The sequence below is a fragment of the Sediminicola luteus genome (assembly GCF_040566555.1).
GTDB lineage: Bacteria > Bacteroidota > Bacteroidia > Flavobacteriales > Flavobacteriaceae > Sediminicola.
The window spans coordinates 1-57,671 of record NZ_JBEWYP010000002.1; the positions used below are offsets into that span (position 1 = coordinate 1).

The following is a 57,671-nucleotide window of genomic DNA, read 5'->3' on the forward strand; positions in this document are numbered from 1 at the left end:
TTTTCCGTGAATGGAACAAATATCGAAGTTGTGTAATTGTGCGTAATTCTGTGCCAAGATGTGTAACAGGTACACAGTAAGCGCAAAAAAAAATAAGGGGAGGCTGCATTCCTGCAGCCTCCCCTTAAAACCAAACTAAAAAACCAACTTAAAATTTATTACATCTCTATCCAATTCCCGTCCTGATCGGCATAAAGGGTGCCAGAGGCACCATCTTTCAATACCACTTCCAGTTTATACTGCTTGTCTTTGTTTACATACGCCTTGTTCACAGTTGCAGTTGGATAGTCCTTTGCAATCGCCGCAGTTACAGCTTCTGGCAATTCACTGCTATCTATTTCGGTATAATTGTCCTGGACAGATACTTCTGTTGTTGCGCCTATGTTGGCCTCTGCTGTATTCTGTGCAAATGCAGTTAAACTTGCTAGTGAGAATGCTGCTACATAATATAACTTTTTCATCTTGTTTATTTTTAAGGATTAAACCTGTTATGTCTATTGAAATAATAATACCGAACTTTTCAAATGATATAAATAATTTTTAATAATCTGATTTTCAGTGTTTTACTTGATTTGTTACCGGATCAAATAAATAACATACCTGTGTAATTGTGCGTAAATCTGTACCTAGGTGTGTAGCTGGTATACAGTGAGCAGGGCAAAAAAATAAGGGAGGCTGCATTGCTGCAGCCTCCCTTAAAACCAAACTAACCAAAAACTAACTCTTGTACTTTATAAATTACATATCAATGGGGTTACCATCGGCGTCAAAATAAAAAGTGCTTGTGGAACCATCTTCCAAGGCAACTTCCAATTTATATTCCAATTCTTCATTGACATATGCCTTTTGAATGGTGGCTCCCATGTGATCTTTCTCCAGTCCTTCCAAAACAGCTGTAGGAACATCCTTTACGGCGATTTCGGTAAACTCTTGTGCAATTACCAATTCCATAATTCCATCATGGAAAATTGGAGGGTTGGCAGATATTGTTGACAAACTTCCTAGTGCAATTGCTGTGGCATATACTATATTTTTCATTTTATTACGTTTTAAGTGAATACTCATTTTCATTATTACCAAGCATAATGGAAAAATAGTGCCAAAACATAAAAGTCTACGGAAATACCCTCAAAGGCCCTGTATATCTGGGATTATTAAAAATACCAGTAGAAAAGAAGATGTGTAAATGTGTATCCAAAACAAAAAAAGTGTGTAAAACTTACACACTTTTTTGCTCCTATTGGATATTCTATTTAAAGTTATAATTCCCTAGCTCACTTGATGGGTTGGTTTTAATAAGTCATTTACGGTTTTAACAGGATTAAACGTCACCAACGGTACCTCCACAAATATCGTATTCCAATATGCCATTGCCCCATTCCACAAACCAGGAAGTTCCAAGGCCTTTAAATCCTTGCCATCTTTGGTTTTCTGAGTGATAAACCCTTGCTTGTGGTCCACAAAATTTAGGAGATTATATTTTTCACCTTTATAGTTCTTTACACCACATACAAGATCCACTGGATTAAAGTGGGTTGAGTTTTTAAAAATTTCCACCTGATCAGTATTGGACATATCCACTTGGGCACTCTCGATGATCTGTAGGGATATATGATCTGTTTTATCTTTGATCCAAAAGGGACCTCCACCCGGCTCCCCTTCATTTTTAACCATTCCGCATATTCGGATCGGCCTATTGAGCTTGTCCTTTAATATTTCCAACTGTTGCGCTATGGTAAAGCTATCGAAGTTAGGTACGAACCTCACATTTAACTGTTCCTCCAGAAAAGATTTAACCTCCATGACCTCGTCCAGGGTCTCTCCGTTCTTTTCCAATAAGGTGGCATAGGCAAATGCCTTTTCTTGTAATTTCAATAGCAAACCTGCCAACACCTTTTTACTGTTGGCTACCTGATCAACAACCCCGTCAACCACTACATTATCAATATTCTTAATGAAGATGATATCGGCATTCTGTTCATTCAGGTTTTCAATCAATGCTCCGTGGCCACCTGGCCTAAAAAGTAAAGAACCATCTGAATTCCGGAACAGTTCATTGCTCATGGTTACTGCCACCGTATCTGTAGCAGGCTTTTGATAGGAGTAACTTACGTGGAACTCTGTTCCCGTAGCTTTGGATACCCTCTCGTTCACCTCTTTAAATTCTTTTTTGAACATCTCATCATGTTGCTCGGAGATGGTAAAGTGAAGTTGTGCGGCACCATCAACCTTGGCGTATAGGGAACCTTCTTTTAGATGTTCTTCAAAGGGGGTGGCCCCATGTTTACCATATTTATGAAAAGGCAAAAGGCCTTTGGGATAAAAGCCGTAGTTCAATTTATCCTCTGCCAACATTTCCTGGACAAAGAGATACACCTCTTCATCTTTAGATTTGGCAGTTCCTGATATTCTCTTTTCTATTATATCGTAGAAAGGAAAATTCTTTATTCCTTCAACAAAAACTTTTATGTCTTTATCCCCGGTCCTATCCAAATACGTTTTTAAATTTTCCTTTGATGGATCAAATGATTCCAAAAAGTTAAACAGCGCTTTAAACATTCTAGATGCCGCACCTGAGGCTGGCACGAATTTCAAAAGTGCTTTTTTGGCTTTCAGTTTATCGAAAATTGACACCAATTCTTTTTCCTCGGCAGGACTAAATTTTAAAATCCCGTCCGAAATTATTGCTGCCTTCTCTAAATGCACAAAGGGAATACCCTCCTTAAAGGTTTCAATTTGGTTTAATACCTTTTCTTTTTGAATTCCCTTATCTAAAAGTTGTTGATGGTCGCTTGATGAAAATGCTGTCATTTTTTTAGTAATTTATCGATGTGTTCCACGGCCTTGGCCAACCTGGATTTTGTATCACCCTTTAAAATAACAAAATTTCGACCATATTCTTCTAAAGTATTCTTGAAATATAAAAACATTTGTTCTCTTTCGTCGGGCTTGTCCCTAAGATCGTCTTTCTCCCAAGGAATATCTATATACGTCAACAAATAAAGATCGTAGGTGTTTTCCAATGCGTACTTTTCCAATACAGGGTCACAATACCCCAAATAATAAGCTTCCGAATATACTTTGGTCTCAAGGAGATCAGTATCGCATATTAAAATATCATTGGCTTTTTTTGATAGGGTATTTTCTAAACGCATTTGACCTTCTGCAATGGGGAGTAAATCCTTTGGCTCACAGGTCTTACCTTCCTTGTTCCATTTATCCTGCAGATATTCCCTTGCGTACTCCGGGACCCAGGCCGTATTATAATGTTTAGCCAACAGCTCCGACAGGGTTGTTTTACCAGTAGATTCTGGGCCGAACAAAACTATTTTAACAATGTCTGAGGGCTCTTGTTTAAACTTTTCTTCCATGCTAGATATCCGAAAATGGCTATTATTGTGAATAAAAAATACTGTAAGGAAGTAAATATAAGTCCTTTGTATAGATATAGAGGGACAGATATTATATCTCCTATAATCCAGTAAATCCAGTTTTCGATCTTTTTTCTGGCCATCAGCCACATACCGACAAAGAAAATGGCAGTAGTAAAAGAATCTACATAGGAGGTCCAACTATCCAGCCTATCAAAGAATATATAAACCATCATTACAAATACAATGGTGGCTACGAAAAGAATTATCGACCATTTCCTTTCCTTGGATGTTGTTTTAGTGATCGGAATAAAGTGGGTGGCATCTACCTTTCTGGTCCAAACATACCATCCATATATGCTCATGGCAAAATAGTACGCGTTGATAAGCATATCGCCCAAAAGGCCAAAAACCAATAAGATATAGACAAAAATTCCAGTACTTATGATACCGGTAGGGAATACCAGGATATTCTCCCGCATGGAATACCAAACGCTGAGAAAACCAAAGAACACCCCAAACATTTCCAAAATGATCAAATGGGAATCTGTTCCTTCATATTGGGCAAAAATCCAATCAAAAATGGGGCTCATACTCGCTTCTGTCCGATTTTACGATTTTCATATACAACAAGCCTTTGTCCATCAACTCAAAAGCCTCCTTAATTTCTACCTGCATAAGGTGCATCACCTTATCGTAATCCCCATAAATTTGAGTACTCAAAGGATTCTCCAAGACGGTAAGGCCCGAAGCCCTTATTTTTTTAATAAAATTGATAATATGCTCCTCATAAGTGTCCTGTAAGGGAGATAGGGTAAGCTCAACGGAAATGTTCATGAATTGTATTTGGTATTAAAGTAATAGTGGAAATTGATTTTTATAGAAATTGGACATATGCCCTATGGCCTTTATGCTTGTTTTACTGCATACACACAGGTATAATCTTCAAATTCCAAAAAATTTATATCGTAGAATGATTGGTCCCCGTGGTATAGTATCTCTGCCGTTGTCTTGGAATCCGAAAAGGAAAAATCCTTTACATCCACGTGGTGTAAAAAGCTTAGCCCGTGTTTGGCATAAATCTTATAAAGCGATTCCTTCGCTCCCCAGACAATCGTAAGCTTTCGAATGATGGCATCTGAATTGGCCAGGGTCTTGTATTCCTCCAACGGCGTAAATTTATTCGCAATCCTCAAGATTTTATCGCGTTGCATTTCTATGTCTATTCCAACTTCATCAAAATCCGCAACTATAATCCCAGTGAATTCGTGGGAGTGGGTAATGGATATATGCCGACCATCCTTTAAATGCGGTTTCCCCGCCTCGTCATAATACAGATCATGGTCCGTATAACCAACAACGGCCAATAAGTGGCGTATGCTCAAAAATCCCCTTCTATGAAGTTCAGATTTCATCCCGTTTAGCCTTTTCTGGCAATGTGGGGTCAAAACAATATCCTTGGAAAGCTCATCCTCCGTTTCCTCTATCTTCCAGATATGCACCACAACACCAGGCCTTACTGTTATAGTTTTGTAAATAGCCATTGGTTTATTTAAGTAATTAGTACCTTTGCACTCAGAATATAGCGGTAAAAAGCGCTATATAACGAAAGTAAAAATAAAATGGTAAAGAACTAAGCAGATGGGACAATAATTAACCCTCTACCCTCTTTATCACTGACATTTTATAAAATTATAACAAAAAAAATTGATCACATGAGCACCAAAACAGTTCCTTATGTACCAAATAAGGTAAAAGATATGTCCCTAGCTGATTGGGGCCGAAAAGAAATTCTATTGGCCGAAGCAGAAATGCCAGGTCTAATGTCCTTAAGGGAGGAATACAAAGATGAACAACCCTTAAAAGGAGCACGTATTGCTGGTTGTTTGCATATGACCATCCAGACAGCAGTGCTTATTGAGACCTTGGTAGCACTTGGTGCTGAAGTAACCTGGAGCTCATGTAACATATTCTCTACCCAAGATCAGGCAGCAGCTGCCATTGCAGCGGCTGGAATACCTGTTTACGCTTGGAAAGGGATGAACGAGGAAGAATTTGATTGGTGTATAGAACAGACCTTGTTTTTTGGGGAAGATCGCAAGCCTTTGAACATGATCCTGGATGACGGGGGAGACCTTACCAATATGGTGTTGGACAAATATCCAGAATTGGCTGCCGGAATCAACGGACTATCCGAAGAAACCACTACAGGGGTTCACAGACTTTACGAAAGAGTGAAGAACGGAACTTTACCAATGCCTGCCATCAATGTAAACGACTCCGTTACAAAATCCAAATTTGACAATAAATATGGGTGTAGAGAGAGTGCCGTAGATGCCATAAGAAGGGCCACGGACACTATGCTGGCTGGAAAAAGAGTTGTTGTTGCCGGTTACGGTGATGTGGGTAAGGGAACAGCTGCCTCTTTTAAAGGAGCAGGTTCTATTGTAACAGTTACCGAAATTGACCCAATTTGCGCGTTGCAAGCTGCAATGGACGGATTTGAGGTGAAGAAAATGGAGACTGTTGTTGGCAATGCCGATATCGTGATCACTACCACTGGAAATAAGGACATCATCCAATCACAGCATTTTAAAGCGATGAAGGATAAGGTGATCGTTTGTAATATTGGTCATTTTGACAATGAGATAGACATGGCATGGTTGAACAAAAACTATGGCTATACCAAAGACCAGATCAAACCACAAGTAGATAAGTACACTATTGATGGGAAGGACATAATCCTTTTGGCCGAAGGCCGATTGGTGAATCTTGGATGTGCCACAGGTCACCCAAGTTTTGTGATGAGCAACTCGTTCACGAACCAGACGCTCGCACAAATTGAACTTTGGAAACACAAGGACAAATACGAAAACGATGTGTATATGCTGCCTAAACATTTGGATGAAAAAGTAGCAAAATTGCACTTGGAAAGATTGGGAGTTGAATTGGAAACCCTACGTCCAGAACAAGCCAAATACATTGGGGTTTCTGTTGAGGGACCATTTAAACCTGAATATTACAGGTATTAATATTCGGTAGCACCGAACAATACTAATAGTGAGGATCTAGAACCCTTATCTTATGAGAAGTAAGATAAGGGTTCAATCTTTAAACGACACACCCAATTAAACCAACCGTGTATTCATGAAAATAATTTTAACTGGAGCCACAGGAACGCTTGGATCCAAGATACTTTTCTCCCTCTTTGAGCAGAAGTCTCAAAATATAGAAAAGGTTTTTCTACCCATCCGAAGTAAAAATTCGACCACTCCAGAGGAGCGAATTCAAAAAATGCTCCACAGTGAATATGCCCCCAACTTCATCAAGGACAATCTGCCCAGCATTCTAGACAGAATACAGGTAATTGATGCTGCATTACTTTTGGACCCTACATCATTTCTAAAGGATCAAAAAATAGAATTTTTTATCCATTCGGCAGGATTCGTCAATCTTTCTACAGACCATAGTGCCAAAGAAGACATTTTCAAGGAAAACTATGAGTTTACCAAGGATATCTTTACCGCTTATACGCCCTTTATAACCAAGTTCGTCTATATCAGTACTGCCTTTGCAGCAGGTGATATTGGAGGAGTTCTAGACAATGACTATTCCAATAAGCACAAGGGCAAATACCGCAACCATTATGAAGCCTCCAAGCATGCTTCGGAAAAATTCTTATTGGAAGCTGGCGTTGCACATAATATTCCGATACAAATCCTAAGACCTAGCGTATTGGGAGGCAATATCAAGGACCACCCCCACTTTTTTATTTCAAAATATATGGTCTTTTATCTCTTTGCCAAGTTTTTCCACAATAGCAATTCCAAGGACCTCATTAGAATCTCAACCACAGATACTGCCGGACTGAATATAATCCCAACAGATTATGCCGCACGGGTAATTGTAAAGGCGATGGAAACCGACATTGGGCAACTGAATATTGTCCACTCCAAGGAAACGAACCTCATGACCGGAATGTCCAAAATTTTCGATATTGTTGGTTTTAAGAACTTTAGTTTCACCCAGGATAAGATCAATGGGGATACTGGTTTTAAATCGGATTTGGAAAAATTTTATTACGAGACCATTGGGGTACATTTAAACCCTTATATGACCTCAAGGCCCAACCAATGGGATACTAGCGTACTGGAGAGCATCCTCCCCATCCCAACCTATGATTTGGAGGAATATCTTGCCCAGACAGTTACTTTTGCGAAATCTAAAAAATTCAGAAGTCAGCAGTGGTAAGCCAGCCATATAAAAAAGCCCTTAGTTCAGCTTTGAACTTAGGGCTTTTTCCAATATTGATGGTAATTAGTTAGCTTCGGCCATCATTCCGTTCAAATAATAACAATCTGTCTGTTCCTTAATAACGGCCAATCCTTCTTCTTTGGATTGTAATGGATTAATTTTTACTTCCTCCCCGTTGGGCATATAGACAATATAAAATCCTTCTTTAAAGGAAGAAAGCTTTATGATTTCTCCGTTTGGCTTTACAGCATTCCATGATTTTTCGTGTGGCCTATAAACCAAATCTACTTTTTTTCCTTTTTTAGGTCCGTCCAAAACAGTGATCTCCATTCTGTTTTTGGTTGCGATCATTTCAATAGTATTCCCATCCCTTTCTACTATCTGAATTTCCGAATCCCCATCCTGCATGGCGATAGGGTTAGAGCCCGACCAAAATTCGATCACATTAAATATAAGGGCATCCCCTACGAAAAAGAGACCGTAAACGGGAATGATGTTCAAACCCCAAAAAATTAGGTTGTTCACAAACTTACTATCAGAAGCACTCTGGTTCCAGTCTTTTAAGTTATTAAAGGCATTGAAGGAACCCAAACAACTTGAAAATAACAAGGACAAGGAAAGAAAACTACAAGCGATTAATTTTTTCATACTATGGCTATTTTTGATTAGTAATCTAAAATTAAACTCTGCCCAGTATAAAAATCATCTCGATAAATTAAAAAAAGAACTCAAATCAATAATTTGAAACAAAAAAAACCCTCCTTGTTTCCAAAGAGGGTTTTAAATTTTAAAAGCGACGTTCCTTATGCCTCGAAAGGATCAATAGAAACAAAGGATTTACCTCCTGCTTTCTTTTCAAATTTTACAAGACCATCTACTCTAGCGTGTAGGGTGTGATCTTTCCCGGCATAAACATTTTCACCAGGATTGTGTCTTGTACCACGTTGTCTTACGATGATATTTCCAGCAATAGCAGCTTGTCCACCAAAAATCTTCACGCCTAAACGTTTTGATTCTGATTCCCTACCGTTTTTAGAACTACCAACACCTTTCTTATGTGCCATGATATTTTGTTTTAATTCTTAACTATTTACTTAAAGCTTCAATCAAATCGGATTTTTTCATAGAAGAAATCCCTTCGATACCTTTTGCTTTTGCCATTTCTTTCAACTCAGCAACAGTGTACTTGCTCAAGTCTTCAGATGGAGCAGCGGCTTTTTTTGGAGCTGCAGCAGCTGGTTTAGCTTCTTTTTTAGGAGCTTCCTTTTTAGGAGCCTCTTTCTTTGTAGCTTCTTTCTTAGCCACTTTTGTAGCGCCAGAAGCAACAATGCTTTCAATTCTGATCTCTGTCAAATACTGACGGTGACCGTTTTTCTTTTTGTAACCTTTACGTCTTTTCTTATGAAAAACGATTACTTTGTCACCTTTAAGGTGCTTAACGACTTTCGCCTCAACAGCGGCTCCGTCTATAGCTGGGGCGCCAATTGTGATGTCCTTACCATCTTCCAACAAAAGAACGTTATCAAAAGTAACTTTGCTACCTTCTTCGTCTTGCAAGCGGTGAACATACACTTTTTGGTCTTTCGCAACTTTAAATTGCTGCCCTGCTATCTCTACAATTGCGTACATAGCGTGTATATTATTTATTAATTTCAAAGATTGCCTATTTTGTATAGGCGGGTGCAAATATACTGCTAAATTGCTAACTCACAAGTGTTTTTTTGAATTTAATACGTTCGATTTTTAATCTTTTCTTGCTGTTTTAAACAATTGCATAAAAGCCAAGGTTAAAACCAATGAGGTTGAAAACCCCATAATGGCCACCGTAAAGAATACGATTCCCCCTTCAGTCTTATAATCCTTAAACCAAACTTTGGAAAGTTCTGCCAAAAATCCAGTATCTACTTCAGTAGCGTAAAAAGCAAAGAATATTGTAAAAATAATGGTGGCCATAAATCCAGTAACGATTCCCGCACTGAACCCTTTTGTATAGTTAAATGCCTTACCGTCCTGTAAACGTAGATACTTTATGGCCTCATAAATCCCAAAGCCAGTGATTACCCCGTTAAAAAGACTATAAAAAACATTAGTGTGCAGACCAAAAAGCGACAAAATTAAAAAGTACGCAATCAGGGAACCACTAGTGGCAATTCCAAATCTTATAGGAAGAGCAAAACGCATCATATGCTAATTATTTTGGTTTAGAGTATCAAGTTACAGAATATTCATGATTTCTTCCAATAAAACTGAATAAAGAATTAACACTTTATCGAAAAATATGCAGAAAATAATCATCAGTATTGTAACAAATTCTTTAATTTGCTACTAACAAGTTAAAATTGAGAATTAAACACTGATTACAATGAAAGGAAAATTTTTATTAGCTGTTTGTATGTTGCTCTTGGCAACACAAATAGGAGCCCAAGAGGTGGCTTATGAGGAATACGACCTGGACAATGGCCTCCATGTTATTTTGCACCAGGATAACACAGCGCCTTTGGTGACAACATCCGTAATGTACCATGTGGGAGGTAAGGACAGAACAGAGGGAAGAACTGGGTTCGCACATTTTTTTGAACACCTATTATTTGAAGGAACAAAAAATATAGAAAGAGGCAAATGGTTCGAAATAGTTTCTTCCAATGGTGGCAGAAACAATGCCAACACCTCTCAGGACAGAACCTATTATTATGAGGTCTTCCCATCCAATAATTTAAAATTGGGACTTTGGCTGGAATCAGAGAGAATGCTGCATCCTGTCATCGACCAAAAAGGGATAGACACCCAGAATGAGGTGGTGAAAGAAGAAAAAAGATTGCAATATGACAATTCCCCATATGGTCAAATATTTCCTGTCGTGGGAAAAAGTCTATTTAAGAAGCACCCTTATAAGGATCCCAACATAGGCTATATGGAAGATCTTGATGCTGCAACTTTGGAAGACGTGATTGCCTACAAAAAAAAATATTACGTTCCCAACAACGCAGTATTGGTTGTGGCTGGCGACATTAATATCGGGGAGACCAAAAAAATGATCCAGGATTATTTTGCTCCCATTCCAAAAGGAGCTACGGTTACTAGAAACTACCCCTTGGAAGACCCAATTACCTCCGAAGTAGAAACTGTAACCTACGATCCAAACATTCAGATCCCAGCGACCATTGTAGCCTATAGAACACCAGGTTTTAAGGAACGTGATGCCTATGTTTTGGATATGATATCTTCCTACCTGAGTGACGGTAAAAGTTCCAAACTATATAAAAAGATGGTAGACGAGCAAAAACAGGCACTACAGATCGGAGCCTTCAATATTGGACAAGAAGATTACGGAATGTACCTGATTTTTGGACTTCCCGTGGGCGATACCAGTTTAGATGTTTTGGTCTCAGAAGCAGAAGAGGAGATTGCCAAAGTTAGAACCGATTTGATATCCGAAAAAGATTATCAAAAGCTACAGAACAAGTTTGAAAACAATTTTGTGAATTCCAACGCCAGCGTGGAAGGAATTGCAGGGTCATTGGCTACCAATTACCTTTTATACGGGGACACTTCCTTGATCAACAAGGAAATAGAAATTTACAGATCTATCACAAGGGAAGAAATGAAGGCTGTGGCCAATAAATATTTAAATCCCAACCAACGTGTTGTTATCGATTACCTACCTGAAGAAAAACCAGCAAATTAAATAGAGATGAAAAAAATAGTTACAACCCTGGTTTTGGCATTCATGGCCCTAACCACGTATGCACAGGTCGATAGAACAAAAATGCCCGAACCGGGACCATCACCTGAAATAAATTTATTGGAACCCCAGCGTTTTGAGCTTAGAAACGGCTTAAAAGTATTGGTTGTGGAAAATCACAAACTCCCCCGGGTAACCATTCAATTACAAATTGACAACCCCCCAATTGCGGAAGGGAACAAAGCCGGAGTCCGTTCTTTTGTTTCCAGCCTTTTGGGCAACGGCACTACAAGTATTCCCAAGGATGCCTTTAATGAGGAGGTCGACTTTTTAGGGGCACGTATCAATTTTGGATCCCAAAGTGCCTATGCGAGTTCCTTATCCAAATATTTTCCTAGAATATTGGAGTTAATGGCAGATGCCGCGATACATCCAAACTTTACACAGGAAGAATTTGACAAGGAAAAAGAGAAATTGCTAACAAGTTTAAAGACCCAAGAAAAGGATGTAGCCGCAATTGCCAGCAGGGCACAAGCAGCTCTTGCATATGGCAAGCAACACCCTTATGGTGAATTTACAACTGAGGAAACTGTCAATAATGTGACCCTAGCAGATGTGAAGCAATTTTATAGCAGCTATTTTGTACCTGCAAATGCCTATCTTATAATTATTGGTGATGTAACCCCTAAGGAAGTTGAGAAATTGGTCAAGAAAAATTTCACACCTTGGACCAAGGCCACTCCACCTTCCTTTGAGTTCACAAAACCTCAAGATGCGCTATACACCCAAATTAATTTTGTGGATGTTCCCAACGCAGTTCAATCAGAAATTGCCGTTGAGAATTTGGTAGAACTTAAAATGAGCAGTCCAGATTACCTTGCCGCTCTGGTGACCAACCAGATTTTAGGCGGGGGTGGCGAAGGTCGTCTGTTTCTTAACCTTAGGGAAGACAAAGGCTATACCTATGGATCCTATTCCAGAATAGGCAATGACAAATACGCCCCCTCGAGGTTTATGGCTACTGCAAGCGTTCGTAATGCGGTTACGGACAGTTCGGTAGTGGAACTTCTTAAAGAAATAGATAGAATCATAAAAGAGCCCGTAACTGCAGAGGAACTTGCAAACACCAAAGAAAAATACATTGGTAATTTCATTATGGCCCTTGAAAGACCCGAGACCATCGCAGGTTACGCCTTGAACATCGAAACCGAGGGGCTCCCTAAAGACTTTTACAAAACGTACTTGGAGCGCATCAACGCCATTACCATTGAAGAGGTACAGGCAGCTGCCAAAAAATATTTCAGCACGGAAAATGCAAGAGTTGTAGTTGCTGGAAAAGGAAGCGAGGTCCTTGATAAGTTGGAGCAGGTAACTTTTAATGGGAAAAAAATTCCAGTTCATTATTTCGACAAAGAGATCAATAAGGTAGAGAAGCCTAAATATGAAGTAGCCATTCCGGAAGGAACAACGGTAAAAACCGTTCTTGAATCTTATATGGAAGCCATTGGTGGCAAAACTAAATTGGAAAGTGTCCAATCATTTGCCATGGTTGCCGAGGCCGAAATGCAAGGCATGAAACTAGATCTTGAGATGAAGAAAACATCCAAGGACCAATTTATGCAAGATGTAAAGGTCATGGGTAATTCTATGAGCAAGCAGGTCGTCGACGGTGATAAAGGATATATGGTGATGCAGGGACAACGCAAAGAATTGGAAGAGGAAGAGCTTCAAAAGTTAAAAGCTGAATCGTCCCCATTTCCTGAGATGGACTATATAAATGGTACTGCTTCGCTGGAAGGCATTGAAATGGTAGACGGTCAAAAAGCCTACAAGGTAAAGGTATCCGAAGAGAAAACCTCCTTTTACAGTATGGAGACCGGTCTAAAAATACAGGATGCGGTAACTGTAGAAGCACAAGGACAAACCATGAGCACTACTTTTGGGTATGGAGATTACAAAGAAGTATCAGGAATACTTTTCCCATTCTCATTCATCCAAAGTATGGGTCCACAAAAGATCGATTTTAAGGTTAAGGACATTAAGGTAAATGAGGGGGTATCACCTGCCGATTTTCAATAACTGTCACTACATTTTTATGGAAAGCACCCAATACTGTTTATACAGTTTTGGGTGCTTTTCTTTTTTTGTTCACCATCCACACTCCCAGTAAAATGATCAAGGCACCGATCAATTGATAGGCATTGAGTTTCTCACCGTCCCAAACCCCCCATAAAACAGCCACCAAGGGAAGCACATAGGTCACCGAGGCCGCAAAAACCGGACTGGCAATTCGTATCAATTTATTAAAGAATAAATTGGCTATTGCAGTTCCCACAATGCCCAAAATAAAGATATAGGCCATAGGAATATGCATTGCTTCATTAGACCATACCTCAGTAAAAAATCCTGAATAGATCAATATAATAAAGGCGGGAACAATGACCATCGCAAAACTCCCTGTAGTTACCGCCAACGGACTTAAATGTGAAAGATGCTTTTTTATGATATTGATATTAAATGCGTATCCCATGGCGGACAATAAAATAAAAATGGCATACCAATAATTCTGATTTGGACTAAACTCCATTCCGGCAGCAATTAAAGCGACCGTTCCCAACAGTCCCACAAAAATTCCCAAAATCTGCTTTTTGGTAATAATGGCCCCGAATAAAAGGGTTCCTATTAAGGCGGTATTCAAGGGGACCAACGAGTTAAAAATTGCCGTGATGCCACTATCTATTTCTGTTTGGGCCAATGCAAATAAAAATGGAGGAAAGAATGAGCTCAAAAATCCAGCTGCCGTTATCCATTTCCATTCTGCAACGGTAATCGACCTTAAACTTTTAAATCCGATAAGCATTAAAAAGCTCCCAGCAAATACAATCCGCAACCCCCCAACTTGAACAGGACTTAACCCCACTAAGGCTTTTTTGATAAGTATAAAAGAAGAACCCCAGATCAGGGATAAGAGGATCAAATACAACCATTTTCTGGTCTGTTCGCTCATGCTTTAAAAATTTGATTGCAAAATTGGACTTTTATACCAAATAATGCTTCGATATAAACACATTTTATTCTCAGCTATGGCAATTGTTAATTTCCCAATTAAAAAACGATACCTATGGAGTGGGGATTCGAGTATGAAATATTAATTTTGTGATATATAAAAAACAAATCCAATGAGAGTATCCGCTGTTGTAATTGCTTTCGTCTTTAGTCTAGTTTTACTAGGCTGTAAAGAAGAAAAAAAAGAACCTAATAATAACGTCCAGATGAAAGAGGTCATGGCAGTACATGATGAACTAATGCCAAAAATGGGCAAAATAGGTCGCTTGGTAGGGGAATTGAACAAGTTGGAAGATTCCACGGAGACCGGGCAGTTATACAAAGCGGCAAAAATAGACCTGCAAGAAGCCAATAAGGCCATGATGGATTGGATGAAAGAACTCGGCGACCGTTTTGACTATGAGGAGATCATGAAAGGCAAAGAGCTTACCGAGCAAAAACAACTATGGCTCAATGAAGAGGAGAACAAAGTTAAGGTGCTCAAAGAAAAAATAAACGGCAGCATTGAAAGAGCAGAAAAATTGTTGGAAAATAAGCAGTAGAACATATCTATAAAAAAAGGAGGCCAATTGGCCTCCTTTTTTTTATTTAATTTTTCCATCTCATGGTTTCCATAATATGGCGTATGTCCTTTTGTAGATGGACCGCAGCCGGTAAAATAGAATCATAGTTGGGTTTGGTATAAAAATAAAGCGAACCCGTAACAAAATGTGAAATGCTGTCCGTTAGATAAAATTGGGATTGGGACGCGGCATTGCCCTTAACCTCATAATACATGCCATATACCTTGTCCTCTTCATTGACAAAAGGCTGCTCCAATATGTTATCTGCTTTGGACACATGTTCATAAGAAAACTTTTGGGCATCTGACATCAATTTGGATAAATTCCCCTCCACATTTTTATAGCTGATAAATAGGGCCCCCTTCATCTCCGGATAATCCAACGTCAGGGCACAATCCTTTTTTAATTTCATATTGGCCTGTGCATTGTATTCAAATTCGTAGGCACAATCCGCGTCTAATTTCTTTGTTGCCATTTCAGGATACTCCAAGCGCAACATTGCCTTGGGCTTGGGAAGCACCTCTTCCTTACATCCCATGAGGGAGATTAGAAAAACGGCCAAGAAAATAGGTTTAAAAGTCATGTGGCAAGGATATTTTTATTTGTCTCAATCTCTTTTTGTCCAGGCTTTCCACAATAAAGGTATACCCCTTAAAAAGAATCTTTTCTCCTCTTTTTGGGAAACTGCCAGCAATCTCCAAAACAAAACCGGCTATGGTTTCAGATTCTCCTTTGCGCTCCTCAAAATCATGCTCATCCTCAATTTTGGCAACCCGGTAGAAATCCTTTAAGGCAGTCTTACCATCAAAAACGTAATTAAAATCGTCCAGTTTTGAAAAAACCAAGTCCTCATCATCAAACTCATCTATGATATCCCCAACAATTTCTTCTATAATATCCTCAAGGGTCACTATTCCAGAAGTTCCGCCATATTCATCAACCACAATGGCCAAATGATTTTTCTTTTCCTGGAACTCCATCAACAGGTCGTCCAACTTCTTGTTTTCAGGAACGAAATAGGGATCACGCACCAAGGTGGACCAATTGAACATTTTACGATCTATATAGGGCAAAAGGTCCTTGACATAAAGCACCCCTTTTACATTATCAATATTCTCCTCGTAAACCGGAACCCTAGAATATCCATTCTTTTTGATCTCTTCCAAAACCTCCAAAAATTTCATTTCCACATTAATGGCAAAAATATCTATCCTTGGCAACATAACCTGCTTGGTATCTGTATTCCCAAAAGAGACAATTCCCTGCAAGATCTTTTGTTCCTCTTTAGTGGTATCACCCTCCGAAGTAAGTTCCAAAGCCTGTGATAAGTGGTCTACACTTAAGTTAGATTTCTGTTTCCCCAATCTACGGTGCAAGAATATTGTTGCCGATCTCATGGGCATACTCAAAGGAGTCAAAAGAAAATCCAACACCTTTAATGGGTAGGCCATACTGTTAGAAAAGGATTTCCTGTTCCTATTGGCATAAATTTTTGGCAATATTTCCCCGAACATTAAAATAAGGAATGTTACTACTACCACTTCCAATAAAAAGCGCACAGAAATTATTCCCAACCACATATAGGTAATATTGGCGAACAGAAAATCCCCCATATTGCTGAACAACAAAACAATCCCGATGTTGATGGTATTATTGGCTATAAGAATGGTCGCCAATAACTTTTTGGGGCGCTCCAATAATTTCACCAGAATATTGCCTTTTGTGGTCTTTTGCTCCATGATATCGTTGATATCGGTAGGGGAAAGTCCAAATAAGGCTACTTCTGCGCCTGAAATCATTGCGGAACTGATCAGCAACACTATGAGAACAATAACCTGAAGTGCAATAACACTATTCAATTCGATAAAATTCAGTAGTAAACAAAAGGGGTCTGGATCCAACAGTCAAAATTTAGTATAAGGTTATTTTAGAAAGGTAAATCATCATCCTCTTCTGGCGCACTTTGTGGCGGTGTTGCTTTTGGAGCGTTCGATGCCGGTGCGCTGCTTGTTTTGGAAGAACCGGAAGAAGGAGCTCCAGATGGCGCATTGGATGAACTTTCATTTTTGGTGGTCAAAAAGGTGAATTCCTGTACATGCACTTCTGTAGTATAACGCGTTGTACCATCTTCTCCTTGCCACTGTCGGTTTTTCAATCTTCCTTCCACATATATTTTATCTCCTTTGCTCAAGTACTTTTCACAGATTTCGGCGGCCTTATTTCGTACCACCACATTGTGCCAATCTGTATTGGTCACCTTTTCTCCTGTCTGTTTATTGGTATAGGTTTCATTGGTTGCCAAAGGAAAACGCGCAATACAATTTCCCCCTTCAAAATAATGAATCTTAACCTCATCCCCAAGATGCCCAATTAGCATCACCTTATTTAATGTACCGCTCATAGTTGTAATCTTATATCAAAAATACTAAAATTTAAACGTATTTATAAACTCTGCTATTAAAACTGGTACAGGATATTCCTTAAGCTCTTCAAGGCTTACCCCATTACTGTGTTTCTCCTCACTTTTCACAATCCAAAATTTAGTATGCAAATGCTGGTGGGACAATTTATGAACAATAGTTTTTTCATTAAATTGATAGATTTCAGTAGGCTCCTTCAGCTCCAAAACAGTATCCATGGTATTGGTTATTTCTTCCAATGAATATTCCCTTTCTGTTTCCAGCAATGGAAACTCAAAAAGGTTTTGCCATATTCCCCTACCCCTTCGTTGCCTTATCTCAATAGCATTCTCTTTATCCAATACCACAAGGTAATTGAAATAACGCTCCTTGACCTTGGCCTTTTTCAATTTCACTGGGAGGATATCTATTTTTCCTTTCTGTAATGCCACACAGCTATCGTTCAATGGGCAATGCAAACAGTAAGGATTCTTTGGTGCACATTGCAAAGCACCAAACTCCATGATTCCCTGGTTATAGTCAGCAATCTGATCGGCATCCATCACCTTTAAGGCCAGAGCCTTAAAATATTTGATTCCCTCTGTACTATTAATAGGTAAGTCTATTCCAAAATAACGCGACAGCACCCTGAATACATTTCCATCAACAACAGGTTGCGCCTCTTTAAAACAGAAAGAAGCTATGGCGCTGGCGGTATAATCACCTACTCCCTTTAGCTCCAACAAGCCTTTATAGGTATCTGGAAAGTGCCCGTTGTATTTTTCCGAGATTAATTTAGCGGTAGTGTGTAAATTCCTTGCCCTGGAATAATACCCAAGACCCTGCCATAATTTCAATACCTCCTCTTCAGACGCATTGGCCAAGTCATGAACCGTTGGAAAATGTTCTATAAACCGCTCGTAATAGGGCATTCCCTGTGCTACACGGGTCTGTTGTAACATAATTTCCGATAGCCAAATCTTGTAGGGATCTGTGGTGTTTCTCCATGGCAAACTCCGTTTGTTGGCCGAATACCAATGGATAATTTTTTGGGAAAAAGACATTTATAAAATACTAAAGAACAAAAGTAAAGGTTTATAGACTTAAAATTAAGTCCTTTAAGATAAAAGATTGAATTTAATTCATATATTTGCAACCCGAAAAAAACACATAGAAAATCTATAATACAAAATGACGAAAGCAGACATTGTAACGAGAATCTCAGAAAAACTGGGTATTGAAAAAGGAGATGTACAGGCTACTGTTGAAACTTTTATGGAAGAGGTAAAAACTTCATTGGAAAATGGAGACAATGTTTACTTAAGAGGTTTTGGTAGTTTCATTATTAAAACAAGAGCAGAAAAGACTGGTAGGAATATTTCCAAAAACACTACCATTAAAATACCTTCGCACAATATTCCTGCATTTAAGCCTGCAAAGGTTTTTGTTGAAGGAGTTAAAAGCAACGTACAAGTTAAATAAAGTATTAACCCTAAAGTAAATTTTTATGCCTAGTGGTAAAAAGAGAAAAAGACATAAGGTAGCAACCCATAAACGCAAGAAGCGTAGGAGAGCTAACCGACACAAGAAAAAGTAGTTTTATAACTACTTTTTCTTTTTATTAAGTTCATTGACATAGAAATTCCTTAACGGAATTTCGACGGGTTTTAACAGCCTGTTACAACTAATGTTTAATCCATTCGTCCCAACCCCGATGTATATCGAGAAGGGATGAGTATAAATTGATTCAGGTGAATAGAGAACTGATCGTAAGATCAAGTCCTGAAGCCGTCGATTTTGCCTTATTAAAGGATGGAAAACTTACAGAACTTCACAAAGAAGAAGAAAGTAACAACTTTACGGTTGGCGACATTTTGATTGCCAAAGTACGTAAGCCGGTTACTGGATTAAATGCTGCCTTTGTTAATGTTGGTTATGAGAAAGACGCCTTTCTACATTACCACGACTTAGGACCACAGCTTTCGACCATGTTGAAATTTGTAAAAAAAGCGAGTATGGGAAAATTGAAAGATTTTACCCTGAAAGATTTTCCATTTGACAAAGAGATTGATAAGGATGGTAGCATCAATGATGTTATCAAAGCCAACCAATCTTTATTAGTGCAAATTGTTAAAGAACCCATTTCCACAAAAGGACCCAGAATAAGTTCCGAGCTTTCATTGGCAGGACGTTATTTGGTAATGGTCCCATTTTCCGACCGTGTCTCCGTTTCACAGAAAATTGAGAGCAAGGAAGAAAAAGAAAGGCTAAAAAGGCTCGTTAAGAGCATAAAGCCCAAAGGATTTGGTGTTATAATCAGAACAGTTGCAGAAGGCAAAAAAGTAGCCGAACTGGACCGAGATCTACAGAACTTACTGACCAAATGGACAGTAATGTGCAAAAAATTGTATAAAGCTCCACATCCATCCAAAGTCCTGGTTGAGTTGAACCGCGCATCCTCCATATTGAGGGACGTTTTCAACGATTCCTTTACGGGGATATATGTAGACGATGAAACGCTTTATACCGAAGTAAAGGATTACGTGCAAGAAATTGCGCCAGAAAAAGAATCTATTGTAAAGTTGTACGATTCCAATGTTCCAATTTTTGAAAAATTTGGAATAGATAGGCAAATTAAAACCTCCTTTGGCCGTACCGCATCCATGAGTAAGGGTGCGTACTTGATCATAGAACATACCGAAGCACTCCACGTAGTGGACGTTAACAGTGGTAACCGTTCTAACAAAGCAAAAAATCAAGAAGATACGGCTCTGGAAGTAAATTTGTTGGCAGCGTCTGAAATTGCAAGACAATTGCGATTGCGGGATATGGGAGGAATTATCGTTGTAGATTTCATCGATATGTCCAAACCTGACCACAGAAGGAAACTTTTTGACCACCTTAGGGATGAGATGAAAGATGACCGCGCCAAACACAAAATCTTGCCCCCGAGCAAGTTTGGACTCATACAAATTACAAGACAACGGGTTAGGCCCGAAATGAACATTAAAACCAGTGAGGAAAATCCGAATGCCCCAGGGCAAGAAGTGGAAGCCCCAATAGTTTTAATCGAGAAAATCAATTCAGACCTAGAAAAATTGTTGAAAGGACCTGCAAGTGATAATGGTATTATATTGAATATACATCCATTTATTGCAGCTTACCTCACCAAAGGTTTCCCATCTATACGTGCCAAGTGGTTCTTGGAACATAAGAAATGGGTGAAAATACAACCAAGAGATGCTTATACGTATCTCGAATACCGTTTTAAGAATAAAGACGGCAAAACCATATATTAAATAAAAGCGACTCCAGCAACGGGGTCGCTTTTTTTGCTTTAATGGAGTACCTCCACACTTTCACTTTCCTCATATTTCTCCAATTTGTCGAGGGTTTCCCCTTGCCTAAATATTTAATAAAGTTTTTGATACCTTAGAGAAATACAATTTCAACTATGGCACCATACTGTATGCGTTCCGAGATTACGTAGTTTCTAAACCTAAATGGAAGAAATAGTACCTTTATTATTGGGGGGCCTCATATTGTTCCTCTTTGCCATCACCCAACTCTCGGAGGTGATGAAAGGTGTTTTTACCAAAAAGGCCGAGTTTGCCATTCAAAAATATACCAAGAACATCTTTTCCGGCATTCTAATTGGCGCCGTATTGACCATTGCACTGGATTCTTCTTCAGCAGTCATAATCCTGACCATTATTTTTATCAATTCGAAGGTATTGACTTTTAAACAGGCAATTGGCATTATTATGGGGGCCAACATCGGGACCACCATATCCAGCCAGATTATAGCCATGGATATTGGGAAATATGCCGTAATCCCACTGGCTATCGGTTTAATTTTTGAAGTTTTTGCAGAAAAGGCCAAGACCAAGCGCATAGGACACATTCTATTGTATACGGGAATGTTGTTTTTTGGATTGCACCTCATGGGGGTATCCGTGGGCTCCTTAGAAGATAGCGACCTCTTCAGGGAATGGATCGCAAGGATAAACAACAATTATATACAGGGCACTCTGATCGGAGGCCTGATAACCTTGATCATTCAATCCTCCAGTGGCACGGTAGCCATTGCCATCATCCTTGGAAAACAAAACCTGATAACCGCAGCCGGAGGTATTGCCATTATGTTTGGCACAGAACTTGGCACCTGTGCCGACACCTTATTGGCCACCATAAAGGGAAGTAGGCAAGCAATCAAAGCAGGCCTATTCCATCTTTTGTTCAACCTGTTGACCATAGCAATAGGTCTTCTTGTTTTTATTCCCTTCGTACAACTGGTGCAGCTGATATCAACTACACAGGATATAGGCAACCAGATTGCGAATGCGCACGTATTGTTCAATGTCTTGGGCGTAATTTTATTCCTCCCATTCGTCGGCTGGATGGAAAAACTCCTAAATTGGATGTTACCAGATAGGAAAAAACAGCCACAAGGGGCATAAGATCAATAGAGATATGACATTTCCTTCCCCTTGTACGAATACAAAGAGTAAATACCTTAATTTTTTCATGCCTCAAGCAGTAATGATTATCTTAGGTAGTAAGATCCGAATGGACTTACCATTTCAAGAATATGATTTATGAGCCGAAATAATAATGCCATTGTTATTTGTGGTGCAGGTATCGCGGGTATCGCAACAGCCTATTATCTCTTAAAAACCAATCCGAAACTAAACATAGTTCTTTTAGACAAAAATCAACCGCTATCATTTACGACGAGTAGATCTGGCGAAAACTTCAGAGATTTTTGGCCACAAAAATGCATGCGGGAGTTTGCCAGTGACAGCATTAAATTAATGAAGCAACTAAGGGAACTTCATGGTCAAGACGCTTTCAAGATGTCCTTCTCAGGTTATAATTTCATCAGTAAGAATAAGGACAAGCATATATTTTCAACACCATCAGAATCCCTTACCCACCAATATTATAAAGAAATTTCAGATCCCACCACCATCGGCAATCAGTATCCTTACTTAAGCGAAGAGGTTGAAAAGATAGTATCCATCACAAATGCAGGGCATATAGACGTTTATGCCATGGGCAGCTTAATGCTGAGCGAGGCAAAAAAACTTGGGGCAATACAAGTTGAAGGTGAAATTAAGGCTATTCAAAAAAACGGCACATCCTTTGAAATTATTCTACAATCACAAAAGAAGATCGATGCCGAGACTCTTGTTATTGCATCGGGACCATTTATTAATCATGTTGCAAATATGGTAGGATTACAACTGCCAATTGAAAATACCCTGCAGCGTAAGTTTATCATTCCCGATCCCAAAAAATTAATTCCACGGGATATGCCTTTCTCCATATACGCCGATGCTCAATATTTAAACTGGTCAAAAGAAGAAAAAGAATTCTTTGCCTCCGAGGAAAAATACAATTGGTTATTGAATGAATTTCCGGGTGGTCTTCACATAAAACCCGAAGGGGAGGGCATTAAATTGGGATGGGCATTCAATACAAATAATGAACTTCCACAATGGGAAACTCCCTTTTCCGATATTTTCCCCCAGGTAGTACTTAAAGGGGCCAGTAGCTTTATACCCCAACTGATTGAATACGAAAATAATATTCCTACCCCAATAACGGAATATGCGGGCTATTATACTCGCACAAAAGAAAACTGGCCACTTATTGGGCCTACCACAATTCCAAATGTTCATGTTATCGGAGCACTATCTGGCTATGGCACAATGACCGCGTGTGCCGCAGGACAGTTATGTTCTAAATATATTCTCAACGACCAAGAGCTACCCGATTATGCACCTTACTTTCATCCCAACAAATATCAGAACCCTGCTATAGTAAAGGAAATCAATGCCATTAAAAGTGATGGACAATTATAATTTATACGTCCCATATTTCATTTAAGAATCTCAGCTAAAGTCAGGTCTTGAACTATTTTTAATTAAATTGAAGTCCATTGTAACGCCAGACCCATGAAAACCGAAATTGACACCTATATTGCCTTCTTACGCGGCATCAACGTTGGAGGACACCATAAGGTGCCTATGGCAGACCTAAAAATTGAATTTGAAAAATTGGGGTTCAAAAACATTGTTACCCTATTGAATTCTGGCAACATCATCTTTGATGGTCCAAAGGAGAAAACATCAAAATTGGAACAGAAGATATCGACACATTTGGAAAAATTCTTTGGTTTTCACATTCCAACGATACTTAGAACATCTGGAGTAATCCACAACCTTTTGGATCATAATCCCTTTTTTGGTATTGAACGTACCAAAGACATCAGATTATATGTTTCCTTTTTGAAAACAAATATTGAATCCGATTTGGAATTGCCCTGGAAGAGTACAGATAACTCTTATAAAATAATTGAAAAAAGGGATCAAACTATTATCAGTGTATTGGACTTGGCAATGTCAAAATCGACCAAAGCCATGGAATCAATAGAACACTTTTACGGTAAGGAGATAACAACAAGAAATTGGAACACGATTGAACGGATCGGCAAAAAACTAAACTTAGTATAACAATCCCCAGACCAAAGTTCTTCGATAAAATAAATATTTTAGTTTCAACAAACGCCTGATGCTAGTTGAAGGTCCCCTGCACAATAGAGTCACGGCAACTCCTCTTTTTTGACTTTTTCAAAACTAATCCCCTACAATTGAATATCTTAGAGCGAACAAATTATAAGCATGATGAAAACTGACTGGTTAAAAATCATATTGATCTGTATTTCCATTGTAATTGCAGGATATTTTGTCGGCAATATGCATAAAACAGGCAAAAAGTATGACCGATTTGTTCAAGTAAAAGGTCTTTCTGAGCGGGAAGTAAATGCAGATCTCGCTGTTTGGCCCATAAACATTACCCTTACCGGCAATGATCTAAATACCCTTAAAAGTGATATTGAATCTCAAAATAGCGAGGTTTACAATTTCTTCATTGCCCAAGGCTTCGACAAAAACGAATTGACCAAGGGAAGCACCAATATTAATGACGTGCGAGCGGACATATACAATTCCAATTTTCAGAACAACACCTTCCGATATTTGGCCAAGTCGGAGTTCACCGTGAGAACCAATGATATTGATAAGCTTCAAAAAGCCCTTTCCGAGTCCCTGGAACTTATGTCGAAAGGTATCATACTAGGATCCAAAAACACCTGGAGGCCCATTGAATACATTTTTACAGGCCTAAACGAGCTAAAACCACCAATGATAGAGGAAGCTACTAAAAATGCCAGGGAGGTTGCAGAGAAATTTGCTAGGGATTCGGATGCGCAAGTAGGAGAAATAAGAATGGCCAGCCAAGGTCTTTTTTCAATAACCGACAGGGACGAAAACACACCCCAAATCAAATTGGTTCGGGTGGTTTCTACCATTGACTTTCAATTGGAAAATTGATATAGGCCTTGTTATATACCTTGGTCTATAAAGATAGTTCCCAAAGTATCAATGCCCTTGGAAATTAGATCTTGACAATGCAGGAGAATTTATGAAATTCAAAAGCCGCGGCTAAAGAAACTCTAAATTAAAACAATGGAAAGCAGTAGCATCAGAAGAAAGAAGAAATCGGGTATTCCATTTTACCTCTTGCTGCTATTCTTGGTTATGATTTCCTCTTGTAAAGGCCAAGACAAAAACACTATACCTCCAAAAGAGCCAGAGAGTACTAGAGATAACTCAAATACTATTCCCAACGATACCTCTGATATGGAATTTCAGCTTGCCACCCAAAAATATGGAGCGCCCCTCCTTACACCTCCCCGATTAAGCGATTTTGTACGAAGGATTTTTCAAGATAAAAGCGGAAATCTATGGTTTGGAACAAACGGCGATGGGGTCATCCGTTACAACGGGGATGCCCTGGAGTATTTCTCGCTTGAGGAAGGGTTCGGAGGGGTTGCAGTAAGGGGAATTGTAGAGGATAAGCAAGGTAATATTTGGTTTGGCACAGAACGGGGGATAACAAAATATGACGGGACATCATTTACCAATTTCACAGCGAAAGATGGCCTCATCAATGATGATGTTTGGAGCATGGCAATGGACCGTAAGGGAATCCTCTGGATAGGTACTTTGCAAGGGGTATGTAAGTTTGATGGAGAAGCATTCACTCCATTTGACATTCCAGAAGCAGAACCCGATTATACCAGAGGGGTCACAAGCGCCAAGATAGTACATAGTATTATGGAAGACAGTAAGGGAAAGATGTGGTTTGGCACCAATGGAGGTGCCTATAGTTTTGATGGCCAGACCTTGACCAATTTTTCCGAGAAAGATGGCTTGTCCAACGATAATGTAAACAGTATTTTGGAAGATAAGGACGGAAACTTATGGATCGCAACAACACATGGTGGACTCTGTCTGTATGAGGGCAAATCCTTTACAAATTTGACCGAAAAGTATAAACTCAATGGCACTGAGGTATGGAATATTTACCAAGACGCAAAGGGTGACATATGGTTCCCGGTAAAACGTTTTGGGGTATATAAATACGATGGCAAATCCTTTGCCAATTTCCGCAAAAAGGATGGTCTTGCCAGTGATGCAATTCAGAGCATTTTTGAAGATAAAGAAGGGCGACTCTGGCTTGGGGGTTGGTTGGGACTCAATCGTTTCGACGGGAAATCTTTTTTCAAAGTTACCACTATGGATGGCCCTTGGGCCAAATAATTAGAATGATATGGAGTATAGGAAGGCCGAAATAAAAGACTTGAACAATTTATCCGTTCTGTTCGATAATTATAGAATTTTCTATCGGAAGGAAACAGATATTGAAAGTGCTAAAAACTTTATGAAGGATCGACTATCAAAAAACGATTCTGAAATTTATGTTGCCGAAACTACTGAACACCAGTTAGTTGGATTCGTGCATTTATATCCCCTATTCTCTTCTGTTCGAATGAAAAAATTATGGTTGTTAAACGATTTATTTGTAAATTATGACTATCGTAAGCAAGGTATCTCCCTGGGATTGATTGACAAAGCTAAAGAACTTGTTGAAAAATCAGGGGCCTGTGGCATGTATTTGGAAACTGAAAAATCCAATCTGGTCGGCAATAATTTATACCCTAAAGCCGGATTTGAATTAAATAATGACTCCAATTTTTACGAATGGTATCTTAAATAACAACATTCAACAACCTATAATCCGTAGGGGTGAATGCCAAAATAAAAAAGTTATGTTCATACAAAACAAAAGACTGGGAGTTATCCTGATTACAGTAGCATCATTATTATTCATCCCATTATTGGCCATGCAATTCACGGAAGAGGTTAGTTGGACCTTGTCAGATTTTGTGGTCGCCGGAGCCCTACTAATGGGCACAGGTTTAATGGTTGATTTGGTATTAAGAAAAGTAACTCAAACAAAATATCGCATCGCCCTATGCGCTGCACTAGTAATTGGCCTTCTCCTAGTTTGGGCAGAGCTTGCCGTAGGCGTTTTTGGTTCCCCTTTTGCCGGACAATAAAAGGTGTGCCTCTCGTATTCAAATACCAGACACTCAACGTGGGTGGAATACATTTATGAAGGCACTACCTCCTAAACGTAAACTACAAAAACACATATGATGTTGGAACGGCTAACCAGCAACCCTACCTATTTGAGGTAAAAAATATACGGATTCGGCAACCTATAGTGCCACTTTTATGGTGAATTTTGCAAATACACGATAAAAATTTTTCAAAAAGTATAATTACAGAAGTAACGGAAAAGGTAGAAATTGAAGATTTTTTTCATTTTGGGTTAACTCATTCACATGTAAATAACAAATAATCTACCTAAGCTACTTTTATTAGCACATTTTTCAATGAAAACTCAAAACGGACAAATTTTTCCTAAAATCTCAACTGGTATAGCTGGACTTGATGAAATAACATATGGTGGCTTCCCTGAGGGCCGACCAATATTGATCTGTGGGAGTGCAGGCTGTGGTAAAACAATGTTCGGTATACAATTTTTGGTAAAAGGTATTCTAGATCATGACGAACCTGGGGTATTAATGAGCTTTGAGGAATCTCGCAGTGATTTGGCAAAAAATGTGAAATCTCTCGGATTTGATCTCGAGCAATTGGTTAAGGAAGATAAGTTAAGGATAGACCACGTTAAGATTGAGCGATCTGAAATCGAAGAAACGGGTGAATATGATTTGGATGGTCTTTTTATACGATTAAATCACGCCATTGATTCGATTGGCGCCAAAAGGGTGGTGCTAGACACTATAGAATCACTTTTTGGGGGTGTTGAAAATTTGGGCCTGTTAAGATCTGAAATCAGACGACTCTTCCGTTGGCTAAAAGACAAAGGCGTAACCACAATAATTACTGGAGAAAGAGGAAAAAACACCTTGACGCGACAGGGATTGGAAGAATATATTTCCGATTGTGTCATTTTGGTAGATTTCCGTGTCATAGATCAGATTGCTACAAGACGCCTTAGAATTGTTAAATATCGAGGTTCAACGCATGGCACCAATGAATATCCATTTTTAATTGATGAGAACGGCATTTCAGTTATACCGGTCACCTCCCTTAAATTGGATTATAAGTCTTCCGAAAAAATTGTTTCTTTAGGAATAGAGGCACTGGACAACCTATTTTCCAAAAAGGGCGTTTATAAAGGTAGTAGCATTCTAATAAGCGGAACAGCCGGAACTTCCAAAACAATTTTGGCCTCCTATTTTGCCATCGAAAGTTGCAAACGCAAAGAGAAAGTGCTGTACTTTAGTTTTGAGGAGTCCATCGATCAACTGGTAAGGAATATGAAGACCATAGGAATTGACATGGAGCCTTTCATAGAAGACGGGTCCTTGATTATTCAAGCTTCCAGACCTTCCCTGCAGGGCTTGGAAATGCATTTGTTGGTTTTACATAAGTTATTAAAGGAATTAAAACCGGACACTGTCATAATTGACCCCATTAGCAGCTTAATATGTGTAGGCAATACCAGTGAGGTCCGTGCAATGTTGGTTAGGCTAATAGATGTTCTTAAGATGAATGAGATCAATGCTATATTAACTTCATTGACAACGGAAAACGGTAATCATACAAAAGATGAGACCATTGAGGTCGTTTCTTCATTGGCCGATACTTGGATCAACTTGGAAAATTCACAATTGGATGGACGTCGCAAGCGAAGTCTAAATATCATTAAATCAAGAGGGATGGGGCATTACAATAATCCAATGGAATTTGAAATAACCGAAGACGGTATAGTGTTCCAAGAACAGTAGTTATATATTTAAAACAACCCTACAACCTATTTAAACAATGACAGTTGTGATGACAAAAGAAGAAACATGGGAATTGAGGTTATACATTGCGGGGCAAACCCCGAAATCTGTCCTCGCCTTAAGCAATATTACCAATTATTGCAATGAATACCTTTCAGGCAAATATTCCATAGAGGTCATTGACCTTTTGAAAAGCCCGCAATTGGCAGAAGGTGACCAAATATTTGCGATCCCTACCTTGGTTCGCAAATTCCCGCAACCCTTGAGAAAAATAATAGGCGACCTTTCCAACAAAGAAAAAGTATTGGTAGGATTGAACATCCGCGTTTTAAAAAGTGGTAAAGATTGAGATTATGAAAAAACCCTACAATGAAGTTTCGCATGTAAAGGAAAAACTCATCTTACAACTGTATGTATCTGGCATGTCGTCCAAATCCATGCAGGCCATTAAGAATATTAAACTGCTTTGTGGGGAATTATTGGAAAGTGATTTTAACCTGGAAATCATCGATATCTATAAAAATCCTGAATTGGCGGCAAAGCACCATATCGTTTTCAGTCCTTCTTTGATCAAACATCAGCCCTTGCCAAAAAAAATACTTATTGGAACGCTGTCGGACAGAGAAATGGTCATAAAAGCATTAGGAATCACAAGTAAAGAATAGAGATGAAAATTGGTTCTAAAGAGGCATTGCAAAAGCGCATCAGAGAACTGGAGGAAAGACTTGAGGAGTCTGACCAACTTATTGATGCCATAAAAGCTGGAGAAGTTGATGCATTTGCTATAAATAATACCGAAAATTCAGAGATATACACGCTACAAAGTGGGGATTACGCGTACAGAATATTAATAGAGGAATTCGAAGAAGGAGCGCTGAACGTAACCGAAGGGGGACTTATTGTTTATACCAATCCTTACTTCTGCAAGCTGCTCAACAAGCCCTATGAACAAGTAATTGGCTCCAAAATTACCGATTTCATCCATGAGGACTCCTTGGAATCCTTCCGAGAGCTGTTCCAAAAGTCATTCGAAGTAGGTTGTAAAGGAGAGTTGAACCTCATTGGAGAAAACGGGCCTATTCCAATATATATGTCTTTAACTTCACTTCAACCCAAACTGCCCACAGTAGGGATCATTATCACCGACTATACCGAGAAGAAAAAAACGGAAGATGTAATCTTAAAATATCAGGAGCACTTAGAGCGCAATAACAATGAACTCAAAGTAAATAATGCAGAACTTGCGTCCTTTGTGTATGTTGCCTCCCATGATCTACAAGAACCCTTGCGCAAGATTCAGATGTTCGCATCCCGGATTACAGGCTTGGAATATGAGAACCTCTCCAAATCTGTGAAAGAATATGTTGGTAAAATGCAGCAAGCGGCAAATAGAATGCAGACCTTAATTAAGGATTTACTCACATATGCTCATACTAACAAACCAGATTATACCTTCAGCAATAATAACCTGAGAAAGGTTGTAGAGGAAGTAGAAAGCGATTTAAGCGAAGAATTATATAGTAGTGGAGCTGTTATAGAGTATCTGGAAATGTGTGATGCTGACATTATCCAATTCCAATTCAAACAACTTCTAATTAATTTAATCTCCAATTCCATCAAATTCTCACAACCGAACAAACCGCCTCATATCACTATTCAAAGTTGGAAGGTCCATGGCCATGAAACTGAGAAAGCTAGCAAGGTATCCTTGGTAGAAAGTTATTGTCATTTCAGAATATCGGATAATGGAATCGGTTTTGAACAACAGTACAGCGAACAAATTTTTGAAGTATTTAAACGCCTTCACAATCAATCCGAATATCCTGGAACTGGAATTGGTTTGGCGATAGTCAAAAAAATTGTCAACAATCACGATGGTATTATCAGTGCAAGTTCAGCCCCGAACCAAGGCACTACTTATGACATATCTATCCCCTACCGTAAATATAACTAAGCCCATACCGGAAGTATCGGCATTAATGTATTTCACAAGAAACCTTCCTTAGATCTTATTTTCAAAACTTTAGATTATCTTGAGTACTATTAAATCTTAGAAGTTGGTGACTAAGTCCCAACTTGTCTAAATATAGAATATGCTTACCGACATCAACCCGAAATTACCGATGCGCAACAAAAAAGTTACGCGAGAATTCTACTTAAATAAGCTGGGTTTTACAGAATTTGGCAGTGCAGATTACGATGATTATTTAATGTTGGAGAAGGACAGGGTTCAAATTCATTTCTTTGCATTTAAGGAACTCGACCCAAAAGAAAACTACGGACAAGTATATATCAGAACAGATAACATAGATCAATTTTACCAGTCCTTGGTAGCTAAAAAAACAAGTATACATCCAAATGGTCCGTTAGAAATAAAACCCTGGGGTCAAAAAGAATTTTCCGTGCTAGACCCGGACAACAATCTGTTGACATTCGGACAAAGCCTTTAAAACAATTAGAAAGTGCGCATACAAATATCAAATTCATATGCGCACCAATATTAAAAAGTGGTTAGTCGTTAAAAACCCAACACCTATTCCATTTCACTCTCCTCTAATACTTCTTCTTCAGTAGTAGCGGCTTTTTCTATAACCTTAAATTGCTCCAACTGCTCTTCCTCCCCTGTAAAGTAAGGGAACACGTCCATAATAGGAGATTCGGTAATTGCAGGGACGGTGTAGTCACCAGTAGTACCCTTCATGGCCTCTATGGTGTTGTCATAAGCCTCTTTTACATCATTGGCCTGAACCAACATATAAATATTGGTCTTGCGTTCCTTTCCGCTGTTTTCATCAAAGGCGATCAATGCCACCTTGGACTTAAACCAACGGTCAGAATTTTCCACCGGATGCACCTCGGATAAATTGGCGACTTTAATATTGGTGATCAAAAACTCCTCACTGGTGTAAGCGGCCATTTCTTGGTTGATTCTAGCCTCTGCCTCCGTGTAGGAAATCGCATCCAATAAGTATGTTTCTGTAGTAACTTTTTGTTCTCCAGTCTCTTGTATTTTTCTGTATTTTACTTTGCACTCATACCAGGTTACGCTCATGTCTATTTTTTTTGGATGCCAAATATAACGGTTAAAAAAAGGCCTAGTGGAAAATCCCAGTAATAGATATCCACAAATTGTTTTTTGTAATTATTTCTATTATCAATAGTGCTCAATAGAATTAGCTTATATATGCTCACGGCTAGAATATTTATGTACTTCTAAATAATTGCATGAATTTTTCTTCGGATAGATAAAATGATCATTGTGGCTTTTTAAAAAAATGTCCTATCGTTTTATTTAAAAATAAAAACCTCTAGAGTGTTTCTTTACAAAAATATACCGTAATAAGCAAATAATATCGTGTATTTGGACGATTAATTAATGAATTATGACGTTTATGTGATAGTTTTCTATATGGCAATGATAATCAAAACCTAGATTCGCGAAATTATTACTAACAATCTAAAACAAAAAAAAATGAAAAAAATTCTTTTTTTTGCCCTAATTAGCTTTGGGTTATTTAGTTGCAACAACGACGATTTAGGAGATGACAATTCCATTTCCCAAGCGAAAGAACTCAAAGACTTCTCCTTACTTAAAGGAAATAGTAATTCTAGTAGTGCATATTCCGATTACAATATCGATGTTGCCGTAGGCCCAGATGGGAGTGAATGGACGTACACTATTACAAAATCGAAAACCACTTCAAAAAACTTAAGTCACTATATAGTGGATTTAGGAAACTGTGGTGAACAAAGTGCAACTTTTGCTAATATTATTTCTGCAACGGTCAATGGAGAAACAGCTGACTTAAAGCCAACCGAAGGATCAGGAACGCAATGTAATCCACAAGCATCAACTACTAACTTCGTGAAAGTCAATTTTGCAGCAGCTACAACATTGGTACTGGTCATAAAATTTGACCGTGGTTATGAAATTACAGATGCAGATTCTTGGCTAAAAGCTGGCACATCTTGTAATTCAGGCAAAACAAAAGCACCTGGTTGTCCTAAAGAAGATTATTGCTCTTACTCTCAAGGTTACTTTTTTGCTAACGGCGCAATGACCAATGGCTCCAGTGTTCTATGGGAAGGCGGACTAAACATTGGTGGTAAATCATACTCCCAAACTGAAGGAATGGTTGCTTGGAATATAGATCAAGGAAGGGGAGGCAACCAAACTCTTAATGCTTTTTTTCAGTTAGGTGCCATACGCTTAAGCTTGGCTGAAGCTGCAGTTCAAGAAAATGCCAATATCATTAATAGTTATTTTGCCGCCATAGAAAACATTTTCAACTACAAAACAACCATAACTCCGACAAGAGGGAATAGCCCTCCTTATGATACATTTATCTTCCCCACTTCCGGTGGAGGATACTCTGAAGGAGAAGTTACAGCTGCTGGTAGTGCAATTGGACATTATATTGATGAACATCACTGTCAATAGTAAGTAATGAATTGAATCATAAATAATGAGTTACAAAAGCTGTTCACTCGAACAGCTTTTTTTATAGATGTAATTTTCATTTCCAATAGTGTATGTACTAGTTCTGTTTTAAAAGACAATTTTTAAGAATTAAAGAACCTTGTGTATAACATAAAGAGACATTATTTGAGAAAACTATTGGTACTTTGATTTCTGATAGTGGAATTTCAATACCATTGCAATTCTCCATCACATACATTATTCAACCAAAAAACCCTTTGCCATTTCTTCAAATGGACTTAGCTTTGAGACTGGATGAACAATAACGGTTACATGGATTTCTCACGTCCAACCTACACCTTGGAAGAAGCTACCAGAAAACTGGAGGGCTATTGCGCCTATCAGGAGCGCTGCCATAAGGAGGTGGTGCAAAAATTACGCGATATGCGCATGATCCCTGATGCGATCGACCATATTGTGGTACATCTTATAGATCACAACTTTTTAAACGAGGAGCGCTTCTCTATGAGTTATGCCAGGGGTAAGTTCAATATTAAGAAATGGGGCCGTAACCGAATTACCCAGGAACTGAAACGACGGGATATCTCCCAGTACAACATCAAAAAAGCAGTGGCCCAATTAAATACCGCCGCCTATTTGGAAACCTTGGATACCCTCGCCAAAAAAAGATTGGACGGCATTAAAGAGACCAATAGCCAGAAAAGAAGAAAAAAACTCGCCGATTACCTCCTCTACCGCGGGTGGGAAAGTCATTTGGTGTATGACAAGATCACCGAACTCATCAAATAAAAAACGCTCCCTTTCTTTTGAAAGGGAGCGCTCTATTATTTCAAAATTCTAACCCTTATAGATTAAAGGCAGCTCCAATACTGAACACAAACTGGTTGTTCAATTCTTGTTCCGCAGTTAAATCACTATTGTCATACTTTGCCAAAGGCACCGCAAATTCCATAAATACTCCAAAACCGTCGGTAAAGAAGTATCTGGTACCCAAGTGAGCTCCAAAATTACGTAGGCCCAAGCTCAACCCTGGATAGATATCCACCTCGTTCCCCAATTGGAAAACGCTCCCCAAATTGGCGTTAAATCTTGCCCTAACGTCTACCCTGTCGTCAAATTTAGGATCAAATTCAATATCCATGGATTCCTTAACACCCAAAATATAGGTAGCGGTAAACCCTATAGAAAAATTCTCTCCAAGGCCAGCATCATACGTGGTCACGATTCCTGTTCCATTATCCTGGAAATTGGCTCCTACTTGGAACTTGGAATCCCCCTTGCCTTCAAAAGCCTGGGCATTCGCGAAGGTAGCTGCTAAAACAAATGTCAATAAAACTATTACTTTTTTCATGTTACTTAATTTAGAGTTGGTGCAATTACGAAAATAAGTTGCAAATGTATTTAATTCCTTGAAACAAGCACTATCCCACCAGTTTGTTTGTGCGTTTAATAGCCTGCTCATTTTTCCAATCGATCCATTCCTGCCCCTTCAACTTCCGCATAAACTGATCATAGTAACGCATTACCAAAACATTGTAAAAAGCCGTTCCCAAATTTTTGGGATTGCGGGCAATGGCGCGTAGGCTCATGGAAAATCCTGGTGTAATATACCGCATATAATGCCAATATCCCTCTGGCATATACAAAACCTCCCCATGCTGCAAGTGGGTCTTATAGCCCTTGGCATTTTTGAGGGCGGGCCATTGGTTCAGATCCGGATTGGAAAAATCTATGCTCTCATGGGTGATCAAGGCATGGGGGACCTTGTATAAATATCTGTTCTCGGATTGTGGAAAAAGGATTATTTCTTTCTTTCCCTCAAAATGAAAATGAAAAATATTGGCTAGATCTATATCGTAATGCATAAAGGTGGACGAGTTCTCCCCTCCGAAAAAAAGCATCGGCAAGCCTTTCATCAATCGCAGACCAAAATCTGGGAAAGTAAAATCATGCTGCAATTCCGGCACTTCCTTTAAAACGTTCCATAAGAAGATGCGATACTTGGTAGGTTCAGCCTTCAGAAGATCAATATACTCTGCCATTTGCATTTTAGCGTGTGGCTCGTTGAACCCATCTTTATGGTCCACAGGCCTATCATCGTACAAGGGCACTATTTTATGGCCGGCCACCTGCTTCATATATTCCAGGTTCCATTTGGAATAGGCGGGCCACCCCTCAATAAACCGCTCAATAACGACCGGTTTTTGTGGCTTAAAGTACTTTTCTATAAAATCTTCCTTGGTAATGGTCTTTACCCGGGGTATGTCCTGTAAATTCAAGCGCTAAAGATTAATTTAGACTTCTAAATTTAATTCCCCAACCGAAGTCCCCAATAAATGGGCACAAAGGTCTATTCCGAAAGTTTAGCCTTTTGCTTGGCGCTTTCGTTACGATCTATAGTGTGTCCCGGTCTGCTCCATTTTGGTTTTTCACCCAAAGTCTGAAATTGTGAATCCTGGGCCTCCACCGTTTTTGGCTGTGCTATCTTTGTAAATGGCTTCTGGGGGTTAAGCCCCAGGAGCTTGAACATTTCCATATCCTGGTTCACATCAGGGTTAGGAGTCGTCAATAATTTATCACCGGCAAAAATAGAATTTGCCCCGGCAAAGAAACACATCGCCTGTCCTTCCCTACTCATCTCCGTACGTCCTGCAGATAGTCTTACTTGTGTTTCTGGCATTACAATACGGGTAGTTGCCACCATACGGATCATCTCCCAAATGGAAATAGGCTCTATATCTTCCATAGGCGTACCTGGTACTGCTACCAAAGCATTGATCGGCACCGATTCTGGCTGTGGGTCCAACGTGGCCAAAGCAACCAACATGCCTGCCCTGTCCTCAATCTTTTCTCCCATTCCAATAATACCCCCGCTACAAACGGTCACATTGCTTTTTCTAACATTTCCTATGGTGTCCAATCGGTCCTTAAAGGCCCTAGTGGAGATCACATCCTTATAATAATCCTCGGACGTATCCAAGTTATGGTTGTATGCATATAAACCTGCTTCCGCCAAACGCTGTGCTTGGTTTTCCGTAATCATCCCCAACGTGCAACAAACCTCCATATCCAGTTTGTTGATGGTTCGTACCATCTCCAAAACATTGTCAAACTCTGGTCCGTCCTTTACATTACGCCACGCAGCACCCATACAAACTCTGGAACTTCCTGATGATTTGGCACGCAAGGCCTGAGCCTTTACCTGCTGAACCGACATAAGGTCATTGCCCTCCACATCGGTATGGTATCGGGCCGCTTGGGGACAGTACCCACAATCTTCTGGACAACCTCCAGTCTTGATGGACAACAGGGTAGAAACCTGTACCGTATTAGGATCGTGGAATTTACGATGCACCGTAGCCGCCTCGTACAGCAATTCCATTAATGGTTTATTGTAAATGTCAAGAATTGCCTCTTTGGTCCAGTTGTGCTTTACTTCGCTCATAGATATATATTGTCTGGGGCTTTCCGCTATTTTCTCCCCCATGGTATTCAATACCAAATGGATATTCAAAAAATAGCGGCCGGGCTGTTCACTTTATCTTTTCTTTTATCCATGATCCATCTTCAACTAACCGATGCCCCAAAAGAAAAGGATGCCGTTGCCATCCCTAAGCCAAAAATTCAAATTAAAAATCAAAAATAGCCTATTTACAAATCATATCCCAATAAACAAATCTGATAATATGCCGTTACAAAGTAAAAAAGCCTGTGAATCACAAGGATGCCACAGGCCTTCAAAAGTTTAATTATAAATAATTCTTTAATTGACATCAGACCTTTTAAAGCTCGATGCTGAGTCTTCATCTTCAATTTCTTACCGTGAAAGAAGAATGGAAACGGCGTTCCCTCCAAAACCAACGGCATTAACCATCACCTTGTTGATTTTTTTGGCGGTTGATTTTTGATCTAAATAAGGAACTCCAATAAATTGTTGCTGTTTCAACATCAAGATGGCAAGTTCCATACTCAACATTCCTGATGCCCCGAATGTATGTCCAATCTTCCATTTATTAGTAGTAAGAAGTGGCATTTTGTTACGGAATATCTTCGATATTGCGTTTTTTTCAGATAAATCGCCCTTAATAGTGCCTGGGGCGTGCATTACAATAACATCTACCTCCTCGGGGTCAGTACTGCCCAGAGCCATTTGCATGGAGCGCTGGAAACACTCGGCCTCCGTAGAGATGGATATATTGTGCTGTAATATTTCAGTGGCATAGCCTATTCCTTCTATAACCGCAAGGGCATTGTCCTTGTTGCCCTTCTCCAAACAAAGCATAGAGGCACCTTCTCCCAGAACCATGGTATTTGTCTTTTTCTCCAGGTCCAGAGCGCGACAAGGGTAGTCCGATTGTTCTTTGGAATATATTTTCAGGGCCTTCATCTGTGCTATGGTAAACGGGGTCAAGGGCGCTTCCGATCCTCCGACCATAAACTTCTCCGCCATCCCACTTTTTATCCAAGCCACGCCGTTCAATACGGCATGAAGTGCTGTGGAACAGGTAATGGAATGTGATATTTCCGGACCTTCTGTCTTTAGGTCATGGGCGATCCATGAAGATATATTCCCTAAAGTAGTGGTTGGGGAGGCCAAAGTAGATGTCCTTTTGGAACGTAAGAATTCTTGGTGGTACTTTTCAAAAAGGGCAGTAGCACCCCTGGAGGAACCAACATTCACCCCAAAATTGTCTCCCAGTTTCCATCCGGCCATTTCCATGGCTTTGCGGGCAGCAAACATGGCATAAAGCACACTGTTATCGAGGCTTTTGTATTTTGGATCAGAAGCTTTTAACTTTTCAACCTCTTCCTTGGCATGCCCTGAAAGCGGAGCAACCCAACTTTTGGCATCCCCTATTTTTTTTTCAACCAGATGGTGTCCGTCCCTTAGGTAATTCCCCCATGATTCCTCCAGGGAAATTCCCAAGGGCGAAATGGATGCTAAGGCGGTGATGGATATAGACTGACTCAAAATTGGATGGTATTAAACGATATCAAAAACACTTTCAATGGCACTGTAGATCTGCTCCAACTGATCCTCGGAGACGATATAAGGTGCAGTTATATATATTGTATTGCCCAAAGGTCTTAAAAAGATCCCCTTGTCCATAAAATGCTGCATTAATTTATCCCGCAAATTACCATAACGCTCAATTTCTATATTAAGGTCCAGGGCGTAAATGATCCCCGTTTGCCGGGTCCTGGCCACTTTGGGATGGTTTTTTATTCGGGCATCAAAAGCTTGGTGCGACTGTATAATGCGAGCTATGTTGTCCTGTATCTCTTTGGATTGCAACAGTTCCAGTCCAGCCAATGCTGCGGTACATGCCAATGGGTTGGCGGTATAGGTGTGCCCGTGGAAAAGTCCTTTTGCGATGTCATCACTATAAAATGCATCGTAGACTTCTTGTGTACAACTGGTAATCGCCATAGGGATGAGTCCAGCCGTCAATGCTTTGGACAAACAGATAATATCCGGTTTTGTTTCAATCTGGTCCGACGCAAAATGGGTTCCAGTTTTTCCAAAACCTGTCATTACCTCATCGGCAATAGTTACTACGTCGTGCTCCTTGAGAATTCTTAAAATCTCTCCTAGCCCTTCGGCATCGTGCATTTGCATGGCTGCTGCCCCCTGAACCAAAGGCTCATAGATAAACCCAGCAATATTTCCAGCAGTAACATAGGTGTGCAATAGGGCAAGAACCTCTTTTAAATTTTCCTTGCTCGGCGGCGGAATGCGCTTTACCTCAATAAAAAAATCCTCAAAAGGGCCGTTATAAACTGATAGTCCGGAAACGGACATCGCTCCAAAGGTGTCCCCATGAAAGGCATCTTCAAAAGCCAATAGTACATTCCTCTTATGTCCCTTGTTAAAATGGTATTGCAGGGCCATTTTAATTCCAATTTCAGTGGCGGTGGAGCCATTGTCCGAGAAAAATAATTTCTCTTGATTGGCTGGCAATATTTTTATAAGCTCTTCTGATAGCTTTACTGCAGGCTCGTGGGTAAACCCACTAAAGACCACTTGGTCCAACTGTTGCATCTGCTGATATACCTTTTCCAAAATATAGTCATTGCAATGGCCATAGACACTGGTATACCAAGAGGAAATACCATCTATGTATTCCTTTCCACTTTCATCAAACAACAAGGCACCCTTGGCCTTTGTAATCCCCAACATTCTAGGATGCAGCTTGTGTTGTGTCAACGGGTGCCACACATGTTTTGCATCTCTTTCCGAAATATTTTTCAATTGTATAAAATTTAAAGAACCAGCTTTTTATCTATCTTGCAAAGATGGCAAATAAACTTAAAACCTCCTGTGTTTACCATGGTATTTGATTTGCGCAACACCAATTTCATGCAACTTAAGAGCAGGACTGTTTTTCTTTTCTTATTTCTGTTGGCATTTGTAATCAGGGGCCCTTTTTTCTTTAGGGATTATATAGACCGGGACGAAAGCACCTTTATACTTATGGGGCAATCCTGGGTGGAGGGCCATTTGCCATATACCGAGCTTTGGGACCTAAAACCCCCCATCACCTTTCTATTCTTTGCTGGTATCATTTATGCCTTTGGAAAAAGTTTTATCGCCATACGGGTATTTGGCACATTGGTAGTGGCGATCACTTCCTTTTTTACTTTTAAAATTGGCAAAGAAATAGGCGGACCAAAACTCGGATTGTGGACAGCAATAGCTTGTACCGCCCTTCAAAGCCTCTTTGGCAGCCTTCAAGGTGTTATGTCCGAACACCTCAGCGTTGCCTTTTTAATGCCTGCAATTTTTATTATCCTGAAATACCATAAATACTATTGGTATGGCCTGGCAGGAATTTTATTGGGGCTCACAGTAATGACCAAGCTTAACCTTGCCTATGCCGTATTGATCTTGGGCCTATTCCTACTCTATAGATCATATGCTGAAAAGCAGTTAAAACAAGGGTTCCAGAACTCGATATTTCTGGGATTAGGGGCGATTCTTGTCATCCTCTTCACCATTTTACCATACTATCAAAATGGTATCACAGCCCTTTGGTGGCAATCGGTCATCTTGGCGCCTTTAGAATATGCCGCAGCAAATAGGGGCTCCCTTTTAGATGTGGCACCCACTTGTTTAATTATCATAGGTTTCTTCCTTTGGGCCTGGAAAAAGAAATATCTGGATTTAAAAAATAGACATGTACAGGTATTGTTCGTCACTGTCATAGGCATTCTCTTCTCTTTTGTGCGAGGGGGGAAAATTAATGGCCACTACCTGATACAAGTATATCCAGCTTTATTGTTATTGGTTGGTATGGTATTGGTCACAATTCCACTCTTGAAACAGTTTAATTGGAAACCGTATTATTTCCTTATTCTACTTCTGGTCCCCATGGAGAGCTATCTGGAGTATTACGCCATCCTAAAAAACAAAGTTGAAAAAGGAACGTTTTTCAATGGAGAGGGAATAGAAGTTCCCCGGTATATTCAAGATCATGACTTGGACAGCTCCAATATTTTGTTTTTAGAATACCATATTGGCTACTGGCTTTTGGATAAAAAACCCTTGACCAAAATTTCTACCCATCCCAGTAACATTTGTAAGGTAGAGATGTTTCCCTATAGTGGAACAACCAGAAAAACGGCCATGGAAGAAATTATATACCTCTTGGAGGACATCCAACCTCCTTTAATAATTACCAGGGATAAGGAAAATATATTCGCAAAGGAAAATACTACTGAAAATGCGTTTACAAGAAACTACCTAAATCAACATTACCGCATTATACAGCTCATTGATCATGCAGAAATCTGGCAGCGATTAGAGTAATTCCAAATTGGCTTTAAATAGGGCTGCATACTTTTTGATGGTCGACTTGTCAAATGCTGTTTCCTCATCTATCCTCCCGATCACGCGTACTTGGGTCTTTTTCACAATAATACTTTCTGTGGCAGGGTGTTCCTTCCCGCTAAAAATAATAGACACGTCGTACCCTTTCATTTTCAACCAGTTGATGGTCAATAGGGAATGATTGATGCTGCCCAGGTAGTGTCTACAGACCACAACAACCTTATAAGTTGGCATAATAATGTCCAGAATGGTGTCCGAATCATTTAAAGGCACCAATAAGCCACCGGCCCCTTCTATGACCAAATGGTTTTCAGCCTCAGGTTCATGTATATTGTTAACATCTATGATCACCCCGTCCAATTCTGCAGCTGCATGTGGACTCATCGGAGTTTTTAGGGCATAGCTATTTTTATGGATCACCGTTTTTTTGTTGGAAACCAAATCAGCTATTTTATGACTATCCGTATATTCCAGTTCTCCCGCCTGAATGGGCTTCCAATAATCTGCTTCCAAGGCTTCCACGATGATGGCAGAGGCAATGGTCTTTCCTACTTCGGTAGAGATTCCTGTAACAAATATTCTTTTCATGGACTTAGAGATATACTAGGGTTTTGTAATAATATTACAATTTAAACATTTGTACTTTTTCTTTTCGAAAAATGGAAAAAGTTTATAAAATAGGGTCTTTCTGTTATAATATGTTTCTGAACGACGAGCTTTGCAATTGGGACAAACTATTAATTCCCCTTGGCTATCTACAGCATAATTCCTGATTTCATTATAAATTTCCAAAGCTTCCTCCCTGTCACTGGAATACACCAAAAGTTTGACACCACCAATGGCATTACTGATCAGCGGATCTGAGTTCAACGTATTTTCATCCCTTAGAAATACTTGTATGCCTTCAGCTTCCAGTCGGCCTTTTATAATTTGCACATCGGCAACGTATTCAAAAGCCCCCAACGTATAAAATTCCTGACCCATATTGATTTTTATATGAAAATAGCCAATAATCGTAACACTTCAGCTATTTCAGCTTTCGTATTGTACGCATGCAGACAAAATCGCAACCGCTCTTGCCCTTCCTTAACAGTTGGTGACAGTATTGGTTTAACGTCGAACCCTTTTTCGCGGAGTTGCCCAGCGATACCCTTAACACGGTCATTGCCAGAAATTACACAGCATTGGATGGCAGAATTACTATCAATAAATTTTAAACCCTGTACCGCTACTTGTTCCTTAAAATACGTGATGTTTTCTTTAAGTGCAGCCAAACTGGTAGTTTGCGATAATTCCTGATAAGAAAGTAATATGGTGGCCAAAGAATGTGGCGGCATCCCTGTTGTATAGATGAAACTTCTCGCGAAATTGACCAAATACTGTTTTAATGTTACGCTACCCAAGACCGTCGCCCCATGGCATCCCATTGCCTTCCCAAAGGTGACTATTCTGGCAAATACCTGATTGTGCAATCCCAACTCCTGCAGCAATCCCTCACCAGTATTGCCCAATACCCCTACTGCATGGGCTTCATCGACAATTAATCGGCAGTTTTGTTTTTTACAGAAATCCACAAAAGCTGTTAAATCCGGACTGTCGCCGTCCATGGAGAAAACAGATTCCGTAATAATATATACTTCAACATTATTTGCAGTGCTCCGGTTGCTTTCCACGAGACGATGGACATCGGCCAGATCGTTATGCTTAAACTTATAGGCTTTAGCGTTGCTCATTCCTAAACCGTCCCTAATGGAAGCATGGATCAGTTCATCATATAAAATAATATCGCCTCTTTGGGGCACAGAACCCAACAATCCCAAATTGGCATCGTAACCAGAATTAAAGACAAGTGCGGCCGGACAGTCATGGAATGTCGCAATCCCACTCTCCACATTCTCGTACAGCGCATTGTTCCCCGATAACAAGCGGGATCCGGTGGCTCCATTAAGGGTATAGTTGTTCTCCTTTAAAAGCCTGGAAGCACCCTCAAAAATATTTTGATCCTTGGCAAATCCCAAATAATCATTGGAGGAGAAATCTATGGGGATATGCGAAATAGTCAATTCCCTCAGCGCATTTTTCGCTGCTCTTTCAGTTAGTTTTTCACGTAGCTTTTTGGGAAAATCGTCCATAACACAAATGTAGTATATCCTGTTTTTAAATGTTATATTCGTGACGATAAACCCTAGAAAAATGAAAAAACTGCTCTTGCTTTTATTCCTTATTTTACTTTCCGGTCCCATAGGTGCCCAAACAAACTCCTATAGCATTTCCTTTGAAAATGCGGGCCACCATGAAGCCGAAATAAAAGCCACTTTTCCAGATCTGAGCATGGATACCATTGGGATTCGCATGAGTAGAACTTCCCCAGGACGATATGCCCTTCATGAATTTGCAAAAAACGTCTATAATGTTACTGCCACGGATAGTAAAGGGACCCCTTTGACCATAACCCGCCCAAACCCCTACCAATGGAATGTATCTGGACATGACGGCACCGTTAATATTAGCTATACTTTATTTGCCAATCGTGGGGATGGCACCTATTCCCAGGTTGATGAAACCCACGCTCACCTGAATATCCCGGCTACTTTTATGTTTGTTCCAGAATTAAGTGATCGGAACATTACGGTCGACTTTAACGTTAGGGAAGATTTAAACTGGAAGGTAGCCACCCAAATGCCCAAGGTAGCAAACAACACCTATTCTGCACCGAATTTGCAATATTTCATGGACAGCCCCACCGAAATTAGCAATTATAACTTGCGGGAATTTGAAGTGGAATCCAATAACAAAAAACAGACGGTTCAATTTGTTTTACATCACAATGGAACTGAGGCGGAATTGGATACCTACTGGGAAAAAGTAAAAAAAATTGTGTTGGCAGAAAAGGATGTCTTTGGAGAACTTCCCACTTATGATTTCGGCACCTATACCTTTTTGGCCTGTTATATCCCAAATGCCTCGGGAGATGGCATGGAGCACAGGAATTCAACAATATTGACCGATAGGGAAGGTTTGGCCGAAGGAGGTATGGAAGGCAACATAGGCACGGTATCCCACGAATACTTTCATTCTTGGAATGTGGAGCGCATACGCCCAAAATCTTTGGAGCCTTTCGACTTTACCGAGGCCAATATGAGTGGCGAATTATGGTTTGCAGAAGGTTTTACCAGCTACTACACCAATCTTATCCTTTGTAGGGCGGGTATCATTACCCCTACAGCTTACATAGAAGGGTTGACCGGCACTTTTAACTACGTGTGGAATTCTCCCGCACGACAATTTTTTAACCCGATAGAGATGAGCTATCAAGCCCCATTTGTAGATGCCGCTACCTCTGTAGATCCTGTTAATAGGGAAAATACTTTTATCTCCTATTACTCTTATGGTAGCGTACTGGGTCTTGCGTTGGATTTGTCCCTCCGTCAGAAAAATCTAAATCTCGACGATTATATGAAGTTGGTATGGCAGACTTATGGCCAAAAAGAAAACTCATATACAGTTGAAGACCTTCATAAAATGTTGAACAAATATGCCGGTACAGATTTCGGCAACCAGTTCTTTGGCAATTATGTGTACAAAAGTGATATGCCCAATTATGCCCCACTTTTTAAATCAGTGGGAGTGGCGCTAAAACAGGATTCCACAAAGCCGTTTTTTGGAGCTTCGGTATCCATAAAGGATGATGGCACTGCTGTTATAGACCGCAACGTTCCCATAGGCAGTCCGGCCTATAAAGCTGGCCTAGAAAATGGAGATATAATTATCTCAGTAAATAATATTTCCTTCAATAAAGAACAACGGTTTTCAGATTTCATCAACCAATTTAAAGTGGGTGATGTACATGAGGTCACTTTTAAAAGATACGGCGTTGAAAAGTCTGCCTCTTTGGTTTTACAAGCAAATCCTTCTTATAGCATTCAATTGATGGAAAAAGAAGGTGTTAAACCATCAAAAGAAGTATTGGCAAAAAGAAAAGCCTGGCTTAAAATATAATAGCAATGGGAATCAGGTATTGTACGGTTAGCACGCAAGATGAATTGGAACAAATTCTTGCCTTGCAACAAGCAAATCTTTGGGCCAATGTAAGTCCCGAAGAAAAGGAAAAAGACGGGTTTGTAACCGTTGAGCACAACTTTGAGATATTGCACCAAATGAATGAGGTCTGCCCTCATATCATCGCCAAGGATGGAGATACCGTAGCGGCATATGCCCTATGCATGCATCCCATGTTCGCGGATAAGATCGATATTTTAAAACCTATGTTTGCAGAAATTGATACCGTTGTGCCCAAAGAAGAAAAATACATTGCCATGGGGCAGATCTGTGTGGGCAAAAGCTATCGCAATCAAGGGATTTTCCGTGGTTTGTACAACGCTATGAAGGCACATGTACAACCAGAGTTCGAAAGTATAATTACGGAGGTTGATGCCAAAAACACCCGTTCCCTTCAAGCCCATTATGCGGTGGGCTTTAAAGAATTGAAAACCTATTTTTCCGACGAGAGGGATTGGGTTTTGATCAGTCTGAAATAATTTTAAATAAAAAAGCCAAACTTTCCAGTTTGGCTTTTTTAATATAATACGTGTAGCAATTTAATCTGCCAACACTATAATTTTATTATTCCTCATTTCAATAGTACCACTGGAAATGGCCAAAACCGTTTCGCCGTTGGCACCTTTTGAAAATTTATCCTTATTGGATTTCTCCAGCACTACATTATTGCCCTTAAATTTTACATTGCCTTCCTGTAATAAAGAAACAATAGCAGCGTGGTTTTCCAAAAGTTGGAATTCACCATTAACTCCAGGTACAGTTACCGAGGTAACTTCTCCTGCAAATAATGTAGCTTCTGGTGATACAATTTCTAAGTACATATTATCTAATTGTTGGTTGCTAGTTTTAGGTCGATCGCTTTTAGTTCATCCAAAGCCCATCAACAGCCAACTATCAACTATTTATGCTTCAGCCAACATTTTCTCTCCAGCCTCAATAGCCTCTTCGATGGTTCCTTTAAGGTTAAAGGCAGATTCTGGTAAGTGATCTAATTCACCATCCATGATCATGTTGAAACCTTTAATAGTTTCCTTAATATCTACCAATACTCCTGGGATCCCTGTAAACTGTTCAGCTACGTGGAAAGGTTGAGACAAGAAACGTTGTACACGTCTAGCTCTACCTACAGCTTGCTTATCCTCTTCTGATAATTCTTCCATACCAAGGATGGCAATAATATCCTGAAGCTCTTTGTAACGCTGTAACAACTCCTTTACTCTTTGCGCACATGCGTAATGGTCTTTTCCTAAGATTTCAGCTGTAAGGATCCTTGAGGTAGAATCCAATGGATCTACTGCAGGATAAATACCCAACTCTGCAATCTTACGAGACAATACGGTAGTAGCATCCAAGTGGGCAAACGTTGTTGCCGGCGCTGGATCCGTTAAATCATCCGCAGGAACGTAAACCGCCTGTACAGAAGTAATGGAACCTCTTTTTGTTGATGTAATACGCTCTTGCATAGCACCCATCTCCGTTGCCAAAGTTGGTTGGTACCCTACTGCAGATGGCATACGACCCAAAAGTGCCGATACCTCAGAACCTGCTTGTGTAAATCGGAAAATGTTATCAACGAAGAATAAAACGTCCTTTCCTTTTCCTTCTCCTGCTCCATCACGGAAATATTCAGCAATGGTAAGACCTGAAAGAGCCACACGTGCACGAGCCCCTGGAGGTTCGTTCATTTGTCCGAAAACAAATGTCGCTTTTGATTCCTTCATTACTTTTTTGTCCACTTTGGACAAATCCCATCCACCTTCTTCCATAGAATGCAAGAATGCGTCACCATATTTTATAATACCTGATTCTAACATCTCACGCAACAAATCGTTTCCTTCACGGGTACGTTCTCCAACGCCCGCAAATACAGAAAGACCACCGTGACCTTTTGCGATGTTATTGATCAGCTCTTGAATCAATACTGTTTTACCAACACCTGCTCCACCAAACAATCCAATTTTACCCCCTTTTGAATAAGGCTCGATCAAATCGATAACTTTGATACCTGTGAACAATACCTCTGAAGAGGTAGACAAGTCTTCAAATTTTGGTGCTTCACGGTGAATTGGAAGTCCATCTTTACCTGCCTTAGGCAAATTCCCTAGACCATCAATGGCATCACCAATAACGTTGAACAAACGACCATATACATCATCTCCAACTGGCATTTGAATCGCACTTCCCGTGGCTTCAACCGCAACACCTCTACTTAAACCATCTGTAGTATCCATGGATACGGTTCTTACAGTATTCTCACCAATGTGTGATTGTACTTCAAGGACCAATTTGGACCCATCTTTCTGACTGATCTCGAGAGAATCGTAAATTCTTGGAAGGGTTGCTCCGGATTGGAATTCTACATCGACCACTGGTCCGATGATTTGAGAAACTTTACCTGTAACTTTTGACATTACTTAAATGTTTATTGTTTAGCGTGATAAAAAACGAACAACAACCTTTTCACCTTTTTTAGGGAGCAGATTTTTCGCGCTGCAAATATATACCTTTTAAATTTAAAAATAAAGGGGTTTTTTACCCTTTTTAAACACAAAAAACGCCTTTCGGTGAAAGGCGTTTTTTATTTGCTATTATAAGACTTATTGCAAATCCGGTGAATAGTTGGTAGGATATGAGCCTACACTTACTTTTGCTTTAGCTTTAATGAAGTTGGAACCATAGGTAGCATCAATAGCCTCCAAAAACTTATTGGCCATTACGGCATATCCCCTAGCTGTCAAATGGATTCCATCCAAGCTGACCAAACCACCAGTGACTAGACTCGCTTTTAAAGTAAAATCTCCGTCCGTAATACCAGTAGTGGCAGCCTCTTGAAGAATAGCTTTGAAATCTACAAAGGCAAGTCCATTGGCATCCGCTAATGACTTTAATGAAACATTGTAAGCATCAGTAGCAGTTAATACTAGAGCCTGTTCTGCAGGTGTCAACACCCATTTATCTTCCAAGGGCAATGAAACACCCTCTACTGAAAATTGGCCCGCCAATGCTTGGGTCAACCCTTGTGACATTAAAAATGCAACCGAGCTTGTATTTACGGTACCGATAATAGAAGAACTGGGAAGCACCAATAAATCATCCGCTGTGGCCTGTCTTGCTTGGCCATAAATAACGCCAAAAAGATTAGCTACAACAGGAGCGGCCTGAGCTGGCAATCCAAAAGATTGCACAAAAGCCGGAAAAGTCGGACTACCATTTAAAACAGCCGTAATCTGCGCAGAAAGATTCGTTAAATTTTCATCCTTAACAACCACCGCACTTGCAGCAGTTCCTGAAAAGACTATTTTACGTTCCGGAACCTGTAAAAAATCAAATACCAAATTCAACTGACCAAAAACACCGTTCAGAGTTGGAATTTGTGGTCCGAAAGATGGATTTAATGGACTCAATGGTTTGTGAGGCACTGTTGTAAAATAAGGCAAATTGGTAATGTAGGGTACATTTGCAATTACTCCTTTAGCACCATTGGCCGTTAAAGCCGTTACCGCAGATGACATGACCTGCGCAAATACATTTGGATCGGTAATATCATTTGAACCATATGTAGTTGGATCTAAATTTCCTTTCTGGTCCACACCTACTCCCCCGGAAGCGGCATATGCCAATACATCATTTCCTCCACCAATCTCTGACAAAGTAAAAAAGGTCGGCTGTTGTGCCAAAGCATCCTCTAACATGGAAGAAGTAGCGCTTGTTGCCATTCTCGCATAATAAGGATTTGCACGACCCAAAGGAACACCGGCCACATTACCATAGCCATTGGCCACTAAATGAAAGCTCTTGGCTCCAGGGACGCCCATATTGTTGAATGGCCCCGTCGGGTTATTAATCAGTAAATCTGTTGTTGGCGTAACTGGCCCAATAAACGCTTGTAAACGAACTGGCGCAGAACCGCTAAATACCAATCGATTATCCGCAATTTGAGTACCCCCCAAAAGAAGGCCACCAAAATTATCGTTCATCAAAGGCTGATTGAAACTCCCACCACCGGCCAATGCAAATTGTTGTGCCAGTATTGCTGGAAAGGAATTCTGCTGCCCTGCCTTAAACAATGCGCCATCTGTATATCCTGCAGTAAAGGATGCCCCTATGGAAACATAATTGGAAAAGTCTGCAGACCCCGCGGTAAGTGCTGGCACTTCCTCAGCCACCTCAACCATGGTAACATCCTCTTCTGTATTACATGAAGCAAATGCTAAAAGGACAGAGGCGAATAAAATATATTTTATAGTTTTCATTATAAACTTTATTTAAAATTTTACAAGTTGTTTATTGTCCATGAAACGTAATACATAGATCCTATAAATCCGGTTCCGAAAGCGGTAAAGTATTCCTTACCTCCTAAGTTTGTACCCCCTATTTTGAAAGAAGATTTTATACTTGGAACATCATAATTGATCTGCGCGTCAAAAGTGTGGTATTCCGGTACAACGCCATTTCCAAAGGTGGCTTCCCAGAAATAATCATCACTAAATCTGTAGGCTACATTGAAACCAAAGTTGTTGAACAGGTTGGCATTCCCGAAAGATGCCTTGAACTTATGTTCTGGGGTGTTGAAGCTCGACATAAAATCTGGATTGGCTTCTTGGTCAAAATCCTGTTTGGCAAAAGTGTAACTACCACCTAAATCATAGTTACCTAAAACCTTCATATTTAGTCCAAGAGAGGCCCCGTATGAACCAATATCTACATTAGAGTTTGTATAAGCACTATATGCCTGGAAATCGCCATTAGAGATGGCAGCGACAGAAAAGCTCCCATCACCTACGGTTCCATAATAAGGCGCTATAACCACCTCTTGGGAAATGAAATCCTTGTATTTATTGTAATAAGCGCTGAAATCTACCACCAATCTTTTAATTTTTCCTCTATACCCAATTTCCGCTGAAGTAACCTGTTCTGGTTTAACAAGATCAGGGTTTGCTATTACCAAATCAGCAGGATTTCCTGTCTGACCCAGTCTTTGTACTGAACTCAAAGAATACGAGTTATTATATGCTGCCGCACCGGTTTGAGTTATTGTAGCTGGCTGTCCTAATAGTTGTCCACCCCCACTTACTTCAAAATCCCTTGAATATCTATCCAAGTTTTCAGGGGCAGAACCAACTAAAATTGCTCTTCCCGCATCCAATCCGATAAATAAATCTTGGGTAGTAGGGTTTCTAAATCCTGTTTGTACGGAAGCCCTGATATTGTGATTTCTATTTAGGGTTAGTCCCGCGGATAATCTAGGTGAAAAGAACCCATCAAAAAACTCGGACTTATCATAACGAACAGAACCAGTTAATTTCAAATTACTGCTTTCCGTTATTTCCAAATTCTTTTGGACCTGTGTGTATATTCCAAATTCAGAATAGTTTATAGGGCCATCAGTATCCGTGTAGATTGTTCCAGATGAATTTAAACTATACTCTCTAAACGATCCTCCAACTTGAATTTCCGCAAAATCGATTAAATGACTGAAGTTGTAATTTGCATCAGAATGATAGTATTTGGAGGCATCCTGAAATTTGGATCCTGTAGAGAGGTCTGGATCGTTGATACTTCTGTTAAAAGCAGCCTTAAACTCTGGGGAGCCTGGCAAATATCTACCAGATTCTGCTCGTGCCCTTGCCGCAGCATGAGCTTGCTCATTAGTTGCCCCTTGCAATGTAGCTTGCACATATGTACCCGTATATTCTCCAAACCAGGTATTATCATCTTTCCAAGCCCTGTTGATGTTGATCCCTGTAAAAACCATATCATAAGAATCTCCTGCCTTATCGGCAACCAAATAACCTCTCACAAAGAAATTGTCATTTCTTATTTCCAACTTGTGCTGTTCTTGGAAAAAGCCATTGATATTATATCGGTTGGTCCCTTGGTAAATTGTGGATCCCGTCCCTACCTTACCTACGTAAGAGATCTCGAAATCATTTTCCCATGGGCGGTAGTACAATCCCCAATCTGCTTTTATACTTTCTGCCTTATTGTTGGTAAGAACCTGCTCATTATATCCTGTTCTACTTACTTCAACAGAAGGTACCAATGCGTTAGCACCGGCAGGCAATATTCCCAATCCTTCAAGGGTTACGGCAACATCTTTTATATCCGTTGAAACTTCATCCCCATAAACGTTTATACCATCATAGTTCAAATCTGCCCTTGTACCACCAACTGTAGTCTTATCAACCTCACTGTTCGCAGCCCAATCTGTACCTCTTAAGTACCCAAAATTCACCTTTCCGGCAAACTTATCACTGAACTTATAGGCGGCCCTGATACCAAAATCGGTATAATAGTTATCTCCTGCTGCTTCTTGTGAAGTGATCCCTCTTTTTATATGTGAGCTGATCCCTTGATAATCAAAAGGATTTTTACTTCTCATAAATAAGATTCCGTTGAAAGCGTTGGCCCCATAAAGTGCCGAAGATGCTCCAGGCAAAAGTTCCACGCTTTGAACATCCGTTTCTATCATCCCTACCAAGTTCCCTATCGGGAAGTTCAAGGCTGGCGTAGAGTTATCCATCCCATCTACCAATTGCATGAACCTCGTGTTTGCAAATGTTGCAAAACCTCTAGTGTTGATAGATTTAAAGGTCAAACTATTCGTATTGACATCAACCCCTTTTAAACTTTCCAAACCGCCGTAAAAATCGGCAGCAGCGGTATTTTTAATATCCGCTAGACCGAATCTTTCCACTGTCACCGGAGATTCAAATATTCTTTCTGGGGTTCTGGAAGCCGAAATGACCACCTCATCCAATTGAGTCTGCTCTTCATTCAAGGTTACCTCAACAGTTTGATTGTTTTGGGTAATTCTAGAAGTGGCTGAAACAAATCCAATACTTGTAATACTTAACGTAAAGGGAGGGTTTTCAGCTGTGCTTAAGGTAAAATAGCCATCAAAATCTGTTACCGTTCCTATCGCCTTGTTTACTATTACAATACTTGCTCCTGGAATAGGCTCATTATTTTGATCTACCACTTTACCTTTTACTGTTGTTTGGGCGATGGAAGTCAATCCCAACAACAAAAAGGACATAAGTACCAATGTTCTCATTCTAAATTTGAGTTTAGTTAATTTGGAGAACAAGATATATATATTTTTGCTTCCGTGTTAAGGAAATCTAAAAAAATTATGCATGCATAGTATTAATTTAACAATAGACCACCTCTCAAACTATGGCATTCTCAAAATAAGGGCATAAAAAATCCCTTAATCACCAAATTCTTCAAGATGGCAATTAAGGGATCTTTTATTTAATATTTTCGTTTTTTACTCTACAGTAACGGACTTTGCCAAATTACGCGGTTGGTCCACATTACAACCTCTCATAACAGCTATATGGTAAGACAATAGCTGTAAAGGTATTGTTGTCAATAATGGCATAAGACTTTCAAAAGTATCCGGCACCTCAATTACGTGATCTGCCAAATCCCTAACGGTCTCATCTCCTTCCGTAACTACGGCAATGATTTTACCTTTTCTGGATTTAATTTCCTGTATGTTGCTCACAACCTTATCGTAATGACCTCTATTGGTAGCGATGACCACTACAGGCATATGCTCGTCGATAAGTGCGATAGGCCCGTGCTTCATTTCTGCAGCAGGATAACCTTCGGCATGTATATAACTAATTTCCTTAAGCTTTAAGGCACCTTCCAGAGCTACTGGGAAGTTGTAACCTCGGCCTAGATATAAACAGTTCGTTGAGTCCTTATAAACCTCAGCAATTGTTTCCACCAATACATTGGTCTGCAATGCTCTTTCTACTTTAGCGGGTATGTTCTCCAATTCGGCCAAATATTCATGGAACCTTGATTCTGAGAACACGCCTTTTTCCTTTGCCAATTTCAAGGCCAACAAGGTAAGTACGGTTATTTGAGTTGTAAAGGCTTTGGTTGACGCCACCCCTATTTCAGGACCGGCATGTGTATAGGCCCCTGCGTTGGTTTCTCTTGCTATTGAAGACCCAACAACATTACAAACTCCAAAAACAAATGCGCCTTTCTCCTTTGCCAATTTAATTGCCGCCAAAGTATCTGCCGTTTCCCCTGATTGGGAAATAGCAATCACGATATCCTTATCAGTGATGACCGGATTTCTGTAACGAAATTCAGAAGCGTATTCAACTTCTACTGGAATTCGCGCCAAATCTTCAAAAATATATTCTGCCACAAGACCTGCATGCCAGGAAGTACCACAGGCTACGATTATAATACGGTTGGCATTGAGGAACTTTTCAATATTTTGATCTACACCTGCCATTTTGATTATGCCTTGGCTAGCGCGTAACCTCCCGCGATAGGTATCCAAGATAGCTCTGGGCTGTTCGTAGATTTCTTTTAACATGAAATGATCGTAGCCTCCCTTTTCAATCTCCTCAATGTTCATCTGAAGCTCCTGAATTTTTGGGTACGCCACCGCGTCATTCTTGATTTTTCTTAATTTGATTTCTTTGCCTACCCTGATAATGGCCATTTCCTCATCTTCCAAATAAATGGCATTATTGGTAAACTCAATAAAAGGAGATGCGTCTGAAGCAATAAAAAACTCCTCTTCACCCACTCCGATAGCAAGTGGACTACCTAATTTAGCCACCACCAATTCGTCTGGCTTATTTTTATCAAATACGACAATAGCATAAGCCCCTACCACTTGATTCAATGCAATTTGCACCGCTTTTCCAAGTTTTACGTCTTCCTGCTTTTTAACTTCCTCAATAAGGTTGATCAATACTTCGGTATCAGTATCTGAACTGAAGGTATACCCCCTTTTTATCAACTCCTTTTTAATGGAATCGTAATTTTCGATAATTCCATTGTGTATGATCACCAAATTACCGGAATTGGAATAATGTGGATGTGAATTAACATCATTTGGAATACCGTGGGTAGCCCATCTGGTATGACCTATCCCTAATTTTCCTTTCAAGGAAATTTCGGTCTTTGCCTTATTATTAAGATCTTCTACTTTACCTTTTGTTTTGGAAAGATTAATGTCTGCCCCGTCATAAAGCGCTACTCCCGCACTATCATATCCTCGGTACTCAAGACGCTGTAATCCTTTTATTATAACGGGATAAGCATCCCTGTGTCCAATATAACCTACTATTCCACACATAATTCTTCTCTTTTTACAGTACAAATTTACGTTTCAAGCTGCAAACTCTTACAAGATTCAGTTGTAGAACGTATTATTCCTTTAAATGGTCTATAAGAGGCCCTTTAATTTATTTTCGTATAAAAAATCTCCAATTTGAGTTTCTTATCTTCATTGCCATTGGAAACTGAACTTCCAAACAAAACTGTTCCCAAAGGATTGACCGTAGCCATGACTGGCTGCAAACCAGTTTCATTATCCTTTAAAACCGAATTGGAAACATTGGATACCCTAATATCAGAAGTTAAAGAAAGTGCTAAAGTAGCATTGTCAGCATCCCGGATGATTAAATTATTGATGTATTCCGTAATTCGCACTGTATACTTTACTCCCTTTCCGTTACTTCCCTTTTCTAAAATTCCATCGTGGTTTAAATACGATCCTAAAGCCGTTGTGGACGTTGAAGTTTCAATTTGTGCATTATATAATGGCACTCCTGTTTCTTCATTAAAGAGATACAATCTAGGTGGTTCAACCACGTTACCGGCTGCATCCAAGGTGTTCCTATCTACATAAAAGACCAGATTTGCCTCATTGATTACCCAGTTATTGGCCTTTATCTGATTGATGAATTCTCTTCCGTTGATCTCATCGAACAATTTAATTTGGGCGTAGGATCCCGCTCCTCCTTTAACATAGATCCTTGAAGCATTGGCACCGGAGTCCATGCTGTTCATTATATCTGCCGGATAAGCTTCATTAATGAAGGTATTTACCGCATTCCCAACTATAGGCGTGGTTGTTCCCCCTGTAAGAAGACTTAGAACGTAATTCTTATTTAATTGAACAATGGTATCGTCTGAAGTATCATCGGCAGTGCCGTTGGTATCAACACTATCATGATCGTAATTGATTGTAATATTCGCCTTTGTAAGGTCCAACAACATCAATATATTCCCTGCTGCAGGGTCCAAGGACATATGGATTCCCCTGAAAAAATCACTAAAATTTCCTTGGTTCAATAATTCCGAAGCTCCTTCCTTATCCAAAATATTCTGTTGAAAAAAAGTACTGCTCAAAGGCACCCTAATCCCTGGGGCAAGTCTGGTTGCAACTTCCTTTGATTCATCTATTTCTGCAGTATCTGGGTCATCCTCCTTAAAGGATAATATTTCCTTGTCATCAATGGTCACCTCGCCATCAAACAAAACATCTGAAACATAAGAAGGTGAAAATTGTTGGGAAGAATAATATTCCTGAGCTTGTTGAAAGTTGGTGTTTGGATCCAAATCCCTTAAAAAATAAGTAGAACGAGCTACTTTTAACCTAAAAGGATTATTTCTGTTCCCATAAATACTGTCAAGGTCAAACTTTTTAGGAAATATTCCCGAAGCCGTGCTATCATCTTCGGCATCGTTTATTCCATCACCATCGGTATCTACGTTTAATGGATCGGAACCTGCAATGCGCTCCTCATTATCTGTGAGTCCATCACCATCAGAATCACTATTTGGATCAGTTGGGTCTACATCAAATTCATCATCCACACCATCACTGTCCGAATCCCTGAAACTAGCGCCTTTTACAAGGAACGGGATATACAAATAAACTTCTTTTACTGTTTCATTTTCAGGTATGGTAGCTGTTACATTGTCCGTTGCAGAATTATTTTCCGTAGTTTGGGAGAAAGTACCAAAAGTTGGACTCGTTCCGCCGGCCAATCTTACTTGGGAAGTTATAGATGCCTCTGTTCTACCATAAACGGGATCGTTAAAAATTCCCAATTGATAGATAGGCAATTTATTGGTCTGAACAGCTTCTATTTTTTTATTGTAGGCAAACACATCATATGAGGCACTTTCGTTTTCAAAAGGCTCCCCGCCTATCACCCCTTTCCCAATGGTAGTGATGTCCTCTTCACACGAAACAAAGGCCAGTACGAACATTGCTCCCGCAAAAGCAGAAAAAATTATCTTTCTAAAAAATACCATGAAAATTATTTTAAGACTTCGTTGTTATAAAAATTTGCATATGCTTCCTCGAATTCCTGAATAGGCACATAAGACAAAACAGGCTTTTCCAATTGGGCAATGTACTCCTGTAATTCTTGTGGCACATCTTCCGAGGCCAAAATAACAGCATCAGAATGATCTACCGCTACTTTTAACAAATTATTATAATTGGGTGTGGCCAAAGGTTTTATACTATCTTCAGCAACCCCATCAAATGAGATTTTTTTGATCATATCCTTGTCCAACTCCTCTTCAAAACCTTTCTTATATACAGAGGTCACTATCTTGCTTTCGGCAAATAATGGTTCATCGGCATAATATTTTTTAAGATATAAAGGAAGTAGGGAAGCCATCCATCCATGAACATGGATAATGTCCGGAGACCAGTTTAACTTTTTAACCGTTTCAACAACACCCTTAGCAAAGAAAATGGCACGTTCGTCATTATCCGTAAAAAGTTTACCGTTTTCATCAGTAAATGTGGCCTTACGCTTAAAATATTCTTCATTATCTATAAAGTATACTTGGATGCGCTCTCTTGGGATAGAGGCCACTTTTATAATTAGGGGCATATCCATGTCATTAATGACCAAGTTCATTCCCGATAAACGTATGACCTCATGCAACTGGTGCCTTCGTTCATTAATGTTTCCGAACCTTGGCATAAAAATTCTAATCTGGCCGCCATTACTGTTGACCATCCTAGGGGTTTCATAAGACATTAAGGAAACTTCGTTCTCTGGTAGATAGGGCACTAATTCTGAAGATACAAACAATATCTTTTTACCATTCATAAAAGCAATATTTTATTTATCGTGTAAGCGTAGCTGCAAAATTACAAAAATTATGCAGATTAGCTGTAATTATATAAGTTTGCTAGCTTTTAAACTTAAAACATGTTGGTATTCCAAACCAAAAACGAACTTAAATCATTCCTTACCACCATCAATAGTAATGCCATAAAAGTGGGCATGGTGCCTACTATGGGTGCATTACACCAAGGTCATGCCTCCCTTGTGGAGCGATCCTTATCCGAAAACGCCCTCACCATTGTAAGCATATTTGTAAACCCTACGCAGTTCAATAATCAGGACGATCTACTAAAATATCCCAAGACTTTAGAAAAAGATTCGTCACTTTTAAACAGCATTTCCAAAGACATTATCATTTTTGCCCCCTCTGTATCAGAAATGTATACGGAACAAGTTGCTTCAAAAAAATATGATTTCCAAGGATTGGACATGGTTATGGAAGGAGCCTTTAGAGAAGGTCATTTTGATGGGGTAGGTACCATAGTAGAATCGCTCTTGCTAACCGTGGCTCCCGACAAAGCCTATTTTGGGGAAAAAGATTTTCAACAACTCCAAATCATCAAAAAACTTGTCGCCCTGCAAAATATTCCCGTGGAGATCATTGGCTGTCCTATTTTAAGGGAACCTAACGGTTTAGCCATGAGTTCCAGAAACGAGAGGTTATCCAAGCAATTGAGAAAAGAAGCCGGTTTTATTTACGAAACCTTAAAGAAGATAAGTGCAAAATTCCCGGACCACAGCCCTTTATCCATTATAGAATGGGCAACAGAACAATTTCAATTACACCCATATCTGCGTTTGGAATACTTACAAATTGCCGAAGAAGACACGCTAAAACCTATAGAGAACAA

The 57,671-nt window shown here is 39.7% G+C and carries 58 protein-coding genes (1 of these 58 running past the window's edge); 26 read left to right on the plus strand and 32 right to left on the minus strand.

The window, feature by feature from the left end; genetic code table 11:
* Positions 1-158: 158 nt before the first annotated feature.
* From ABXZ32_RS03645 to ABXZ32_RS03675, 7 genes are all read right to left on the minus strand, one after another.
* Positions 159-461 (minus strand): hypothetical protein, encoded by a 303-nt coding sequence (locus tag ABXZ32_RS03645; protein WP_354617314.1) that lies wholly within the window; start codon positions 459-461, stop codon positions 159-161.
* Positions 462-738: 277 nt separating this feature from the next.
* Positions 739-1,038, minus strand: coding sequence for a hypothetical protein (locus ABXZ32_RS03650; RefSeq protein WP_354617315.1), 300 nt, complete (start codon positions 1,036-1,038; stop codon positions 739-741).
* 231 nt (positions 1,039-1,269) lie between these two features.
* A complete protein-coding gene (locus tag ABXZ32_RS03655) occupies positions 1,270-2,811 on the minus strand; it encodes a DUF4301 family protein (RefSeq protein WP_354617316.1) in 1,542 nt (513 codons plus the stop codon).
* A complete protein-coding gene (locus ABXZ32_RS03660) occupies positions 2,808-3,371 on the minus strand; it encodes an ATP-binding protein (RefSeq protein ID WP_354617317.1) in 564 nt (187 codons plus the stop codon). Before ABXZ32_RS03660 ends, ABXZ32_RS03655 begins: the two co-directional genes overlap by 4 nt.
* Entirely contained in the window at positions 3,326-3,964 is a 639-nt protein-coding gene (pnuC, locus tag ABXZ32_RS03665; protein WP_354617318.1) for a nicotinamide riboside transporter PnuC, read from the minus strand. Before pnuC ends, ABXZ32_RS03660 begins: the two co-directional genes overlap by 46 nt.
* A complete protein-coding gene (locus ABXZ32_RS03670; protein ID WP_354617319.1) occupies positions 3,948-4,208 on the minus strand; it encodes a thiamine-binding protein in 261 nt (86 codons plus the stop codon). The genes pnuC and ABXZ32_RS03670 overlap by 17 nt, the downstream gene beginning before the upstream one ends.
* 71 nt (positions 4,209-4,279) lie before the next feature.
* Positions 4,280-4,915 carry a 4'-phosphopantetheinyl transferase family protein gene (locus tag ABXZ32_RS03675; RefSeq protein ID WP_354617320.1) on the minus strand — a complete coding sequence of 212 codons (636 nt, stop codon included), beginning with the start codon at positions 4,913-4,915 and terminating at the stop codon, positions 4,280-4,282.
* Positions 4,916-5,086: 171 nt separating this feature from the next.
* Between ABXZ32_RS03675 and ahcY the strand changes: the two genes are divergently transcribed.
* Together ahcY and ABXZ32_RS03685 are read left to right on the plus strand one after the other, a co-directional pair.
* Positions 5,087-6,403 (plus strand): adenosylhomocysteinase, encoded by a 1,317-nt coding sequence (gene ahcY, locus ABXZ32_RS03680; RefSeq protein WP_354617321.1) that lies wholly within the window; start codon positions 5,087-5,089, stop codon positions 6,401-6,403.
* 115 nt (positions 6,404-6,518) lie between these two features.
* A complete protein-coding gene (locus ABXZ32_RS03685) occupies positions 6,519-7,622 on the plus strand; it encodes an SDR family oxidoreductase (protein ID WP_354617322.1) in 1,104 nt (367 codons plus the stop codon).
* Positions 7,623-7,688: 66 nt separating this feature from the next.
* Here the strand turns inward: ABXZ32_RS03685 and ABXZ32_RS03690 are convergent, their stop codons facing one another.
* The 4 genes from ABXZ32_RS03690 to ABXZ32_RS03705 all read right to left on the minus strand — a co-directional run bounded on the left by ABXZ32_RS03690 (position 7,689) and on the right by ABXZ32_RS03705 (position 9,809).
* The gene (locus tag ABXZ32_RS03690) at positions 7,689-8,273 is read right to left on the minus strand and encodes a DUF3332 domain-containing protein (RefSeq protein WP_354617323.1); all 585 of its coding nucleotides are present in this window, start codon (positions 8,271-8,273) and stop codon (positions 7,689-7,691) included.
* Between the two features lie 155 nt (positions 8,274-8,428).
* Complete coding sequence (rpmA, locus tag ABXZ32_RS03695; protein ID WP_062057465.1) at positions 8,429-8,689, minus strand: 50S ribosomal protein L27; 261 nt, start codon at positions 8,687-8,689, stop codon at positions 8,429-8,431.
* 22 nt (positions 8,690-8,711) lie between these two features.
* A complete protein-coding gene (gene rplU, locus ABXZ32_RS03700; RefSeq protein ID WP_354617814.1) occupies positions 8,712-9,254 on the minus strand; it encodes a 50S ribosomal protein L21 in 543 nt (180 codons plus the stop codon).
* Positions 9,255-9,368: 114 nt separating this feature from the next.
* On the minus strand, positions 9,369-9,809 hold the full coding sequence (locus ABXZ32_RS03705) for a DUF4199 family protein (protein ID WP_354617324.1): 441 nt from the start codon (positions 9,807-9,809) through the stop codon (positions 9,369-9,371).
* 178 nt (positions 9,810-9,987) lie between these two features.
* On the opposite strand from ABXZ32_RS03705, the gene ABXZ32_RS03710 reads away from it, so the two are divergent.
* On the plus strand, positions 9,988-11,310 hold the full coding sequence (locus ABXZ32_RS03710; RefSeq protein ID WP_354617325.1) for a M16 family metallopeptidase: 1,323 nt from the start codon (positions 9,988-9,990) through the stop codon (positions 11,308-11,310).
* 6 nt (positions 11,311-11,316) lie between these two features.
* On the plus strand, positions 11,317-13,386 hold the full coding sequence (locus tag ABXZ32_RS03715; RefSeq protein ID WP_354617326.1) for a M16 family metallopeptidase: 2,070 nt from the start codon (positions 11,317-11,319) through the stop codon (positions 13,384-13,386).
* Positions 13,387-13,423: 37 nt separating this feature from the next.
* Here ABXZ32_RS03715 and ABXZ32_RS03720 read toward each other — a convergent pair whose 3' ends face one another.
* Positions 13,424-14,314: a DMT family transporter gene (locus ABXZ32_RS03720; RefSeq protein WP_354617327.1), complete on the minus strand. Its 891-nt coding sequence runs from the start codon at positions 14,312-14,314 to the stop codon at positions 13,424-13,426.
* Positions 14,315-14,486: 172 nt separating this feature from the next.
* Between ABXZ32_RS03720 and ABXZ32_RS03725 the strand changes: the two genes are divergently transcribed.
* Positions 14,487-14,915 (plus strand): hypothetical protein, encoded by a 429-nt coding sequence (locus ABXZ32_RS03725; protein ID WP_354617328.1) that lies wholly within the window; start codon positions 14,487-14,489, stop codon positions 14,913-14,915.
* A gap of 46 nt (positions 14,916-14,961) precedes the next feature.
* On the opposite strand, the gene gldD is transcribed toward ABXZ32_RS03725, so the two are convergent.
* Genes gldD through mutY form a run of 4 tightly spaced genes read right to left on the minus strand, consistent with a single transcriptional unit; the run spans position 14,962 to position 18,399 of the window.
* Positions 14,962-15,519, minus strand: coding sequence for a gliding motility lipoprotein GldD (gene gldD, locus ABXZ32_RS03730; protein ID WP_354617329.1), 558 nt, complete (start codon positions 15,517-15,519; stop codon positions 14,962-14,964).
* Positions 15,509-16,837: a gliding motility-associated protein GldE gene (locus ABXZ32_RS03735; RefSeq protein WP_354617330.1), complete on the minus strand. Its 1,329-nt coding sequence runs from the start codon at positions 16,835-16,837 to the stop codon at positions 15,509-15,511. The genes gldD and ABXZ32_RS03735 overlap by 11 nt, the downstream gene beginning before the upstream one ends.
* Positions 16,838-16,863: 26 nt before the next feature.
* Positions 16,864-17,337, minus strand: a complete 474-nt coding sequence (locus ABXZ32_RS03740; protein ID WP_354617331.1) for a single-stranded DNA-binding protein — start codon at positions 17,335-17,337, stop codon at positions 16,864-16,866.
* A 24-nt stretch (positions 17,338-17,361) separates the two neighbouring features.
* A complete protein-coding gene (mutY, locus tag ABXZ32_RS03745; RefSeq protein ID WP_354617332.1) occupies positions 17,362-18,399 on the minus strand; it encodes an A/G-specific adenine glycosylase in 1,038 nt (345 codons plus the stop codon).
* A 127-nt stretch (positions 18,400-18,526) separates the two neighbouring features.
* Here mutY and ABXZ32_RS03750 point away from each other — a divergent pair, with 127 nt between their 5' ends.
* The 14 genes from ABXZ32_RS03750 (at position 18,527) to ABXZ32_RS03815 (ending at position 31,015) form a co-directional block, all read left to right on the plus strand.
* Positions 18,527-18,817 carry an HU family DNA-binding protein gene (locus tag ABXZ32_RS03750; RefSeq protein ID WP_062059236.1) on the plus strand — a complete coding sequence of 97 codons (291 nt, stop codon included), beginning with the start codon at positions 18,527-18,529 and terminating at the stop codon, positions 18,815-18,817.
* Between the two features lie 269 nt (positions 18,818-19,086).
* Positions 19,087-20,634 carry an Rne/Rng family ribonuclease gene (locus tag ABXZ32_RS03755; RefSeq protein ID WP_062057426.1) on the plus strand — a complete coding sequence of 516 codons (1,548 nt, stop codon included), beginning with the start codon at positions 19,087-19,089 and terminating at the stop codon, positions 20,632-20,634.
* 204 nt (positions 20,635-20,838) lie between these two features.
* Complete coding sequence (locus ABXZ32_RS03760) at positions 20,839-21,795, plus strand: Na/Pi cotransporter family protein (protein WP_354617333.1); 957 nt, start codon at positions 20,839-20,841, stop codon at positions 21,793-21,795.
* A 138-nt stretch (positions 21,796-21,933) separates the two neighbouring features.
* Positions 21,934-23,202 carry an NAD(P)/FAD-dependent oxidoreductase gene (locus ABXZ32_RS03765; RefSeq protein ID WP_354617334.1) on the plus strand — a complete coding sequence of 423 codons (1,269 nt, stop codon included), beginning with the start codon at positions 21,934-21,936 and terminating at the stop codon, positions 23,200-23,202.
* Between the two features lie 93 nt (positions 23,203-23,295).
* Entirely contained in the window at positions 23,296-23,853 is a 558-nt protein-coding gene (locus tag ABXZ32_RS03770) for a DUF1697 domain-containing protein (RefSeq protein ID WP_354617335.1), read from the plus strand.
* Between the two features lie 168 nt (positions 23,854-24,021).
* Positions 24,022-24,732 (plus strand): SIMPL domain-containing protein, encoded by a 711-nt coding sequence (locus ABXZ32_RS03775; protein ID WP_354617336.1) that lies wholly within the window; start codon positions 24,022-24,024, stop codon positions 24,730-24,732.
* 135 nt (positions 24,733-24,867) lie between these two features.
* Positions 24,868-26,004 (plus strand): ligand-binding sensor domain-containing protein, encoded by a 1,137-nt coding sequence (locus ABXZ32_RS03780; RefSeq protein ID WP_354617337.1) that lies wholly within the window; start codon positions 24,868-24,870, stop codon positions 26,002-26,004.
* A 10-nt stretch (positions 26,005-26,014) separates the two neighbouring features.
* A complete protein-coding gene (locus tag ABXZ32_RS03785) occupies positions 26,015-26,461 on the plus strand; it encodes a GNAT family N-acetyltransferase (RefSeq protein WP_354617338.1) in 447 nt (148 codons plus the stop codon).
* A gap of 52 nt (positions 26,462-26,513) precedes the next feature.
* A complete protein-coding gene (locus ABXZ32_RS03790; protein ID WP_354617339.1) occupies positions 26,514-26,804 on the plus strand; it encodes a hypothetical protein in 291 nt (96 codons plus the stop codon).
* A gap of 339 nt (positions 26,805-27,143) precedes the next feature.
* The gene (kaiC, locus tag ABXZ32_RS03795) at positions 27,144-28,565 is read left to right on the plus strand and encodes a circadian clock protein KaiC (protein ID WP_354617340.1); all 1,422 of its coding nucleotides are present in this window, start codon (positions 27,144-27,146) and stop codon (positions 28,563-28,565) included.
* A gap of 49 nt (positions 28,566-28,614) precedes the next feature.
* Positions 28,615-28,914: a circadian clock KaiB family protein gene (locus tag ABXZ32_RS03800; RefSeq protein WP_354617815.1), complete on the plus strand. Its 300-nt coding sequence runs from the start codon at positions 28,615-28,617 to the stop codon at positions 28,912-28,914.
* A gap of 4 nt (positions 28,915-28,918) precedes the next feature.
* Entirely contained in the window at positions 28,919-29,230 is a 312-nt protein-coding gene (locus ABXZ32_RS03805) for a circadian clock KaiB family protein (protein ID WP_354617341.1), read from the plus strand.
* Positions 29,231-29,232: 2 nt separating this feature from the next.
* Entirely contained in the window at positions 29,233-30,519 is a 1,287-nt protein-coding gene (locus tag ABXZ32_RS03810; RefSeq protein ID WP_354617342.1) for a sensor histidine kinase, read from the plus strand.
* A gap of 139 nt (positions 30,520-30,658) precedes the next feature.
* Positions 30,659-31,015, plus strand: coding sequence for a bleomycin resistance protein (locus ABXZ32_RS03815; protein WP_354617343.1), 357 nt, complete (start codon positions 30,659-30,661; stop codon positions 31,013-31,015).
* Positions 31,016-31,098: 83 nt separating this feature from the next.
* Here ABXZ32_RS03815 and ABXZ32_RS03820 read toward each other — a convergent pair whose 3' ends face one another.
* Complete coding sequence (locus tag ABXZ32_RS03820; RefSeq protein ID WP_354617344.1) at positions 31,099-31,617, minus strand: DUF4494 domain-containing protein; 519 nt, start codon at positions 31,615-31,617, stop codon at positions 31,099-31,101.
* 420 nt (positions 31,618-32,037) lie between these two features.
* Here ABXZ32_RS03820 and ABXZ32_RS03825 point away from each other — a divergent pair, with 420 nt between their 5' ends.
* Positions 32,038-33,006, plus strand: coding sequence for a hypothetical protein (locus tag ABXZ32_RS03825; protein ID WP_354617345.1), 969 nt, complete (start codon positions 32,038-32,040; stop codon positions 33,004-33,006).
* Positions 33,007-33,318: 312 nt separating this feature from the next.
* Positions 33,319-33,795 (plus strand): regulatory protein RecX, encoded by a 477-nt coding sequence (locus ABXZ32_RS03830; protein WP_354617346.1) that lies wholly within the window; start codon positions 33,319-33,321, stop codon positions 33,793-33,795.
* Positions 33,796-33,850: 55 nt separating this feature from the next.
* Here ABXZ32_RS03830 and ABXZ32_RS03835 read toward each other — a convergent pair whose 3' ends face one another.
* From ABXZ32_RS03835 to bioB, 3 genes are all read right to left on the minus strand, one after another.
* Positions 33,851-34,357: a DUF6646 family protein gene (locus ABXZ32_RS03835; RefSeq protein WP_354617347.1), complete on the minus strand. Its 507-nt coding sequence runs from the start codon at positions 34,355-34,357 to the stop codon at positions 33,851-33,853.
* Between the two features lie 70 nt (positions 34,358-34,427).
* Positions 34,428-35,285, minus strand: a complete 858-nt coding sequence (locus ABXZ32_RS03840) for a cupin-like domain-containing protein (protein WP_354617348.1) — start codon at positions 35,283-35,285, stop codon at positions 34,428-34,430.
* A 71-nt stretch (positions 35,286-35,356) separates the two neighbouring features.
* Positions 35,357-36,451 carry a biotin synthase BioB gene (bioB, locus tag ABXZ32_RS03845; RefSeq protein ID WP_354617349.1) on the minus strand — a complete coding sequence of 365 codons (1,095 nt, stop codon included), beginning with the start codon at positions 36,449-36,451 and terminating at the stop codon, positions 35,357-35,359.
* A 57-nt stretch (positions 36,452-36,508) separates the two neighbouring features.
* Between bioB and ABXZ32_RS03850 the strand changes: the two genes are divergently transcribed.
* Positions 36,509-36,652 carry a hypothetical protein gene (locus ABXZ32_RS03850; protein WP_354617350.1) on the plus strand — a complete coding sequence of 48 codons (144 nt, stop codon included), beginning with the start codon at positions 36,509-36,511 and terminating at the stop codon, positions 36,650-36,652.
* A 171-nt stretch (positions 36,653-36,823) separates the two neighbouring features.
* Here ABXZ32_RS03850 and ABXZ32_RS03855 read toward each other — a convergent pair whose 3' ends face one another.
* Entirely contained in the window at positions 36,824-37,978 is a 1,155-nt protein-coding gene (locus ABXZ32_RS03855) for a beta-ketoacyl synthase N-terminal-like domain-containing protein (protein WP_354617351.1), read from the minus strand.
* A gap of 12 nt (positions 37,979-37,990) precedes the next feature.
* Positions 37,991-39,259: an adenosylmethionine--8-amino-7-oxononanoate transaminase gene (bioA, locus tag ABXZ32_RS03860; RefSeq protein WP_354617352.1), complete on the minus strand. Its 1,269-nt coding sequence runs from the start codon at positions 39,257-39,259 to the stop codon at positions 37,991-37,993.
* Between the two features lie 108 nt (positions 39,260-39,367).
* On the opposite strand from bioA, the gene ABXZ32_RS03865 reads away from it, so the two are divergent.
* Positions 39,368-40,816, plus strand: coding sequence for an ArnT family glycosyltransferase (locus ABXZ32_RS03865; RefSeq protein ID WP_354617353.1), 1,449 nt, complete (start codon positions 39,368-39,370; stop codon positions 40,814-40,816).
* Here the strand turns inward: ABXZ32_RS03865 and bioD are convergent.
* The 3 genes from bioD to ABXZ32_RS03880 are packed head-to-tail and all read right to left on the minus strand — an operon-like array spanning position 40,808 to position 42,969.
* Positions 40,808-41,425 carry a dethiobiotin synthase gene (bioD, locus tag ABXZ32_RS03870; protein WP_354617354.1) on the minus strand — a complete coding sequence of 206 codons (618 nt, stop codon included), beginning with the start codon at positions 41,423-41,425 and terminating at the stop codon, positions 40,808-40,810. The two genes, ABXZ32_RS03865 and bioD, sit on opposite strands and share 9 nt — an antisense overlap.
* A gap of 15 nt (positions 41,426-41,440) precedes the next feature.
* Complete coding sequence (locus ABXZ32_RS03875; protein ID WP_354617355.1) at positions 41,441-41,821, minus strand: putative signal transducing protein; 381 nt, start codon at positions 41,819-41,821, stop codon at positions 41,441-41,443.
* An 8-nt stretch (positions 41,822-41,829) separates the two neighbouring features.
* Positions 41,830-42,969: an aminotransferase class I/II-fold pyridoxal phosphate-dependent enzyme gene (locus ABXZ32_RS03880; RefSeq protein WP_354617356.1), complete on the minus strand. Its 1,140-nt coding sequence runs from the start codon at positions 42,967-42,969 to the stop codon at positions 41,830-41,832.
* Positions 42,970-43,030: 61 nt separating this feature from the next.
* Here ABXZ32_RS03880 and ABXZ32_RS03885 point away from each other — a divergent pair, with 61 nt between their 5' ends.
* Together ABXZ32_RS03885 and ABXZ32_RS03890 are read left to right on the plus strand one after the other, a co-directional pair.
* Positions 43,031-44,836, plus strand: coding sequence for a M61 family metallopeptidase (locus ABXZ32_RS03885; protein ID WP_354617357.1), 1,806 nt, complete (start codon positions 43,031-43,033; stop codon positions 44,834-44,836).
* 5 nt (positions 44,837-44,841) lie between these two features.
* Complete coding sequence (locus tag ABXZ32_RS03890; RefSeq protein WP_354617358.1) at positions 44,842-45,375, plus strand: GNAT family N-acetyltransferase; 534 nt, start codon at positions 44,842-44,844, stop codon at positions 45,373-45,375.
* A gap of 60 nt (positions 45,376-45,435) precedes the next feature.
* On the opposite strand, the gene ABXZ32_RS03895 is transcribed toward ABXZ32_RS03890, so the two are convergent.
* From ABXZ32_RS03895 to ABXZ32_RS03925, 7 genes are all read right to left on the minus strand, one after another.
* Entirely contained in the window at positions 45,436-45,717 is a 282-nt protein-coding gene (locus tag ABXZ32_RS03895) for a F0F1 ATP synthase subunit epsilon (protein WP_354617359.1), read from the minus strand.
* An 81-nt stretch (positions 45,718-45,798) separates the two neighbouring features.
* Positions 45,799-47,307 (minus strand): F0F1 ATP synthase subunit beta, encoded by a 1,509-nt coding sequence (gene atpD / locus ABXZ32_RS03900; protein WP_354617360.1) that lies wholly within the window; start codon positions 47,305-47,307, stop codon positions 45,799-45,801.
* Between the two features lie 186 nt (positions 47,308-47,493).
* Positions 47,494-49,149: a G-D-S-L family lipolytic protein gene (locus ABXZ32_RS03905; RefSeq protein WP_354617361.1), complete on the minus strand. Its 1,656-nt coding sequence runs from the start codon at positions 49,147-49,149 to the stop codon at positions 47,494-47,496.
* Between the two features lie 20 nt (positions 49,150-49,169).
* Positions 49,170-51,953, minus strand: coding sequence for a TonB-dependent receptor (locus ABXZ32_RS03910; protein WP_354617362.1), 2,784 nt, complete (start codon positions 51,951-51,953; stop codon positions 49,170-49,172).
* 216 nt (positions 51,954-52,169) lie between these two features.
* The gene (gene glmS / locus ABXZ32_RS03915; protein ID WP_354617363.1) at positions 52,170-54,017 is read right to left on the minus strand and encodes a glutamine--fructose-6-phosphate transaminase (isomerizing); all 1,848 of its coding nucleotides are present in this window, start codon (positions 54,015-54,017) and stop codon (positions 52,170-52,172) included.
* 104 nt (positions 54,018-54,121) lie between these two features.
* Positions 54,122-55,987, minus strand: coding sequence for a DUF4270 domain-containing protein (locus ABXZ32_RS03920; protein WP_354617364.1), 1,866 nt, complete (start codon positions 55,985-55,987; stop codon positions 54,122-54,124).
* A gap of 5 nt (positions 55,988-55,992) precedes the next feature.
* Positions 55,993-56,802, minus strand: coding sequence for a glycogen/starch synthase (locus tag ABXZ32_RS03925; protein WP_354617365.1), 810 nt, complete (start codon positions 56,800-56,802; stop codon positions 55,993-55,995).
* A gap of 102 nt (positions 56,803-56,904) precedes the next feature.
* Between ABXZ32_RS03925 and panC the strand changes: the two genes are divergently transcribed.
* Positions 56,905-57,671: the 5' portion of a pantoate--beta-alanine ligase gene (gene panC / locus ABXZ32_RS03930; protein ID WP_354617366.1), read on the plus strand. The gene runs 82 nt beyond the window's last position; the window shows 767 of its 849 coding nt (coding positions 1-767); its start codon is at positions 56,905-56,907; its stop codon lies beyond the right edge, outside the window.

Coding starts and splice junctions, on each gene's coding strand:
- ABXZ32_RS03790 (WP_354617339.1), top strand. CDS start 26,514: ATGTTCATACAAAACAAAAGACTGGGAGTTATCCTGATTACAGTAGCA.
- ahcY (WP_354617321.1), top strand. CDS start 5,087: ATGAGCACCAAAACAGTTCCTTATGTACCAAATAAGGTAAAAGATATG.
- ABXZ32_RS03725 (WP_354617328.1), top strand. CDS start 14,487: ATGAGAGTATCCGCTGTTGTAATTGCTTTCGTCTTTAGTCTAGTTTTA.
- ABXZ32_RS03815 (WP_354617343.1), top strand. CDS start 30,659: ATGCTTACCGACATCAACCCGAAATTACCGATGCGCAACAAAAAAGTT.
- ABXZ32_RS03740 (WP_354617331.1), bottom strand. CDS start 17,337: ATGAGCGGTACATTAAATAAGGTGATGCTAATTGGGCATCTTGGGGAT.
- ABXZ32_RS03710 (WP_354617325.1), top strand. CDS start 9,988: ATGAAAGGAAAATTTTTATTAGCTGTTTGTATGTTGCTCTTGGCAACA.
- glmS (WP_354617363.1), bottom strand. CDS start 54,017: ATGTGTGGAATAGTAGGTTATATTGGACACAGGGATGCTTATCCCGTT.
- ABXZ32_RS03825 (WP_354617345.1), top strand. CDS start 32,038: ATGAAAAAAATTCTTTTTTTTGCCCTAATTAGCTTTGGGTTATTTAGT.
- ABXZ32_RS03655 (WP_354617316.1), bottom strand. CDS start 2,811: ATGACAGCATTTTCATCAAGCGACCATCAACAACTTTTAGATAAGGGA.
- ABXZ32_RS03720 (WP_354617327.1), bottom strand. CDS start 14,314: ATGAGCGAACAGACCAGAAAATGGTTGTATTTGATCCTCTTATCCCTG.
- rpmA (WP_062057465.1), bottom strand. CDS start 8,689: ATGGCACATAAGAAAGGTGTTGGTAGTTCTAAAAACGGTAGGGAATCA.
- atpD (WP_354617360.1), bottom strand. CDS start 47,307: ATGTCAAAAGTTACAGGTAAAGTTTCTCAAATCATCGGACCAGTGGTC.
- ABXZ32_RS03670 (WP_354617319.1), bottom strand. CDS start 4,208: ATGAACATTTCCGTTGAGCTTACCCTATCTCCCTTACAGGACACTTAT.
- ABXZ32_RS03645 (WP_354617314.1), bottom strand. CDS start 461: ATGAAAAAGTTATATTATGTAGCAGCATTCTCACTAGCAAGTTTAACT.
- ABXZ32_RS03890 (WP_354617358.1), top strand. CDS start 44,842: ATGGGAATCAGGTATTGTACGGTTAGCACGCAAGATGAATTGGAACAA.
- ABXZ32_RS03650 (WP_354617315.1), bottom strand. CDS start 1,038: ATGAAAAATATAGTATATGCCACAGCAATTGCACTAGGAAGTTTGTCA.
- ABXZ32_RS03690 (WP_354617323.1), bottom strand. CDS start 8,273: ATGAAAAAATTAATCGCTTGTAGTTTTCTTTCCTTGTCCTTGTTATTT.
- ABXZ32_RS03760 (WP_354617333.1), top strand. CDS start 20,839: ATGGAAGAAATAGTACCTTTATTATTGGGGGGCCTCATATTGTTCCTC.
- kaiC (WP_354617340.1), top strand. CDS start 27,144: ATGAAAACTCAAAACGGACAAATTTTTCCTAAAATCTCAACTGGTATA.
- ABXZ32_RS03685 (WP_354617322.1), top strand. CDS start 6,519: ATGAAAATAATTTTAACTGGAGCCACAGGAACGCTTGGATCCAAGATA.
- ABXZ32_RS03885 (WP_354617357.1), top strand. CDS start 43,031: ATGAAAAAACTGCTCTTGCTTTTATTCCTTATTTTACTTTCCGGTCCC.
- ABXZ32_RS03705 (WP_354617324.1), bottom strand. CDS start 9,809: ATGATGCGTTTTGCTCTTCCTATAAGATTTGGAATTGCCACTAGTGGT.
- ABXZ32_RS03775 (WP_354617336.1), top strand. CDS start 24,022: ATGATGAAAACTGACTGGTTAAAAATCATATTGATCTGTATTTCCATT.
- ABXZ32_RS03660 (WP_354617317.1), bottom strand. CDS start 3,371: ATGGAAGAAAAGTTTAAACAAGAGCCCTCAGACATTGTTAAAATAGTT.
- ABXZ32_RS03750 (WP_062059236.1), top strand. CDS start 18,527: ATGACGAAAGCAGACATTGTAACGAGAATCTCAGAAAAACTGGGTATT.
- ABXZ32_RS03865 (WP_354617353.1), top strand. CDS start 39,368: ATGCAACTTAAGAGCAGGACTGTTTTTCTTTTCTTATTTCTGTTGGCA.
- ABXZ32_RS03800 (WP_354617815.1), top strand. CDS start 28,615: ATGACAAAAGAAGAAACATGGGAATTGAGGTTATACATTGCGGGGCAA.
- ABXZ32_RS03830 (WP_354617346.1), top strand. CDS start 33,319: ATGGATTTCTCACGTCCAACCTACACCTTGGAAGAAGCTACCAGAAAA.
- mutY (WP_354617332.1), bottom strand. CDS start 18,399: ATGTCTTTTTCCCAAAAAATTATCCATTGGTATTCGGCCAACAAACGG.
- ABXZ32_RS03925 (WP_354617365.1), bottom strand. CDS start 56,802: ATGAATGGTAAAAAGATATTGTTTGTATCTTCAGAATTAGTGCCCTAT.
- ABXZ32_RS03850 (WP_354617350.1), top strand. CDS start 36,509: ATGGATATTCAAAAAATAGCGGCCGGGCTGTTCACTTTATCTTTTCTT.
- ABXZ32_RS03715 (WP_354617326.1), top strand. CDS start 11,317: ATGAAAAAAATAGTTACAACCCTGGTTTTGGCATTCATGGCCCTAACC.
- ABXZ32_RS03880 (WP_354617356.1), bottom strand. CDS start 42,969: ATGGACGATTTTCCCAAAAAGCTACGTGAAAAACTAACTGAAAGAGCA.
- ABXZ32_RS03905 (WP_354617361.1), bottom strand. CDS start 49,149: ATGAAAACTATAAAATATATTTTATTCGCCTCTGTCCTTTTAGCATTT.
- bioD (WP_354617354.1), bottom strand. CDS start 41,425: ATGAAAAGAATATTTGTTACAGGAATCTCTACCGAAGTAGGAAAGACC.
- ABXZ32_RS03675 (WP_354617320.1), bottom strand. CDS start 4,915: ATGGCTATTTACAAAACTATAACAGTAAGGCCTGGTGTTGTGGTGCAT.
- ABXZ32_RS03780 (WP_354617337.1), top strand. CDS start 24,868: ATGGAAAGCAGTAGCATCAGAAGAAAGAAGAAATCGGGTATTCCATTT.
- gldD (WP_354617329.1), bottom strand. CDS start 15,519: ATGACTTTTAAACCTATTTTCTTGGCCGTTTTTCTAATCTCCCTCATG.
- ABXZ32_RS03875 (WP_354617355.1), bottom strand. CDS start 41,821: ATGGGTCAGGAATTTTATACGTTGGGGGCTTTTGAATACGTTGCCGAT.
- ABXZ32_RS03810 (WP_354617342.1), top strand. CDS start 29,233: ATGAAAATTGGTTCTAAAGAGGCATTGCAAAAGCGCATCAGAGAACTG.
- ABXZ32_RS03920 (WP_354617364.1), bottom strand. CDS start 55,987: ATGGTATTTTTTAGAAAGATAATTTTTTCTGCTTTTGCGGGAGCAATG.
- ABXZ32_RS03805 (WP_354617341.1), top strand. CDS start 28,919: ATGAAAAAACCCTACAATGAAGTTTCGCATGTAAAGGAAAAACTCATC.
- ABXZ32_RS03785 (WP_354617338.1), top strand. CDS start 26,015: ATGGAGTATAGGAAGGCCGAAATAAAAGACTTGAACAATTTATCCGTT.
- bioB (WP_354617349.1), bottom strand. CDS start 36,451: ATGAGCGAAGTAAAGCACAACTGGACCAAAGAGGCAATTCTTGACATT.
- rplU (WP_354617814.1), bottom strand. CDS start 9,254: ATGTACGCAATTGTAGAGATAGCAGGGCAGCAATTTAAAGTTGCGAAA.
- ABXZ32_RS03910 (WP_354617362.1), bottom strand. CDS start 51,953: ATGAGAACATTGGTACTTATGTCCTTTTTGTTGTTGGGATTGACTTCC.
- ABXZ32_RS03835 (WP_354617347.1), bottom strand. CDS start 34,357: ATGAAAAAAGTAATAGTTTTATTGACATTTGTTTTAGCAGCTACCTTC.
- pnuC (WP_354617318.1), bottom strand. CDS start 3,964: ATGAGCCCCATTTTTGATTGGATTTTTGCCCAATATGAAGGAACAGAT.
- ABXZ32_RS03765 (WP_354617334.1), top strand. CDS start 21,934: ATGAGCCGAAATAATAATGCCATTGTTATTTGTGGTGCAGGTATCGCG.
- ABXZ32_RS03770 (WP_354617335.1), top strand. CDS start 23,296: ATGAAAACCGAAATTGACACCTATATTGCCTTCTTACGCGGCATCAAC.
- ABXZ32_RS03895 (WP_354617359.1), bottom strand. CDS start 45,717: ATGTACTTAGAAATTGTATCACCAGAAGCTACATTATTTGCAGGAGAA.
- ABXZ32_RS03820 (WP_354617344.1), bottom strand. CDS start 31,617: ATGAGCGTAACCTGGTATGAGTGCAAAGTAAAATACAGAAAAATACAA.